The organism is Rathayibacter sp. AY1H3 (genome assembly GCF_002932015.1).
On sequence record NZ_PSUU01000032.1, the window covers coordinates 1 to 49211 of the forward strand.

A 49211-nucleotide genomic window follows, 5' to 3' on the forward strand; every position below is an offset into this window, starting at 1 on the left:
CGATCGAGTGGGAACGCGTCAGCGGGCACTCCTCCGGGAGCGACCGGCCGACCGGTCCAAGCGAGGTGGGCGGGGTCAGGGGGTAGGTCACGTGCGGTCTCCTGGCAGTGCTGCTGGTCTGCACGAGGACGGCCCGCCCGGATCTCAGACCCCGGGCCGGGTCGCGGTACCACCTCGCTTGGACCGGTCGGCCGGTCGCTCCCGGAGGAGTGCCCGCTGACGCGTTCCCACTCGATCGGCTGTCACGGGCCGCACCCGTCCGGGTCTACTGGGCGCAGGCCGGAGCCGGCGCCGTTCTTCCGGAGACTCACCGGTGATGGCCGGGTCGAAGTCGTCCGGCGCTATCCTAGCGCGTCGGGGGAAGCGGAGCAGGAGCGGTTCATGGTGCGAGGAGTGCAGCGCGGACGACCCCGCGCGTCGTCGCGCTCCATGCTCGAGGACGCCGCACTGGACCTCTTCGTCGAGCAGAGCTACGCGGGCACGACGATCGAGCAGATCGCCCAGCGGGCGGGGGTCTCGCGCAACACCTTCTTCAACTACTTCGAGTCCAAGAGCGACGTCTTCTGGGTGCTGGTCGACGACCGGCTGGCCGAGCTCCCGGAGGCGCTGGCCGAGACGGCGGCAGAGGCGCCGGTGATGGACGCGCTCGGCGACGCGCTGCTCGCGATCGGCTCCGGCTTCGGACCCGCGACGGTGCCGTGGGTGCTCACCCAGTCCGAGATGATCGGCAGCGTCCACGAGCTGCAGGCGTCGGCCCTCGGCCGCCTCGCCCGGCAGGCGGCCGTGATCGCCCGCTTCGTGGAGGAGCGGAGCGCGCGCCCGCTGCCCTCGCACCTCTCGCGCGCCATCGCCTACGCGAGCGTCGGAGCCGCGGTGGCGGCCGTGCAGGCGTGGGCCGCGGCGGGCCCCACCCGCGGCGAGCTCGTGCCCTATCTCGACGAGGCGCTCGCGCCCGTCCGCGCCGGCTTCACCCCCGTCGTCGACTGACCCGGCTCCCGCCGCTCCGGTAGAATCGTCGCGGCCGGCGGGCGACTCGCCCCGGAGCCCCCATCCAGGCACCATCACCACCGACACGGTGCCGCCCATAGCGAACCGGAGCATCATGACCCTCGCCGACCGCCTCCCCGCGAAGCCCGCCCTCGAGGGCCTGGAGGGCACGTGGGGCCTCCGCTGGCAGATCGACGGGACCTACCGGTTCGACCGCACCGGCCTCACCCGCGCCGACGTCTACTCGATCGACACCCCGCCGCCCACCGCGTCCGGGTCGCTGCACATCGGGCACGTCTTCTCCTACACGCACACCGACGTCGTCGCGCGGTTCCAGCGGATGCGCGGCAAGAGCGTCTTCTACCCGATGGGCTGGGACGACAACGGCCTGCCCACCGAGCGCCGCGTGCAGAACTACTACGGTGTGCGCTGCGACCCGACGCTCCCCTACGAGCCCGGCTTCACGCCTCCGTTCGAGGGCGGCGACAACAAGAGCAGCAAGGCCGCCGACCAGAAGCCGATCTCGCGCCGCAACTTCGTCGAGCTGTGCGAGCGCCTCACCGTCGAGGACGAGAAGCAGTTCGAGGACGTCTGGCGGGCCCTCGGCCTGTCCGTCGACTGGTCGCAGAGCTACCGGACCATCGGCGACGAGTCGCAGGCCGCCTCGCAGCGCGCCTTCCTCCGCAACCTCGCCCGAGGCGAGGCCTACCAGGCGCAGGCCCCGACGCTCTGGGACATCACCTTCCGGACCGCCGTCGCCCAGGCGGAGCTCGAGGACAAGGACCAGCCCGGCGCCTACCACCGCCTCGGCTTCCACCGCGAGGGCGGCGAGGACGTCTTCATCGAGACGACCCGTCCCGAGCTGCTGCCGGCCTGCGTCGCCCTCGTCGCGCACCCCGACGACGAGCGCTACCAGCCGCTGTTCGGCACCACCGTCCGCACGCCGCTCTTCGACGTCGAGGTCCCGGTGCTCGCGCACCACCTCGCGCAGAAGGACAAGGGCTCGGGCATCGCGATGATCTGCACCTTCGGCGACATCACGGACGTGGTCTGGTGGCGCGAGCTCGACCTGCCCAACCGCGCGATCATCGGCTTCGACGGCCGCCTGATCTCGGAGGCGCCCGCCGCGATCACGAGCGACGGGGGCCGCGCCGCGTACGAGCAGCTCGCCGGCAAGACCGTCTTCTCCGCGAAGCAGGCCGTCGTGGCGCTGCTGAAGGAGTCCGGCGAGATGGTCGGCGACCCGCGCCCCATCACCCACCAGGTCAAGTTCTTCGAGAAGGGCGACAAGCCGCTCGAGATCGTGTCGACCCGCCAGTGGTACATCGGCAACGGCGCTCGCGACGCGGTGCTCAAGGAGCGCCTGCTGGAGCTCGGCCGCGACGTGCGCTTCGTGCCGGAGTTCATGCGCGTCCGCTACGAGAACTGGGTGAACGGCCTCTCCGGCGACTGGCTGATCTCGCGCCAGCGCTTCTTCGGCGTGCCGATCCCGGTGTGGTACCCGCTCGACGGCGACGGCAACCCCGTCTTCGACTCCCCGATCGTGCCGGACGAGGCGGCGCTGCCGGTGGATCCCTCCAGCGACCCGGCCCCCGGCTACACGGAGGACCAGCGCGGAGCGGCGGGCGGCTTCCAGGGCGAGCTCGACGTGATGGACACCTGGGCGACCTCCTCGCTGACCCCGCAGCTCGCGGGCGGCTGGGAGCGGGACGACGAGCTCTGGCAGCTGGTCGCTCCCTACGACCTGCGCCCGCAGGGCCAGGACATCATCCGCACCTGGCTCTTCTCGACCCTCCTGCGCTCGCAGCTCGAGGACGGCCGCGCCCCGTGGAGCACGGCGACCGTGTCCGGCTTCATCGTCGACCCCGACCGTAAGAAGATGTCGAAGTCGAAGGGCAACGTGGTCACTCCCGCCGCGATGCTCGAGCAGCACGGCTCGGACGCGGTCCGCTACTGGGCCGCCTCCTCGCGCCTGGGCACCGACGCGGCCTTCGACCCGCAGAACCCGACGCAGATCAAGATCGGCCGCCGACTGGCGATCAAGATCCTCAACGCGGCGAAGTTCATCCACGGCTTCCCTCTCGCCGAGGGCGCCGAGGTCACCGACCCTCTCGACCTCAGCATGCTGGCCACCCTCGACACCGTGGTCGCCGACGCGACGACGGCGCTCGAGAACTACGACCACGCCCGCGCCCTCGAGACGACGGAGGCGTTCTTCTGGACGTTCTGCGACGACTACCTGGAGCTGGTGAAGGAGCGCGCGTACAGCGAGGACGGCGCGTCCGCCGCCGCCGCCCTGCACCGGGCGCTCGACGTCCTCCAGCGCCTGTTCGCGCCGTTCCTGCCGTTCGCGACGGAGGAGACCTGGTCGTGGTCGCACGACGACTCGGTGCACCTGCGCCCCTGGCCGGCCGTCGAGGGCCTGGGCGGCGACCCCGCCGTCCTGGCCGCGGCGAGCTCGGTCCTCACGGCCATCCGGCGCGCGAAGACCGATGCGAAGGCCTCGCAGAAGACGCCGGCCCGCTCCGCCCTGGTGACGGCGCCCGCCGAGCTCGTCGCGTCTCTCCGACTCGCCGCGGGAGACCTCGCGGCCGTCGGCAGGATCGCGACGCTCGACTTCGCCGAGGGCGACGCCCTCGCGGTCGGCATCGAGCTCGAGACCGAGGCGTAGCGCCGCTCCCGGGAGGCGGGAATGGTCCCGCCTCCCTCCCCACCGCCGAGAGGACCCCTCCCATGCAGCTCGGAACCCGCTGGTCGGTCGGCCAGGTGCCGCCGCAGACCCTCCCCGAGATCGTCGTCACCGCCATCGGCGACGTCGAGGGCGAGCTCACCGCGGCCGGCACGGCGACCGCCGACTGGCGCTGGACGCTCACCTGGCTCGAGGGCAGGCCCGTCCTCGAACTCGACGACGGCACGACGATCACCTACCGTCCTGACGAGGACGCTGCCTACATCACGCAGCCGCAGGGCCGCGTGGAGGGCGAGGACGACGACGACTGGGGCTGACGCCCCTTCGCGGCGCGGTCGTCGAGTCCGGTGAGCGCGCGCGTCCTGCGATCCTGAGTCGGAGCCCGCTCCCCCGCTCGCGCTCTAGGCTCGCAGGATGAGCGCTCCCGATCCCGTCGCCGTCCTGCTCGAGCCGAGCGGACTCCCCCACGGGCTCCCCGACTTCGCCGCCGTCGACCCCGAGGCCTACCGCCCGGCGTTCCTCGAGGCCCTCCGCCGGCACCGCGCCGAGATCGACGCGATCGCCGGCGCCTCCGAGCCGCCGACCGTCGAGAACACCCTCGTCGCCCTCGAGCGGGCGGGCCGCGAGCTGCGCCGGGTGAGCGCCGTCTTCTTCACCGTCGCCGCCTCCGACCGCACTCCGCTCACCGACGCTCTGGAGGCCGAGCTCGCTCCGCTGCTCTCGGCCCACAGCGATGCGATCAGCCTCGACCCGCGCCTGTTCGCCCGGCTCCGCACCCTCGCCGAGCAGTCGTCGGAGCTCGACCTCGACGCCGAGACGGCCTACCTCCTCGAGCGGAGGATCACCGGGTTCGAGCGCTCCGGTGCGCTCCTCGACGACGCGGGGAAGGCACGGCTCGGCGAGCTGAACGAGCAGCTGTCGACCCTGACCACGCGCTTCGAGAAGGACCTGCTCGCCGAGTCGAACGACCGGGCGGTCCTCCTCGAGGACGTCGCCGGCCTCGACGGGCTCGACGAGTCCGACGTCTCCGCCGCCGCGCGCGCCGCCGCCGACCGCGGCGTCGATGGCTGGCTGATCACCCTGCCCCTCTACTCCGGCCACCCCTGGCTCGCGCGTCTGCGCGACCGCGGCGTCCGCGAGCGCGTCCTGCGCGCCTCTGTCGGCCGCGGTGCGGAAGGCGGGCCGCACGACACCACCGCGACTCTGCAGCAGATCGTCGCGCTGCGGGCCGAGCGCGCAGCTCTGCTGGGCGCGGCCTCGCACGCCGAGTTCGTGATCTCGGGCCAGACCGCGGGCTCGCCGGAGCGCGTCCTGTCGCTGCTGCACGAGCTCGCCGCTCCCGCCGCCCGGAACGCGAGGATCGAGCTCGAGCGGATGCAGGCCTCCGCCGACGCCGAGCAGGACGCCGCCGGAGCGCCGCGCTTCACGATCGAGGCGTGGTATCGCGCCTACTACGAGGAGCGCGTGCGGTCGGAGAGCTACTCCGTCGACTCCAGCGCACTGCGTCCCTTCTTCGAGCTGGAGCGGGTGCTCCGGCACGGCGTGTTCGCCGCCGCCACCGGTCTCTACGGCGTCCGCTTCTCGGAGCGGAGCGACCTGGCCGGCTACAGCGAGCACGTCCGCGTGTTCGAGGTGCACGAGGAGGACGGGACGCCGCTGGGCCTGTTCCTGCTCGATCCCTTCACCCGCGACTCGAAGCGCGGCGGGGCGTGGATGAACTCCCTGTCCAGCCGCACCTCACTGCTCGGCGACTCCGCCGTCGTCGTGAACAACCTGAACCTGTCGGCTCCGGGCCCGGGCGAGCCCGCCCTTCTCAGCCTCGACGAGGTGGAGACGCTCTTCCACGAGTTCGGGCACGCCCTGCACGGCCTGTTCGCGAGCACGCGGTACCCGCGCTTCGCCGGTACCGCGGTGTTCCGGGACTTCGTCGAGTTCCCGAGCCAGGTGAACGAGACGTGGGTGCGCCGCCCCGGGCTCCTCGCCGAGTACGCCCGCCACGTCGAGACCGGCGAGGCCCTGCCCGCGGGGACCGTCGAGCGCCTCGAGGCGTCCGCGCTGTGGGGCGAGGGCTTCGCGACGAGCGAGTACCTGGCGTCCGCCCTGCTCGACCTCGCCTGGCACTCCCTGCCGGCCCCGGTCGAGCCGCGCGACGCGGCCGCCTTCGAGCGCGACGTGCTCGACGGCGCGGGCCTCCTCCTTCCCGCCGTGCCGCCCCGCTACCGCAGCACGTACTTCGCGCACGTCTTCTCCGGCGGCTACTCCGCGGGCTACTACTCCTACATCTGGAGCGAGATCCTCGACGCGGACACGGTCGAGTGGTTCGAGGAGAACGGCGGCCTCGACCGCTCGGCGGGCGAGCGCTTCCGCCGCGGGGTACTCGAGCTCGGCGGCTCCCGCGATCCGCTCGACGCGTACCGCGCGTTCCGCGGGCGGGATGCGCGGACCGAGCCGCTGCTCGCGCGCCGCGGCCTCCTCTAGCGGCGCCGGGGGACGAGCCAGGCGAGGAGGACGAGTCCCACGACCAGGCCCCAGAAGGCCGAGCCGATCCCCGCGATGGTCGTGCCGGAGGCGGTGACCAGGAGCGTCGCCGCCGCCGGCAGCCGCAGCCGCGCGTCCTCCACAGCGGCCTGCACCGCCGACACGAACACCCCCAGCAGCGCCAGACCGGCGACCGCCTCGATCAGCAGCGGGCTCGCGGAGGACACCAGCGCGGCGGCCGCTCCGGCGAACACGCCCAGCACGAGGTAGGAGGCGCCCGCCGAGACCGAGGCGACCCAGCGCTGCTCCGGCCGCGGCGAGGCCTCGGGACCCGCGGTCAGCGCGGCGCTGAGCGCGGCGTAGTTGATCGGCACGCCGCCGAAGATCGCCGAGACCCCGGAGAGAGCACCGGTCGAGACGATCCCGGGACGCGAGTGGGCCGGGAAGCCGAAGCTCGTCAGCACCGCGATGCCCGGGATGTTCTGCCCGGCCATGGTGACCACGTAGAGCGGCAGGCCGATCCCGACCATCGCTCCGATCTCGAACACCGGAGCGACGAACTGCGGCACGGGGAGCAGTGGCGCACCGGCGAGTGCCGCGCCGTCCGTCACGATCAGCAGCACGATCGCCAGGGCGATCGCGGCCGGCACCGCCCAGCGGGGCAGGAGCCGCAGGAGCAGCAGCCAGAGCAGGATCACCGGCAGCGCGAGCGCGGGGATCTCGACCGCCGCGCGCACCGGCGCCAGGACGAGCGGGAACAGGATGCCCGCGAGCATGGCGTTCGCGAGCGGCCGCGGGATGCGCGCGACGAGCCTCCCGAGCGCCGGCCACAGCCCGGTGACCACCAGCAGAGCGGAGGCGACCAGGAACGCCCCGACCGCGCGGTCGAAGCCGCCGGGGAGCGTCGCGGTCGCGGCCAGCAGGGCGGCGCCCGGCGTGCTCCAGGCGAAGGTCATCGGCACGCGGTAGCGGATGCTCAGCACGATGCAGAGGACCCCCTGCAGCACGCAGACGGCGAGGAGGCCCGACGCGGCCTGCACGTCGGTGGCGCCCACCGCGACCACCCCGGCGAGCACGATCGCGAACGAGCTCGAGAAGCCGGTCAGGGCGGCGACGATCCCGGCGAGCAGCGGCTGGACGATGGCGGAGCCTCCCGGAGGATCGACCGGCACCGAGGCGACCGGACGCGCCGTCGGCGCGCTCCGCCAGGTTAGGGAAGCGGGAGCGCCTCGCCCGACGATCCGCCGGGCCAATCGCGGTGAACTGGCAGAGCGGGGCGGGGAGCGACTAGGCGCTCTTCTCCTGGCGACGGGGAGCGTGGGGCACGATCGTCGGGGCCGCGTTGTCGAGCACCGCGGCGCGGGTGACGACGACGCGCGCCACCTCGTCCGAGGAGGGCACCTCGAACATGATCGGGCCGAGCACCTCCTCGAGGATGGCGCGCAGTCCGCGAGCTCCGGTCTGGCGGAGGACCGCCAGGTCCGCGATGGCCTCGAGAGCGCCCCGGTCGAACTCGAGCTCGACGCCGTCGATCTCGAACATCCGCTGGTACTGCTTCACGAGCGCGTTGCGCGGCTCGGTGAGGATCTGCATGAGCGCGTCCTGGTCGAGCTGCGTGACCGTCGTGACGACGGGGAGGCGCCCGATGAACTCGGGGATCAGCCCGAACTTGTGCAGGTCCTCCGGGAGGACCTCGCTGAAGATGTTGATCTCGTCTTCCTTGTTGTGCAGCGGGGCGCCGAAGCCGATGCCGCGCTTGCCCGCCCGCGACGAGATGATGTCCTCGAGTCCGGCGAAGGCGCCGGCGACGATGAAGAGGACGTTCGTCGTGTCGATCTGGATGAACTCCTGGTGCGGGTGCTTCCGCCCGCCCTGCGGGGGCACGGAGGCGACGGTGCCCTCGAGGATCTTGAGCAGCGCCTGCTGCACTCCCTCGCCCGAGACGTCGCGCGTGATCGAGGGGTTCTCGGCCTTCCGCGCGATCTTGTCGACCTCGTCGATGTAGATGATGCCGGTCTCGGCACGCTTGACGTCGTAGTCGGCGGCCTGGATGAGCTTGAGGAGGATGTTCTCGACGTCCTCGCCGACGTAGCCCGCCTCGGTGAGGGCCGTGGCGTCCGCGACGGCGAAGGGCACGTTGAGGCGCTTCGCGAGGGTCTGGGCGAGGTAGGTCTTCCCGCAGCCCGTGGGGCCGATGAGCAGGATGTTGCTCTTGGCGATCTCGACCTCGTCGTGGATCGCGTCGGCGGCGGTGATGGTGTTGCGGGCCCGCACGCGCTTGTAGTGGTTGTACACGGCGACGGCGAGGGCCTTCTTGGCCTGCTCCTGCCCGATCACGTACTCCTCGAGGAAGCCGAAGATCTCCTTCGGCTTCGGGAGGTCGAACTCGTGGCTCGTCTCCTCGCTCGACTCGGAGAGGCGCTCCTCGATGATCTCGTTGCAGAGCTCGACGCACTCGTCGCAGATGTAGACGCCCGGTCCCGCGATGAGCTGCTGGACCTGCTTCTGGCTCTTGCCGCAGAAGGAGCACTTCAGCAGGTCGGCGCTTTCGCCAATACGTGCCACGGGGATGCCCCACTTCCTTGTCGTGCGTCTGTCGTGCGTCGGTCGGTCGTGCAACGGAGCCCGGAGCTCCGGCCGGTGCGAGCGGGACGAGCCCCCTGACACTGCTCCGAGCCTAGCCGCTGAGCCGCGAGGGCTCGGCAGGCGGGCCGGATTCGCCGTGCCTTGCGCCTCGTGTGGCGCTTTGCTACGGCGACGGAGGACGCAGAGAGGGGCCGGGCGGCGGATCGCTCCGCCACCCGGCCCCTCCTGGACGCCCTACGCCGTGAGAGCCGGGAGGCTCTTGCGGCTGGTGAGCACCTGGTCGATCAGCCCGTACTCGAGCGCGTCGCTCGCGCCGAGGATCTTGTCGCGGTCGATGTCCTTCTTGACCTGCTCGATCGAGCGGTTCGAGTGGTGCGACAGCGTCTCCTCGAGCCACTCGCGCATGCGCATGATCTCGGCGGCCTGGATCTCGATGTCCGAGGCCTGGCCCCCGCCCTGCTGCACGGCGGGCTGGTGGATGAGGATGCGCGCGTTCGGCAGCGCGAGGCGCTTGCCGGGCGTTCCCGCGGCGGTGAGCACGGCGGCGGCCGAGGCGGCCTGGCCGAGCACGACCGTCTGGATGTGCGGGCGGATGTACTGCATCGTGTCGTAGATCGCCGTCATCGCGGTGAAGGAGCCACCGGGCGAGTTGATGTACATGACGATGTCGCGGTCCGGGTCCTGGCTCTCGAGCACGAGGAGCTGGGCCATGATGTCGTCCGCGGAGGCGTCGTCGACCTGGACTCCGAGGAAGATGATGCGGTCCTCGAAGAGCTTGGCGTACGGGTCCTGGCGCTTGTAGCCGTAGGCCGTGCGCTCCTCGAACGTGGGGAGGATGTAGCGCGAGGACGGTGCGGCTCCGGAGCCGAACGCCGTTCCGCCGAAGGTGGGTGTGGTCATTGTCTGTTCCTGATCTCTCGGCGCGTTCGCTGGACTACTCGTCGATGGCGGTTCCGCCACCGCCGGCCACGTCGGTCGCCGACGAGCGGATGTGGTCCACGAAGCCGTAGGCGAGGGCCTCCTCGGCGCTGAACCAGCGGTCGCGGTCACCGTCCTCGTTGACCTGCTCGACGGTCTTGCCGGTCGCCTTGGCGGTGATCTCGGCGAGGCGCTTCTTCATGTCGAGGATGAGCTGCGCCTGGGTCTGGATGTCGGAGGCCGTGCCGCCGAAGCCGCCGTGCGGCTGGTGGAGGAGCACCCGCGCGTTCGGGGTGATGTAGCGCTTGCCCTGGGTTCCGGCGGTGAGGAGCAGCTGGCCCATGGAGGCCGCCATCCCGATGCCCACGGTCACGATGTCGTTCGGGACGAACTGCATCGTGTCGTAGATCGCCATGCCCGCGGTGATGGAGCCGCCGGGCGAGTTGATGTAGAGGTAGATGTCCCGCTCGGAGTCCTCGGCTGCCAGGAGCAGGAGCTTCGCGGCGATCTCGTTCGCGTTCTCGTCGCGCACCTCGGAACCGAGCCAGATGATCCGGTCCTTGAGCAGGCGGTCGAAAACACTGTTGGGCATAACCATGTCGGCCATGTATTGCTCCGTTTCAGTTGTCGCTTCGGAGGCGAATCTATCGGACGCCGCCAGGCCGATCCGGCCGTGTTCGCCCGGGGCGGAGCGGGAGTCGCCCGTGTTCGCCCGGGGCGGACCGGAGCCCCCCCAACGAGAGGAGCCGCCCTCCGACGGATCGGGGGGCGGCTCCTGACGTGCTCGCGGCGACTACTCCGCGGCCGGGGTCTCCTCGGCGGGAGCGGCGGCCTTCTTCTTGGCCGGCGCGCGCTTCTTCTTGGGGGCCGGGGCGGGCTCCTCCTCGGCGGCGGGCTCCTCGGCGACGGGCTCGGCGGGGACCTCGGCGTCGGCGTCGGCCTGAGCCTCCTCCGCGACCTCGGTCTCGTCCGAGGCGACGGCCTCGTCGGAGGCCTCGACGGCCTCGTCGTCACCGGGGACCGCGGTGAACGCGGTCAGGTCGACGGCGTTGCCCTCGGTGTCGGTGACCTTCGCCTTGCCGAGGACGATCGCGAGCGCCTTGTTGCGGGCGACCTCGCCGACCATCTGGCCGATCTGGTTGTTCTCGGACAGGATCTTGATGAACTCGTTCGGCTCCATGCCGTACTGCGCCGCACCCTGGATGAGGTACTGCGTGAGCTCGTCCTGGCTGACCTGGACCTTCTCCTGCTCGACGACGTGGTCGAGGAGGATCTGCGTCTTGAAGGTCTTCTCGCTGGCCTCCTTGACCTCGGCGCGGTGCTCGTCGTCCTCGAGGCGGTTCTCGCCCTCGAGGTGGCGGTGCACCTCGTCCTCGACGAGACCGGCGGGCACGGGGACCTCGACGAGGGCGAGCAGCGCCTCGACGAGCTTCTCGCGGGCCTCGCCGCCCTGGCCGAAGGTCTTCTGCTGAGCGGCCTGCTCCTTGAGCGACTCGCGCAGCTCGGCGATGGTGTCGAACTCGCTGGCGATCTGCGCGAAGTCGTCGTCGGCCTCGGGGAGCTCGCGCTCCTTGACGGCGGTGAGCGCGACGGCGATCTCGGCCTGCTCGCCGGCGTGGTCGCCGCCGAGCAGCGGAGCGGTGAACGTGGTGCTCTCGCCCGCGGTGAGCGAGTCGAGCGCCTCGTCGATGCCCTCGATCAGCTCGCCCGAGCCGAGCTCGTACGAGATGGCGTTGGCGGTGTCGACCTCGACGCCGTCGATGGAGGCGACCAGGTCGATCTGCGCGAAGTCGCCGGTCTTCGCCGGGCGGTCCACGGTGACCAGGGTGCCGAAGCGGCTGCGGAGCTTGTCCAGCTCGGCGTCGACGTCGGCGTCGGTGACCTCGGCCGCCTCGACGGTGAGCTCGATGCCGTCGTAGTCCGGGACGGTGATCTCGGGGCGCACGTCGACCTCGATGGCGAGCTCGAGGTCGCCGGTGAAGTCCTTGTCGCTCGGCCAGGCGACGATGTCGGCCTGCGGGCGGCCCAGGGGGCGGACCTCGGTCTCGCGGACGGCCTCGCGGTAGAAGCCGTCGAGGCCCTCGTTGACCGCGTGCTCGAGCACCGCGGCCTTGCCGACGCGCTGGTCGACGATGGCGGGCGGGACCTTGCCCTTGCGGAAGCCGGGGACGTTGATCTGCTCGGCGATGTGGCCGTAGGCGTGCGTGATGCTGGGGCCGAGCTCGTCCGGGGTGACCGAAATCGCGAGCTTCACGCGGGTCGGGCTCAGCTGTTCTACCGTGGTCTTCACGTGAGGGGATCTCCTGTGCTGGTTGGTGTCGGCGCCGGATGACGGTCGTCACGGGTCGATGTCGTCACGATGAGTACTCGTGGTCGGGGCGACAGGATTCGAACCTGCGACCTCCCGCTCCCAAAGCGGGCGCTCTAGCCAAGCTGAGCTACGCCCCGGATGCGCGGGCCTGGGCACCGTGCGTGAGACTCTCGTCGAGCCGTCCCCGCACGTGCGCTTGCGCGACACACCGAAATGGCCTTCGCAAGTGTACTGCACCGCGGCAGCGGCGACCGGAACCGCGCGGCGGAGGACGACCGGGGTGTCCACGGTGCTCGCGCGATGTACTACGCTGTCCTGGTGCCCGGTCGAGAGACCCGGTCGCACCGGTTCGCGGTCGTCAGACCAGCGATTCGGGGCTGTAGCTTAGTGGTAAAGCCTCTGTCTTCCAAACAGATGATGCGAGTTCGATTCTCGTCAGCCCCTCTCCTCTCGAAGAGCCCCGGATGTCCGGGGCTCTTCGTCGTTCCGAGGCGTTCCGGGCGTGCTCAGCCGACCGCGCCGCGGTGCTCCTCCGTCAGGGCGAGGTACGAGGCGGCGTTCCGGCGGATGCCCTCGCGCTCCTCCTCCGTCAGCTCCCGCCGGACCCTCCCGGGGACGCCCGCCACCAGCGAGCCCGGCGGGACGACCGTCCCCTCGAGGACGACGGCGCCCGCGGCGATCAGCGAGCCGGTGCCGACGACGGCCCCGTTCAGGACGGTCGCGCTCATGCCGACCAGCACGTCGTCCTCGAGGGTGCAGCCGTGCAGCACGGCGTTGTGCCCGACCGAGACTCCGGCGCCGATGACCGCGTCGTAGTCGGCGTCGACGTGGACGACGACGCCGTCCTGGAGGTTGCTGCCGGCGCCGAGCTCGATCCGCGCGTGCTCGGCGCGCAGGACGGCGCCGTACCAGACGCTCGCCCGCTCCCCCAGGCGCACGGAGCCGATCACGGTGGCGCCCGGAGCGACCCACGCGGTGTCGGCGATCTCCGGGGCGCGTCCCCCGGTCAGGGCGAGGACGCGGGCGCCCTCCGCAGGACTCGACGGCATCGGGTTCTCCTCTTCTCCGGTGGTCAGCGCCCGGCGCGCAGGAAGGCGAGGACCGCCAGCACCCGCCGGTGGTCGGAGCCCGAGTCCTCGAGCCCGAGCTTCTGGAAGATCGCGGTCACGTTCTTCTCCACGGCGCCCACGCCGACGAAGAGAGCGGAGGCGATGCCCGCGTTCGTGCGCCCCTGGGCCATCTGCTCCAGCACCTCCCGCTCCCGCGGGGTCAGCGAGGCGAGCGGGTCGCGGTTGCGCTGCAGGAGCGAGGCGACGACCTGCGGGTCGAGGACGGTTCCGCCCGCCGCGACGCGCTCGACGGCGTCGCGCAGCTCCTCCACGGAGGCGACCCGGTCCTTCAGGAGGTAGCCGAGTCCGCCGTCGCCGGAGCCGAGCAGCTCCTGCGCGTAGGTGACCTCGACGTACTGGCTGAGCAGCAGGACCGACACCTGCGGGTAGCGCCGGCGGATCTCCAGCGCCCCGCGGACGCCCTCGTCGCGGAAGGTCGGCGGCATCCGGACGTCGAGCACGGCGACGTCGACGCCGGCCGGGTCCCGCGCCAGATCGGCGAGCAGGGCGTCCGCGTCCCCGAAGGCGCCGACGGAGGCGAACCCCGCGTCCTCGAAGAGGCGGACCAGGCCCTCGCGCAGGAGGACCGAGTCCTCGGCGATGGCGACTCGGATCACGGGCACGCCCTCAGGATAGGACGGCCGGGAGGTAGGGGACGTGCACCCCGACCGTGGTCGGCCCGCCGACCGGCGACTCCACGCTCAGGATCCCGCGCAGGCCCCGGACGCGCCCGCCCACCCCCTCGAGACCGTGACCGGCGACCGGCGACGCCCCGCCGACTCCGTCGTCGACCACCCAGGCGTCGAGCCAGCGCTCCCCCGGAGTGCCGGAGTCGCGGGTGTCGAGATGCACCCGCACCGATCGGGCACCGGAGTGCTTGGAGACGTTGGCGAGCAGCTCGGCGACGACGAAGTAGACGCTGCGCTCGACCTCGGGCGGCACGTCCGCCACGGGGTGCTCGGTGAGGACCTCGACCGGCACCGGGCTGAGCTCGGCGAGCGAGTGCACCGCCGCCTCGAAGCCCCGGTCCTGCAGGATCGGCGGCGCCACTCCGCGGGAGAGGGCGCGCAGCTCGTCGAGCGCGGCGCGCACGTGCTCGCGAGCCTCGTCGACCAGGCGGGCGGCGGACTCCGGGTCGGCGGCGAGTCGGTTGCGGGCCGAGGCCAGGTCCATCTGCACCCGGATCAGGCGCTGCTGCGGGCCGTCGTGGATGTCGCGCTCGAGCCGGCGCAGCGCGCGGTCCTCGGCGGCGACGGCTGCGCCGCGGGAAGCGCTCAGCTCGGCGACCTCTCGCTGGAGCGCCTCCGACTCCCACGGGCCGAGCAGGAGACGGTCGACCAGCCAGTGCAGGAGGGAGAGGCCGCGGGTGGCGAACGGCAGGGTCGAGACGAAGAGGACGGTTGTGGCGACCGTCGCCGCGGCGACCAGTCCCGCCGGAGGCTGCGGGGCGCCCAGCAGAGCGGCCCCGCTCTCGGCCAGCAGGCGGGCCGGACCGGGGGCCCCCGTGAGCGCGGCGGCCACCGTGCCCGGGCCCGCCCAGGTCCACAGCGCGAGGAGCAGTCCGGACAGCAGCGCGAGCACCGGAGCCACGACGAGCGTGTGCAGGAGAGCGAGCCAGTAGTGCCCGTCGATCACCGGACCGTAGAGGGCGAAGGTCGAGGGAGTGACGGCGGAGGGCGGTCGCCGCCACTGCGGCCGGGGGACGGCGGGCCGTCCGGCCAGCACGTCGAGGCCGACGGCGGCCCGCGAGAAGAAGCGCGCCGTGTAGAGGGCGGCGGGCAGGAACACCAGGCCGATCAGGACTCCGACGAGCCCGAGCGCGACGGCCAGCGCGACGCCGGCGCAGAAGGCACCGAGGAGGGCGACCGGGATCGCGGCCACCAGCGCGAGCACCTCCCGGGGCAGTCCGCGCCAGAGCCGGAGGTAGGCGCGCGAGGCCTCGCCGAGGGCCGTCGATGCTCCGCTCATCCGCGCCTCCTGTCCGCTCCCGCCGCCGCCGCGACCCGGTCGAGCGTACCGGCGGCACGGCTCCGGGCACCCGGGGGGAAGCCCCCGTGACGCCCCTCCGCGACAGAGGTGAGCCTGTCCTTCACCGGACTGAGCCGAGCCTGCGCTTCCTTGCGGCGCCGAGGGATCTGCGTACTGTTGACGATCAGTCACCCCCTCTCGAAAGGACCAGACGATGTCCACCACGTCCGTCACGTCGCTCACCTCGTCGAACCCGGATGTCGCATCCGGAGTCGCCCAGTTCCTCAGCCCCGTCGTCGTCGAGATGACCGCGCTCGCCGTCAACGGCAAGCAGGCGCACTGGCACGTCCGCGGCGCCAACTTCATCGGCGTCCACGAGCTGCTCGACGCGATCGTCGGCCGCGCCATCGAGTGGGCCGACCTCGCCGCGGAGCGCGTCGTCGCCCTCGGCCTCCCGGTCGACGCCCGCATCCAGACCGTCGCCTCGGCGACGCAGTCCGAACCCCTCACCCCCGGCTTCCAGCGCTCCGAGAACGCGATCGTCGAGATCATCCGCCAGATGGACGTCGCCATCGCGACCGTCAACACGGCGATCGCCGAGCTCGCCGAGATCGACGCGAGCAGCCAGGACGTCGCGATCGAGATCGGCCGCGGCCTCGAGAAGGACCGCTGGTTCCTCTTCGCCCACGTCAGCGAGAGCTGAGCACCACGCCTCGACCGGCCCGCGGATCCTCGGATCCCGCGGGCCGTCGTCGTTCCCCGGGCCGTCCGCGCGATCCGGAGCAGCCGGAGTCGCGACGGGCGCGGGTCAGCCGCCGTGCGTGAAGCGGCCCGCCAGGAGGGTCGCGGTGACCGGCATGGATCGGAGGGCTCCTGCATCGGCGGCGAGCGGATCGCGGTCGACCACCACCAGATCGGCGGGATCGCCGGCCGCGGGCGTGAGCCGGCGCACTCGGGTCGAGGCGACGATCGCCTCCTCGACGCTCACCCGCTGCTCCGGATGCCAGGGCTCGTCGCCCGGCAGCGCCCGCGCGACCGCGGCCGAGATCGCGACCCACGGGTCGAGCGGAGCGACCGGAGCGTCCGAGCCGAGCACCACGCGGGCCCCGGAGTCGAGCAGCGAGCGCAGCGGGAACGCCCGGCCGGTGCGTCCCGGCCAGTACCGCTCCGCCACCTCGCGGTCGTCGAGCGCGTGCGCGGGCTGCACTCCGGCCTCCACGCCGAGCGCGGCGAACCGCGGAAGGTCGGTCTCCGCGAGCAGCTGAGCGTGCTCGATCCGGCCCCCGCCGACCCGGCCGAGCGCGTCCAGAGCCAGCGTCGCCGCGGCGTCTCCGATCGCGTGCACGGTGGAGCGGATGCCCCCGGCGGCCGCGCGGGCGAGCAGCTCGTCCAGCTCGGCGGGCTCCACGGTGAGGACGCCGTAGCCGTCGTGGTCGGCGTAGGGGTGGGCGCAGTAGGCGGTCCTCGTGTTGAGGGAGCCGTCGATCAGGACCTTCAGCGGGCCCATCCGCAGCAGGCCGTCACCGCCGTCGAGCTCGTCGCCCGTGCGCAGTCCCTCCGCGAGGGCGCGGTCGAGGTGGTCGCGGTAGACGCCGGTGTCGACGCGGAGGGAGCGGGTTCCGCCGTCGACGCGACGGGGCCAGTCCCCCGCGTTCCAGCGCATCTCGAGGTCGACGACGCCGACCACCCCGCGGGCCGCAGCCCGCCGGGCCGCCGCGTCGGCGAGCGCGTCGAGCTCGTCATCGCCGAGGGCTCCGAGTGCGGTGACGAGCTCGAAGCAGGCGTCCTCGCGCAACAGCTCGGGCTCGGGAGCGACGGCGTAGCGCCGGTACGCGGCGGAGTTCAGCCAGGCGCAGTGCAGGTCGCCGCTGATCAGCACGACGGGCCGCTCCGGAGAGACCTCGTCCAGGAGCGCGGTCGTCGGCGGCTCCGACCAGAGACCGTCGCGGAAGCCGAAGCCGATCAGCGTGCCGGTGCCGGGCTCCTCCGCCAGGCGACGTCGGACCGCGTCCGCCGTTCCGCGGGCCGAGTCCGCCGACGAGACGTCCAGGCGCGGGGCCGTCATCGCCCACTGGGAGAAGTGGACGTGCTCGTCCCAGAGGCCGGGGAGCACCCAGCGCCCGTCGAGGTCGCGCACCTCGTCGCCCGGGGCGGCGGCGGCGTCCGGTCCGACAGATTCCACGCGGCCGTCGCGCAGGAGCACGGCACCGGGTCGGGACGAGCCGAGGAGGCGGGCGCCCCGAAGAAGGACACCGCCGGTCATCGGGCGGCCTCGCGGAGCGCGGGGCGGACGGCTCGGCGGGTGCGCGACCGGGCCGACGCACCGGCGCTCACGACTGGCACACCGGGCACCAGTAGAGCTTGCGCGCGCCGATCTCCTCGAGCAGCACGTTCGTGCCGCAGACGCGGCAGGGCAGACCCTCGCGCTTGTAGACGTAGTTGCGCTCGGCGCGGCTGCGGACGGCTTTCGAGCGCTCGGTCTTCGTCAGGCCGCGGCGCGTGATCATCATCCCGGTCCGGATGCCGTCCTCGAGCAGGTCCGCCCAGTCCCGCCACAGCTCCTGTGCGAGCTCCAGCGGCACCTGCTTGCCGGGAGTGTGCGGGTCGAGGCCGGCGCGGTAGAGCAGCTCCGCGCGGTAGATGTTGCCGATGCCGCTGACCACGGACTGGTCCATCAGCACCAGCCCGACCGGCGTCGCCGTCCTGCGGAGCCGGTTCACGAAGCGGTCGCGCGCCTCGTCGGAGTCGTCGACGGCCGGATCCGGACCGAGGCGGGCGAGGAGGGCCTCCACCTGGGCGGGGTCCATCACCTCGCAGGCGGTGGGGCCGCGCAGGTCGGCGACCGTCTCCTCCGTCATGATGCGCACGCGCACCGCGCCCAAGGGCGGCGGCGGGAACTCGTCGAGGTCGGAGTCGGTCTCGTGCTCCGTCTCGGAGAGGCGCACGGCGCGGCGGCGCCGGGGAGCGCCGATGCTGCTGCCGGCCTTGCCGTCCGGGAACAGCGGCGAGACGTGCCCGAGGAAGTCCCACGCACCGTAGAGGCCGAGGTGGACGTGCAGCGTCAGGTCGCCCTCGAAGCGCAGCAGCAGGTGCTTGCCGACGGCCGTGGACTCGAGGACCTCGCGCCCGTCGAGGAGCGCGGCTCCTTCGGTGAAGCGACCCTGGGGGCTGCTGGTCGCGACGCGGTGCCCGACGACGTCGCGCTCGAACTGCAGGGCGATCCGGTGGACGGAGTGCCCCTCGGGCACTCAGCGCTCCTTCGCGGCGGAGTCGACGACCCGGCCGGCGATGTCGCCGGTGGCCTCGTACTCGGCGAGCTGCGCGATGCGGCGCACGTGCCGCTCCTCGAAGGTGAAGGGCTCGGCGACGAACGCGTCGATGAAGCCGGTGGCCTCCTCGACGGAGTGCTGGCGGGCCCCGATCGAGATGACGTTCGCGTCGTTGTGCTGGCGGGCCAGCACGGCGGTGCTCAGATTCCACACGAGCGCCGCGCGCACGCCCGCGACCTTGTTCGCCGCGATCTGCTCGCCGTTGCCCGAGCCGCCGAAGACGACGCCGAGAGCCTCGACCCCCGCCTCCTGATCGCGGACGACCGCGGCGGCGGCGTTGATGCAGAAGGACGGGTAGTCGTCCAGCGGGTCGTAGGACGTGGGGCCGTGGTCGATCACGTCATGACCGGCGGCGCCGAGGTGCTCGATCAGGTGACGGCTGAAGTCCAGCCCTGCGTGGTCCGTGGCGATGTGGATGCGCACGAGAGAACTCCTCCGGAAGAGCCGTCTGGGACCCGCGGTGCCCGGGCCGGGAGCCAGAGTACCGCGGGTCGGCTCAGTCGAACTGCGGGTCGCGGGTCCGCGAGCGCTTGAGCTCGAAGAAGCCGTCGAAGGAGGCGGCGGCGACGATGCCGTCCCAGAGGGTCAGCGCCTGCTCGCCCCTCGGGATCGGCGAGATGACGGGGCCGAAGAAGGCGACGTCGCCGATCGCGATGACCGGGGTGCCGACGTCCTGGCCGACCCGCTCGATCCCGTCGAAGTGGGAGGCGCGCATCGGCTCGTCGTACTCGTCCGAGTCGGCGTGGGCGGCGAGCTCCGCGGGCAGGCCGAGCTCGGCGAGCGACTCGGCGATCACCGCGTCGACGTCGGTGCGCCCGCCCGGGTGGATCCGGGTGCCGAGCGCGTCGTAGAGCGGCTTGACGTGCTCGCGGCCCTCGCGCTCGGCGACGGCGGCGACCAGGCGCGTGTAGCGCAGCGCGCGCGGGAGGAAGGCGCGGTACGAGTCGTCCACGTCCTTGTCCTCGTTGAGGACGGCGAGGCTCATGATGTGCCACTGCACGTCGAGGTCGCGCGCGGGGGTCACCTCGTCCACGAATCGCGAGGTCATCCAGGCCCACGGGCAGGAGGGGTCGAACCAGAAGTCCACAGAGGTCATGGGGACACGCTACGCCGCTCGCCGGGGCCGCGTCCGCGCTCCCCGGCGGCTCCGCAGGATCGGCGCCACGGGGCTCCACGGCGGGTCCCGGCAGCTCTAGGGTGGATCGGCGGCGCCCGCACCCCGGCGCCCGCGGCAGCGCCCGAGACGAACGGATGGAGCACCCCCGTGCCAGGAGACAACCTCACCCGGAGCGAGGCGCAGGAGCGCGCCTCGCTGATCCAGGTCCACGACTACGACATCGCCCTCGACCTGACCCGGGGAGCCGAGACCTTCCTCAGCACCACCACGGTGCGCTTCTCCGCCACCGAGGGCGCCTCGAGCTTCATCGACGCCGTCACGGGCACGGTCCACTCCGTCACCCTCAACGGCGCGGAGCTCGACCCCGCCGACGTCGCCGACGGCGTCCGGATCCGCCTCGACTCCCTGGCTGCGGACAACGAGCTCACCGTCGTCGCCGACATGCTCTACACCAACACGGGCGAGGGCCTGCACCGCTTCGTCGACCCCGTCGACGGCGAGGTGTACCTGTACTCGCAGTTCGAGGTGCCCGACTCCCGCCGCGTCTTCGCGGTGTTCGAGCAGCCGGACCTCAAGGCCGAGTTCCGCTTCACCGTCACCGCACCCGCGCAGTGGCAGGTCGTGTCGAACCAGCCCACTCCCGAGCCGGTCCCGGCGGGCGAGGGGATCGCGACCTGGAGCTTCGAGCCCACCCCGCGCATCTCCTCCTACATCACGGCCCTCGTCGCCGGACCCTACGTGGTCGAGACCGACTCGCTCGTCTCCTCCGACGGCCGCACCATCCCGCTGGGGGTCTTCGCCCGGGCCTCGCTCGCGCCCTTCCTCGACGCCGACTACGTGTTCGAGAAGACGAAGCAGGGCTTCGCCTTCTACGAGGAGAAGTTCGGCGTCCCGTACCCGTTCGCGAAGTACGACCAGCTGTTCGTCCCCGAGTTCAACGCCGGCGCGATGGAGAACGCGGGAGCGGTGACCTTCACCGAGACCTACGTGTTCCGCTCCAAGGTGACGGACGCGATCAAGGAGCGCCGGGTCGTCACGATCCTCCACGAGCTCGCCCACATGTGGTTCGGCGACCTGGTCACGATGAAGTGGTGGAACGACCTCTGGCTCAACGAGTCGTTCGCCGAGTACGCCTCCACCCTCGCCACCGCGGAGGCGACGGAGTGGACCGAGGCGTGGACCACCTTCGCCGCGATGGAGAAGAGCTGGGCCTACCGCCAGGACCAGCTGCCCTCGACCCACCCGATCGTCGCGACCATCAACGACCTCGAGGACGTCCAGGTCAACTTCGACGGCATCACCTACGCCAAGGGCGCCTCGGTGCTCAAGCAGCTCGTCGCGTGGGTCGGCGAGAAGGAGTTCCTCGCCGGCGTCCACGAGTACTTCGTCAAGCACGCCTTCTCGAACACGGAGCTGCGCGACCTGCTGGTCGAGCTGGAGGCCACCAGCGGGCGCGACCTCACCGAGTGGTCGGCGCAGTGGCTCGAGACGGCCGGCGTGAACACGCTCCGCCCCGAGATCGCGGTCGACGAGAGCGGAGCGATCGCGTCCTTCGCGATCCTGCAGACCGCGGTCGAGGAGTACCCGACGATCCGCCCGCACCGCCTGGCGATCGGCCTGTACGACTTCGAGGGCGAGCGCCTCGTCCGCGTCGACCGCCTCGAGCTGGACGTCGACGGGGAGCGCACCGAGGTGCCCGAGCTGATCGGCCGCACCCGTCCGGCGCTCGTGCTGCTCAACGACGACGACCTCGCCTACGCGAAGGTCCGCCTCGACGACGCCTCGCTCGCCGTGGCCGTCGAGCACCTCGCGAGCATCGACAGCCCCCTGGCCCGCTCGCTGGTCTGGGGCTCGGTCTGGGACTCGACCCGCGACGCCGAGTCGGCGCCGCGCGACTTCGTCCGCCTCGTCCTAGGCAACGTCGCGACCGAGACCGAGTCCACGACCCTGCGGACGGTGCTCAACCAGCTCGTCGCCACCGCCACCCAGTACGTCGCTCCGGAGTACCGGGCCGAGGTCGTCGAGGAGGCGGGCGATCAGCTGTGGACGCTCGCGCAGAGCGCCGAGCCGGGCAGCGACGCGCAGTTCCAGTTCGTGAAGTTCTTCGCCGCGATCGCGTCCACCCCGGCGCACCTCGAGGCCGTGCAGGCGCTGCTCGACGGCTCCACCGCCCTCGGCGGCCTCGACATCGACACCGACCTCGGCTGGGAGCTGCTGATCGCTCTCGTCGCCGGTGGGCGGGCCGGTGCGGACGACATCGACGCGGCGCTCGCCTCGGACAACACGGCGACCGGCCAGCAGTCGGCCGCGCACGCCCGTGCCGCACTGCCGACCGCGGAGGCGAAGCGCGCGGCGTGGGACTCCGTCACGGCCGACGACTCGGCACCGAACACGATCGTCCGCTCGACGGGCCTGGGCTTCCAGCGCGCCGCCGACCCGCGCCTGCTCGACGCGATGGTCCCGGTCTACTTCGACGCCCTCCGCACCCTCTGGGAGTCGAAGAGCTACAAGATCGCCGAGTACCTGGTCGTCGGCTTCTACCCGGCCGCCACGCCCTCGCAGGAGATCGTCGACGCCACCCGCGCCTGGCTCGACGCGAACCCGGAGGTCCCGGCGCTGCGCCGACTCGTGATCGAGAACCTGGCCGGCGTGGAGCGTGCGCTCCGCGCCCAGGAGCGCGACACCCGGGGCTGACAGTGAGCCGCCCGGTCCCCCGGCGCTCGGCGCTGCGGGACCGGGCGGCTCTCCCCGCTCCCGGCGCCTAGCGCTGCGGGACCGAGCGGCGCTCCGGCCCGTCATAGGCGGACAGCGGCCGGATGAGCGCGTTCGAGCCCCGCTGCTCGATCACGTGGGCCGTCCAGCCCACCACCCGCGCGGCGACGAACAGCGGAGTGAAGATCCCGGTGTCGAAGCCCATCAGCCGGTAGGCGGGGCCGGACGGGTAGTCGAGGTTCGGCAGGATGCCCGTCCGCTCGGCCATCGCCGCGGCCAGGGCGTCGTACAGCTCCATCATCTCGCCGGCCCCCTCGTGCTCGGCGAGCCGCCGGAGAGCGGCGTCCATGGTCGGCACCCGCGAGTCGCCCGACTTGTAGACCCGGTGGCCGAACCCCATGACCTTCCGGCGCTGTCCGAGAGCCTCGGCAAGCCACTCGCGGGACCGCCGGTCCGCCTCCGGTCCGGTGCCGACCTCGTCGAGCACGTGCAGCACGGCCTCGTTCGCCCCGCCGTGGAGCGGTCCCTTGAGCGCTCCCACGGCGGCGGTCACGGCGGAGTGGACGTCCGACAGCGTCGACGTCACGACGCGGGCCGTGAAGGTCGAGGCGTTGAAGGAGTGCTCGGCGTAGAGCACCAGCGAGACGCGGAACGCGTCGACGACGACCGGCTCCGGCACCTCGCCGAAGGTCGTCCAGAGGAAGTTCTCGGAGTAGTCGAGGTCGTCGCGCGGATCGATCGGCTCGAGGCCGCGCAGGCGGCGCTGAGCGTAGGCGACGATCGCCGGCAGTGCCGCCCAGAGCCGCACGGAGCGCTCCAGCACGGCCTCGGCAGCGTCGGCATCCGGATCCTCCTCGAGCGCGCCCAGGACGCTCACCGCCGTCCGCACGACGTCCATCGGGTGCGCCGACAGCGGCAGCAGGTCGATCACGGTGCGCACCTCGGGGGCCAGGGCGCGGTGGGCCCGCTCCACGGCGGCCAGCCCGGCCGTCTCCTCCGCAGTGGGGAGCTCGCCGTGCCAGAGCAGCCAGGCCACGTCCTCGAACGAGGTCCCCGCCGCGAGCTCCTGCACGGGGTAGCCGCGGTAGAGCAGCGAGTTCGACGCCGGGTCGACCTTCGAGACGGCCGTCGTGTCGACGACGACCCCCACGAGTCCTTTGCGGATGTCCTGATCGGTCGTGCTCATCCTTCGCTCCTTCGCGAGAGGCGGGCGGCGGCGCCGGGGAGCGCCGCCCGGTTCATGCGGGTCGGCGCGCTCAGGCGCCGTAGTGGTCGGCGAGCGAGAAGTCGAAGACGCCCTCGTCGAAGCGGCTGTACGAGGCGTAGTCGAGGAGCTCGTAGAGCTCGGCGCGCGTCTGCATGCCCGGGACCTCCGAGCGGAGCGAGCCCTCCGCCTTGAGGGCGTCGAGTGCCCGCATCGCGGCGCCCATCGCGATCCGGAGCAGCGAGACCGGGTGGATCACGACGTTCACGCCGACGTCGGCGAGCTGCTGCGCGGTGAACAGCTCGCTCTTGCCGAACTCGGTCATGTTGGCGAGGATCGGCACGTCGATCGCGGCGCGCACGGCCTCGAACTCGGACAGGTCGCGCATCGCCTCGGGGAACACCGCGTCTGCTCCGGCGTCGACGAGGCGCTTGGCGCGGTCGATCGCGGCCGGCAGGCCGTCGAGGGCGCGGATGTCGGTGCGGGCCATGATCACCAAATCGGAGTCGCGGCGCGCGTCGACGGCCGCCGCGATCCTCCGCACCGAGGTCGCCTCGTCGACGACCGCCTTGCCGTCGAGGTGCCCGCAGCGCTTGGGGTTCACCTGGTCCTCGATGTGCAGCCCCGCGACTCCGGCGTCCTCGAGCATCTGCACCGTCCGCGCGACGTTCAGCGGCTCGCCGAAGCCGGTGTCCGCGTCGACGAGGACCGGCAGGTCGGTCAGGCGCGCGATCTGCTGCGAGCGGCCGGCCACCTCGCTGAGCGTGGTGAGCCCGATGTCCGGCAGCCCCAGCTCGGCCGAGAGCACGGCGCCCGAGACGTAGATCCCGTCGAAGCCCTTCGCCTCGATGAGGCGCGCGGAGAGCGGAGTGAACGCGCCGGGCAGCTGCAGCAGCTCGCCCGAGGCGAGGCGCTCGCGGAAGAGGCGGCGCTTCTCGGCGGGAGTCCGGGTGGAGTGGAGCATCGGGCGTCCTTCCCAGGGCGGTGGCCGGGTCCGAGCGGACCCGCCTCGAATCTATACGCGCTCGGGGCTCGTGCACCCGTCTCGGAGGGAGGCGTCCCGTAGCCTGGAGCGGTCATGCTGCTTCTTCAGACCTCCACCCCGGATCCTGTCGCCGCCACCGTCTCCTTCTTCGAGTCCGAGCCCTTCTGGAAGGTGGTCGCGATCCTCGGGATCGTGCTGGGCGCGCTGCTGATGCGCGTCATCGCCCACTTCGTGATCGGCCGCGTCGTCGACCAGATCGTGTCGGGAGTGAAGCGCCGCCAGCGCGTCGAGGACACCCAGTCGATCGCCGCGTCGCCGCTCGCGGCCGTGCGGGTGGTGCAGCGCACGCGCACGCTCGGGTCGATCCTCAACAACCTGAGCTCGATCCTGATCGTCGTCATCGCCCTGGTCATGATCGTGACGACGATCGACAAGGACCTCATCGGCTCCTTCGCCCTGCTGACGGCCGCCCTCGGCGCGGGCCTCGGCTTCGGCGCGCAGAACATCGTCAAGGACGTCCTCAACGGGCTGTTCATGGTCGCGGAGGACCAGCTCGGGGTCGGCGACGTCGTCGACACCGGGCAGGCGACGGGCGTGGTCGAGTCGGTCGGCGTCCGGGTGACGCAGATCCGCGACGTCAACGGCACCCTCTGGTTCGTCCGCAACGGCGAGATCGTCCGGGTCGGGAATATGTCGCAGGGCTGGTCGCGCGTCATCGTCGACCTGGCCGTGCCCTACGAGACGGACCTCGAGCAGGTGCAGTCCACGGTCCTCGCGACAGCGAACGAGCTGGCGGCGAGCAGTCGCTGGCGGGCCCGGATCATCGACAAGCCCGAGCTCTGGGGCCTGGAGTCCATCGCCGACGACGCCCTGGTCATCCGGGTCGTGGTCAAGACCCGCACCACTGCCAAGGACGACGTCGCCCGCGAGCTGCGCCTGCGCCTGAAGAAGTCGCTCGACGCGCTCGACGTGAAGCTCCCCTCGCTGGCCACCGTCGTCCTCGAGGGCTTCGAGGGGGCGACGAGCGTCGGAGGCGCCAAGCCGCCGCGGACCACGCCCTCCCCCACGATCAGCACCGAGCACGGCAAGCCCGTGCGGCTCCCCCGCGCGCTGCGGCGCGGGAGCGGGACGCCGCCCCAGGACGGCGGCAGCACCTCCGGCCCGACGGGAGCGCGCTCGTGAGCGGCCTGCAGATCGGCGGCACGCCTCCGCTGCGCAGCTTCTGGGAGCACATCGGCGGCCGGCCGACGTTCGAGCGCCTGGTCCGCCGCTTCTACGAGGGCGTCCGCGAGGACGAGGTCCTCTGGCCGATGTACCCCGAGCACGACCTCGAGGGCGCGATCCAGCGGCTGACCGGCTTCCTCGAGCAGTACTGGGGCGGCCCGGGCACCTACAGCGAGGAGCGCGGCCACCCGCGCCTGCGGATGCGGCACCAGCCGTTCCGGATCAACCCCGAGGCCCGCGACCACTGGCTCCAGCACATGCGGACGGCCGTCGACGATCTCGAGCTCGCTCCGGCCGACGACGCCCTGCTCTGGGACTACATGGAGCGCGCCGCCCACGCGATGGTGAACACCTTCGAGGAGTAGCCGCTCAGCCCGGGGTGCGGACCAGCACGTGTCCGCGCCGTGAGGTGAGGCGGCGCCAGGCGCCGCTCTCGAGCAGGGCGACCGGGTCGTCGGCGCCGAGGAACCCGAGCGCGAAGAGGGCGAACGCCGCTCCCGCCGGGACGTCCTCGAGGCCGTCGAGCGGGCGGCCCCAGACGCTCGACCGCACGCGGCCGACGATCTGCTCGCCCGTCTCGGAGCCGACGGCCGCCGCGATCTCGTCGATCCCCTCGCGCGCGACGCGCTCCAGGAAGCCCGGGTCCACGGGCTCGCGCCGGGTCCAGCCGCCGCGGGGCGGGGAGACGCCCGCCCAGGGCCCCGCCGTCGCGTCGTCGCCGTCGGGCAGGACGACCGGCTTGCCGTCCGCTCCGCCCGGCTCCCACTGCAGGCGGGCGAGGCGGTCCGACAGCGCACGGATCGGCACGACCCGGTCGAAACCGGCGGGCTCGTCGAGCGCGAAGACGCGCAGGCCCAGCACGGTCGCGGAGCGGTCGAGCAGACCGCGGGGCTGGAGGATCGCGGTGTAGGCGGCCAGCACGTGGTCGTCGGCGAGGAGCCGGACCGCACCGTCCTCGACCCGGGCCGAACGGCCGAGGAAGACGCGCAGATCCGACAGGCTGGGCGGATCCGCCAGGGAGAAGGACGAACTCATCGCGTCGATAAACTTACCCGAGGCCGCTCGCCCCACCGCCCGACACCCCGGAGGTACCGTGCCCGATCCCCTGTCCTCGTTCCTCACCGCGCTCGACCTGACGGACACCGGCGCCCGCACCAGCGAGGACATCTCGACGGGTCCCTCGCAGTGGATGCCCGAGGGGCGGGTCTTCGGCGGCCAGGTCCTCGCGCAGTCGCTCATCGCGGCCGGTCGCACCGTCGAGGGGCGCTCCGTGCACTCGATGCACGGGTACTTCCTCCGCCCCGGGGACGTCTCCCTGCCGATCACGTTCTCGGTCGACCGGATCCACGACGGCCGCTCCTTCTGCACGCGGCGGACGCAGGCCTACCAGAACGGACGCCCCATCCTCTCGATGATCGCCTCGTTCCAGACCGAGGACGAGGGTCTCGACCACCAGGCGCCGATGCCGGAGGGGATCCCCGACCCGGAGTCGCTGCCGAGCACCGCTGAGATCCTCGCGGGGGTCGACCACCCGGTCGGCAGCTTCTGGGCCACGCAGCGCCCCTTCGACGTGCGGCACGTCGAGCAGCCGGTGTACCTCCGGGCCGACCCCGAGCGGGTCGCGCACCAGAGCGTGTGGATGCGCTCGCTCGGACCGCTGCCGGACGATCCGATGCTGCACCGCGCCGCCCTCGCCTACGCGAGCGACTACACGATCCTCGAATCCACGCTCCGCCGGCACGGTGCGGCGTGGACGACGCCGGGCCTGCGGATCGCGAGCCTCGACCACGCGATGTGGTGGCACCGCCCCGCGCGCGTGGACCAGTGGCTCCTCTACGTGCAGGAGGCGCCGAGCGCGTCCGGCGGACGCGGGCTCTCGCTCGGGCGCATCTACACGCAGGAGGGCGTGCTCGTGGCGAGCGTCGCCCAGGAGGGCATGGTCCGCGTCCCCCTGGGCTGAGCTCAGCCCCGCTTCGAGAAGGTGATGGGCTCCTCGACGTAGGGGCCCCACGCCTCGCGGAGCTCCTCCGGGATGCGCTGGGGCCTGCCCGTCGCGGCGGTGACCAGCACCAGAGTGGTGGCCGCCTTCGTGAAGAGCACCCGCGGGACGACGCCGGCGGGCGAGTAGAGCTCGTAGCAGACCTCGAGGCTCGCCCCGCCGATCCGCCCGATCCACAGCTCCACGTCGATCGGCGCGCGCATGTACGGGATCGGCGCGAGGTACTCGATCTCCTGCCGGGCGATGAGGCTGATCGACTCGGCGCCCGGCCGTGCGTCGAGCACCGCCGTCGCCATCCCGCCGGGCTGCGGCGAGTCCGGCTTCCAGAACGCCTGGATGCGCGCCTCCTCGAGCAGGCGCAGCATCTCGGCGTTGTTCACGTGCGCGTAGGCGTCGAAGTCCGACCAGCGCAGCGGGATGGCGACGTGCAGGCGCATCAGTCGCGGGTGAGCTTGCGGTACGCGGAGCGGTGCGGCTTCGCCGCGTCCGGGCCGAGGCGCTCGATCTTGTTCTCCTCGTACGCCTCGAAGTTGCCCTCGAACCAGTACCAGTTGGCCGGGTCCTCCTCGGTGCCCTCGTAGGCGAGGATGTGGGTCGCGATCCGGTCGAGGAACCACCGGTCGTGAGTGATGACCACGGCGCAGCCCGGGAACTCGAGGAGCGCGTTCTCGAGGCTGCCCAGGGTCTCGACGTCGAGGTCGTTGGTGGGCTCGTCGAGCAGGAGCAGGTTGCCGCCCTGCTTGAGCGTCAGCGCGAGGTTGAGGCGGTTCCGCTCGCCGCCGGAGAGGACGCCGGCCTTCTTCTGCTGGTCCGGGCCCTTGAAGCCGAACTGCGAGACGTAGGCGCGGGAGGGGATCTCGGTCTTCCCGACGGTGATGTAGTCGTGCCCGTCGGAGACGACCTCCCACAGGTTCTTCTGCGGGTCGATGCCGCCGCGGCTCTGGTCGACGTAGGAGATGTCGACCGTCTCGCCGATCTTCAGGTCGCCCGAGTCGAGCGGCTCGAAGCCGACGATCGTCTTGAAGAGCGTGGTCTTGCCGACGCCGTTCGGGCCGATGACGCCGACGATGCCGTTGCGGGGCAGCGTGAAGCTGAGGTCGTCGATGAGGACGCGCTCGCCGAACTGCTTGTGCAGCTTCTTCGCGTCGATGACCTGGGAGCCCAGACGGGGGCCCACCGGGATGACGATCTCCTCGAAGTCGAGCACGCGCGTCTTCTCGGCCTCGGCCGCCATCTCCTCGTAGCGCGCCAGGCGCGCCTTCGACTTGGCCTGACGGCCCTTGGCGTTGCTGCGCACCCAGTCGAGCTCGGTGGTGAGCCGCTTGGCGAGCTTGGCGTCCTTCTTGCCCTGGACCTCCAGGCGGGCGCTCTTCTTCTCGAGGTACGTCGAGTAGTTGCCCTCGTAGGGGTAGAGGTGTCCGCGATCGACCTCGGCGATCCACTCCGCGACGTTGTCGAGGAAGTACCGGTCGTGGGTGACGGCGAGCACGGCGCCGGGGTACTTCGAGAGGAACTGCTCGAGCCAGAGCACGCTCTCGGCGTCGAGGTGGTTGGTGGGCTCGTCGAGCAGCAGCAGGTCGGGCTTCTGCAGGAGGAGCTTGGTGAGCGCCACGCGGCGCTTCTCGCCACCCGAGAGGTTGGTGACGAGGGAGTCCCCCGGCGGGGTGCGCAGCGCGTCCATCGCCTGCTCCAGCTGCGAGTCCAGGTCCCAGGCGTCGGCGGCGTCGATCGCCTCCTGCAGGGTCCCCATCTCGGCGAGGAGGCTGTCGAAGTCGGCGTCCGGGTCGGCCATCGCGAGGGAGATCTCGTTGAAGCGGTCGATCTTGCCCTTGATCTCGCCCACGCCCTCCTGGACGTTCTCGAGCACCGTCTTGGTCTCGTCGAGCTCGGGCTCCTGCATCAGGATGCCGACGGTGTAGCCCGGGCTGAGCCGCGCCTCGCCGTTGCTCGGCGTGTCCAGCCCCGCCATGATCTTCAGGATCGTCGACTTGCCGGCGCCGTTGGGCCCGACCACGCCGATCTTCGCTCCCGGCAGGAACGACATGGTGACGTCGTCCAGGATCAGCTTGTCGCCGACCGCCTTCCGCGCGCGCACCATCGAGTAGATGTATTCAGCCATGCCCAGTCCTCAAGTCCGTCGGTCTGCGCGGAGTCGGGTCGCCCGCCGGTCCCCTGCTCCGCGCGGAGGCGCTGACGGAGGCTCGGACCGGGGCGGGACGCCGGGCCCCGGCCGACGCGGAGCGCAGGCCGCGGGACCGTCCGCACCAGTCGAGGATAACGGGAACTCGCCGGTCCGCGTCGGAGGGAGCGCCTGAACGCGAACCGCCCTCCGCTCCGGCCGGGCCGGTGGGGAGGGCGGATCGCGTCAGCGGACGACGGTGCGGATCAGCTGCAGGGCGTCAGGCGCTCCACCGCCTCGGACAGCGTGTCCGTGCTGCCGAGCAGGATCACCTGCGTCGCCTTGGACGCGGTGATGTCGGCGAGGACCGCCCGGGGCACGCAGGTGGGCTGGACCGCGAAGAGCGGGCTCCTGGTGTAGCCCGCCGCCGTGGCTCCGGCCAGGGCGTCGGGGAACTTCTCACCGGTCGCGAGGTAGACGGTCGTCGCCGAGGTGAAGGCCGCCTTGTTCAGCTTCTCCGAGGTGTCGTACCGGTCGGTCCCGCCGATGCGGGTGATCACCGGGCCCGTGATCGAGCGCTCGATGCCGGCGCTGACCGAGAGCGTCGAGCCCGCGATCGTCAAGCTACTGACCGTGAGGCCGCTGATGATCTGCTGGGTGAGGGGGTCCACCGTGGAGCCGGTTCCGTTGGTCAGCACCACCGGAGCGCGATTCGCGCCGGCTGCGGCGCTGGCGCTCAGGGCGTCGGGGAACTTCTCGCCCGTGGCCAGCCAGGCCATCGAGGAGCCGCCCCTGAAGGCGTCCTGGAGGATCAGCTTCGAGGTGTCGTAGCGGTCGACTCCGCCGATGCGTGTGGTCTTCCCCTTCGGCGCATACCCGGCCAGGTCGTTGTAGACCTGGCTGCCGACGCTGAGCTCGGAGCCGACGACGACGATCTTCGCGGGCTTGAGACGCGTCAGCTCGGTGCGGACGACCTGGCTCATCGAGTCGCGGTCGACCAGGAGCAGCGGCCCGCCCGCCTTGGCCGCGGCGGGTCCGGCGCTGAGCGCGTCCGGGAAGTTCTGCCCGGTGGCGACGTAGACGACGGGGACGTTCGCCGGGAAGGTGCGCTTGGACACCTCGACCGCAGTGCCCTGACGGTCGGTGCCCGAGATGCGCGAGACGACCGGCGAGCCGGCGGGCGGGGCCGTCGGCGTTGCGGTCGGCGTGGGCGTGACCGGAGGAGTGGTCGGCGTCGGCGTGACCGGCGGGGTGGTCGCGGTGGCCGTCGGGGACGGCGTGACCGGCGGGGTGGTGGCTCCGCTTCCCGTCACACGGACCGCGGCGTCCGACGTGATGGTCGCTCCGCGGGGCTGCTCCACCCTGCCGTTGCTGATGCCGGTGACCTGGAGCAGGCTGCTCACGCGGTCCTTGTAGGCGTCGTAGGCGCTGGACGGGATCGTCACGGTGACCTTGGACTGATCGTTGTCCGCGACCACCTGGGCGGGGATCCGCTCGGTCCTGCTGGGACCGACGTAGGCGGCGAGCCCCTGGAGGTCGTAGAAGCCGTCCCGGTTGGACTCGAGGACGACGGTGTCGCCGCCCTTGACCTCCACGACGTCGACGTCCTTCTTGTACGCGAAGTACGCGGCGCTCCGCTGCAGCGTCTGCGCGGTCCCGCTGAGGTCGACCCCGCCGACGCCGCCGCTGCCGGAGGCTTCGGCGACGGAGAGGGTGGCCGACGTGGTCAGCTCGTAGCCGCTGTCGACCGGCTGGCCGATCGGCTCCTCGGGGTTCTTGATCGGCTGCTTCTGCGCAGTGATCTGCAGAGCGACGGTTCCACTGCCGAACGAGGCGAGGGGCCGCTTCAGGTCGATGCGGAAGCTGCGACTTCCGGACGCGAGGGTCGCCGACCCGGCGAGGTCGTAGTCCCCGATGGCCCAGTTGTAGGTCGTGAACGCCGGGTACGGTCCCGTCGGCCGAGCGGAGTCGGAAAGCGTGACGTCGAGCCCGGTGACGTCGCCCGCGACGGCAGCGGTCTGGGCGGCCGAGAAGGTCTCCGTCGTCGACCAGTTATAGGGACTGACCTGCGCGGACAGACGCTCCTGCTCGGCGGCAGCCGCTCCGGCTCCTGTCGTCACTCCGAGGACGACGGCTGCCGTGCTCGCGACCGCGATGGCGGCGCGCCTCCACCTCGCTCGCGTCGTCGTCGGTCGGGATGTGGTCATGGCGAGTTCCCCCTCGTCGTGGTCCTCGTGCCGAGCACTCCTGTCGGCACGTCCGTCGCGGTGCCCGCGCTGGGGCACACGTGTCGGTCTGGGCAGCCTAACCGTGCTGAGCGGCGTCTTGGGGAGGGGAGGGCGCCGCCGACCACCGGGATCGTCGACCGGTCCGCCCGCACGAGGCTGTGCTCACGCTCGGATCCGCACCGGTCGGAGTGGTCCTGCAGGAGCGACGAGCGAACACCGGGCTCTCTCGGACTCGACGGGCGAGGGGCCTTGTCGAGGATCCTTTCGTCCTTTACGACCTCGACCGAGGCGCATGGCGGAGCGGTTCCCGGTCGAGGCCGGCGCGTCAGCCCTGGATCGGGACGGTTCGGCCGACCAGGCAGGCGCCGGTCGCGATCGGTGCCGCGATCACCGCCCGCACCCCGCCGCTCTTCGGGCCGTACTGGCCGATGAGGCACGACTCCCCGAGCTTGACGGAGACCTGCACCGAGTCCGCGTCGAGTCCGACCGAGGTCTCGTCCGCTGTCAGCTGCATCGACTCGCGGGAGAACCCCGCCGCGACGAGCGCGTCGACCACACTGGAGCCGCTCACCTCCGGATCGGGCTCGGCCGCCGCGCGAAGGGTCTGCTCGAACACGGGGAGGTTCTGCTCCGTCGTCCCGCCCGGCACGAAGGCGACGGGTGCGGTGGACTCCGCCGGTGCCGGCGCCTCGGCCGCGGAGGAGGACACCACGGGGTCCGGCGCCGACGGCGACGTGCAGCCGGAGAGGCAGACGGCGAGACCGCCGAGCACGAGCGCGATGCGGGCCGCTCGGTTCCGTGTCACGCCCGGCTCCTCCCGACCGGGACGGCTCTCGCTCCGGTCCCCCGGATCAGAACGGGGTCTCCCCGGATCCTACCGAGAGACCGGGAGCGCCTCCGCCGACGCCCGCCGCCACCGGCGGCTCGGGCGCGGCAACACCGCGGTCATGGCCCGACGCGCCCCAGTCCCCCGCCGCGGCGCCCTCGCGCGGCGCCTCCTCGCTCCACGCGGGCTCGGCGGCAGGGGCGGGAGCAGAGGCGCGCCCGACGGTCTTCGTGAAGCTGCTGGTCCCCCAGGCGAGGTCGTGCCCGATGCCCTCGGCCGTGAGGACCACATCCGTACCGGCCTTGCCTCCCGCCTCCCAGGCCCTCACCCCGAGCCGCCCGGTGACGAGGATCCGGTCGCCGCGCGACAGGGAGGACAGCGCGTTGCCGGCCAGGCCGTTGAACGCGGTGACGGTGTACCAGTTGGTCGAGACGTCGACCCAGCGCTGCTCCGAGCGGTCGTAGCGCCGCTGCGTCGAGGCGAGCCGGAAGCTGGTCATCGCGGTGCCGCTGGAGGTGTCGATGCTCCGGGGCTCGGTGCCGATGGTCCCGATGACGGTCAGCGTGTCGGTCATGGTCGTGTCCTCTCTACTCCTGCCCCGCCACGGCTGCGACGGGCACGGCGCCCGGGCGGAGGGGGCTGGTACCGCTCGGGCGCCGCAGGGCCAGTGTCGCGACGAAGGGCCCGCCTCCGAGGTGGAGGCGGGCCCTTCTGGGGAGAGGACGAGCGGATCGTCCCCTGTGGAGGAGCGTTACGACGCGGTGATGTACCTCGAGTAGGACTTGCGGATCTTGTTCACCTTGGGCAGTGCGACCGCCATGCAGTAGCCCTGGCCCGGGTTCTTCGCGAAGAAGTCCTGGTGGTAGTCCTCGGCGGGGTAGTAGACGCCCAGCGGCGAGATCTCGGTGACGATCGGGCCGTCCCACCACTCGGACGCACGGTCGCGCGCGGTCTCGAACAGCTCCTTCTCCTCGTCGGAGGAGTAGAACATCGCCGAGCGGTACTGCGTGCCGACGTCGTTGCCCTGGCGGTTCAGCTGTCGCGGGTCGTGCAGGGTGAAGAAGACGTCGAGGACGACCTGCTCGGGGATGACCTCGGGGTCGAAGGTGACGGCGACGGCCTCGGCGTGGCCGGTGCGCCCGGAGCAGACGTCCTCGTAGTCGGGCTCGGTCGTGCGGCCGCCGGTGTAGCCGGAGACGACGTCGGTCACGCCGTCGAGGACGCGGTAGACTGCGTCCAGACACCAGAAGCATCCTCCGGCGAGTACGAATGTGCGCATTGCGTGTGACTCACTTCCTGTCGCGTCGACGCGTCCGGGGTGCCGGAGGCGTCAGTCGGTCCAACACGCTCACCGCCCCCTGCATTCCGCGGATCCGCCCCCTGCAATAGAGTCGCGGCGTGAGCTACGACGCCGCCCCCGCCCGCTACGACCGGATGGACTACCGACGCACCGGACGGAGCGGCCTGCTGCTGCCCGCCCTGTCGCTGGGCCTCTGGCACAACTTCGGATCCGACCGCTCCCTCGACACGCAGCGCGCGATCCTCCGCCGCGCGTTCGACCTGGGCGTCACCCACTTCGACCTCGCGAACAACTACGGACCGCCCTACGGCGCCGCCGAGACGGCCTTCGGCCGCATCCTCGCGGAGGACCTCCGCCCGTACCGCGACGAGATCGTCATCTCGTCCAAGGCCGGATACGACATGTGGCCCGGCCCGTACGGGGACGGCGGCTCGCGCAAGTACCTGCTCTCCTCGCTCGACCAGAGCCTGCAGCGGATCGGCGTCGACTACGTGGACGTCTTCTACTCGCACCGGCCGGACCCGGAGACTCCGATCGAGGAGACCATGGGCGCTCTCGTCTCGGCGGTGGAGTCGGGCAAGGCGCTCTACGCCGGCATCTCGAACTACTCGCCCGAGCAGACCCGGGCCGCGCAGGCGGCACTGGCGGGCAGCGGAGTGCCGCTCCTCCTGCACCAGCCCCGCTACTCGCTCTTCGACCGCGGACCCGAGGACGGCCTCTTCCCCGTGCTCGACGAGCTCGGCACCGGCTGCATCGTCTTCTCGCCGCTGGCGCAGGGGCTCCTGACGGACCGCTACCTCGACGGCACCGTGCCGGAGGGGTCCCGTGCGGCGACGTCGCGCTTCCTCTCCTCCGACCGGATCGACGAGGCGTACCTGACACGCGCCCGCGGCCTGAACGCGATCGCGCAGCAGCGCGGCCAGTCGCTGGCCCAGCTCGCCCTGAGCTGGGTGCTCCGGGTGCCCACCGTCACGAGCGCCATCATCGGCGCGTCGAGCGTCGCGCAGCTCGAGCAGAACGTCGCCGCGCTGGACGCCGGCCCCCTCTCGCAGGAGGAGATCGACGCCATCTCGGAGTTCGCGGTGCACGGCACGACCCTGCGCTGACGCCCCGGCGGGGATGTCGGTGGTCGGCCGTAGTCTGCGACAGCACTCGGCCGGTGGGTGCTCCGAGACTCGAGCAGGAGGAACCGATGTCCCTGTCCACGCTGCACGCCACCCGCACCCCGCCGACGCTCACCCGGGTCAACGCCCGGCTGTGGCGCGTGAGCACCGGCTCGGGCGCCGTGGTCGGTCACATCGAGCTGGTCGAGGATCCGCTCGGCGAGCGGTACCGCGCCCGGCTGCTGCGGGCGGGCATGCCCGCCGGCGCCGAGCTCGGCGAGTTCTGGAGCGTCGACGACGCGATCGAGGTCTTCCGCGTCGCCTGACGCGCCGATCCGCCCGGTCGGCGGCGTGCCGACCGGGCCGCGGCGACCGCCCCGGATAGCGTTCGCCCCATGCAGTGGTGGAACGAGTTCATGTCCTGGATCCGCACGAGCGACGGACACCAGGCGGTCTTCACGGCCGCTGTGGTCCTGCTGGCCGTGGTGGTCGGAGCGATCGTGATCGCCTCCGTCTTCCGAGCGTCCATCGCGCGCCTCATCCGTCAGCAGGATCACGAGCGGAAGAACGCGGTCATCGCAACGCTCGTCGACGCCGCGGTCGACGCCTCGGCCTGGAACGTCCTCAGCAGCCCGGAGCGCGTCCTCAGCGACCGCGCTTCCGCGCAGGCCGAGACGCACCTGCGCCTCCTGCCCGTCAAGGGCTCCGGAGTCGCGGCCAACTGGGCCGCTCACGAGCTCGCCGAGCTGAAGCACACGTCGAGCACCGGCGGCTACCAGACGCAGGCGAGCGTGGGCGAGTTCCGCGACCGCCTCGTGCAGTGGCGGGACAAGCCCGGGCGCGCCCGGAAGACCTTCCTCGCCGACCTCGAGCGCTGGCGCTTCTCGGAGACGGGTCGAGACCGCTCCGCCGAGTCCGCTCCGTCGTCCGATCGGGCCGCGAGCACCGCCGAGGCCGCTCCCCAGCGCACCGCTCCCCCGGCCGCCGCACCGACCGCCGTCGCACCGGTCGTCGTCGGCGCGGGCTCCGCCTCCGGCTCTGCAGCCCCGCAGACGCCCACGATCGTCCTCCCCGCGTCGGCCGGGGACGCCTCGCAGGAGGAGACCCGCCGCCTGCTCGCCGACGTCGACCGCCTGGAGGTGCCGTCGCGCGAGCGTCCCGTGGAGGAGCTGCCGCCCGTCGACCCGCAGCGCTCGGCTCCTGCCGCCCAGCCGCAGCCGGACGCGGAGCACGACGCGACGCCGTCGGCTCCGGCCGACGGAGACCGCGACGGCGTGCCGGCCGACGACGAGGCGGTCGTCCGGGCGGACGAGGCCCGGTTCGAGCGGTCCGCCTCGGACGACGACCGAAGCCAGGAGCGCAGCTCGGTCTGAGTGCTCCCGACCACGAGAAGAAGGCCCCGATCGCGAATGCGATCGGGGCCTTCTCCGTGGTGCGGGCGGTGCGTGTACTGACTAGCTGTGTGCATCACGTGCACGGGCGACTCGGCCGACCAGTACGGCGAGGGGCGCCGCGACGATCGTCCACGCGACGGCGATTCCACCGAGGATGGCGAGGAGCAGCATGGTCGTACCTCCGTTCGTTACGTCGTTGTAATTCCGGACACCCCAAGACTAGGTGCCTGAACGACACTCAAACGCCTTCGGGTGGGAAACACGCCGGTGTTGCCTCCGATTTGCCGGTGTGTTACTGGTGGAGCGACCGCGAGTCCTCGTCCGAGGGTCACCGGAGCGGAGGAAAACCCCGTGGGTGCCGGGCGTCACTCCTCGGAGGAGCGCAGCGCCGCCCGAGGAGAGGCCGCGACGCGGTCGAAGGACGGGCGCGAGGCGTCGACGCTGATCCGCACGCCACCGGGACAAGACTAGGGACGGCGACCGGAGCGCTCCCGATCCGATGGTGCCCCCGGCAGGAATCGAACCTGCGACCAAGAGATTAGAAGGCTCCTGCTCTATCCGCTGAGCTACGGGGGCGGACTCCGACCACGATACCGAAGCGCAGGGGCCGCGCCCGCCGGGGCCTAGGCGCCCCGGACGAGTCCCAGCACTCCCACGACCAGGGAGACCACGGCGAGGGCGAGCGACACGCCGATGAGGACCGTGTGCACGCGGAGGAAGGTCGTCGCGCGGCCGTCCGCGTCGCGCGCCCGCGGGTCCTTGCGGACGCGGCGGAGGAAGGGCGGCCAGACGATCGCGTTCCACACGGCGTTGACGATCAGGAGGCAGCAGGCGAGCGTGATCACGAGGGTCCAGTGTAGGAGGAGCGAGGCGGCCGGACCGGGTGTCGGCGGCCGCCGATAGACTGCCCCGCATGAGTAGCGCCCCCGACCGTCTTGTCTGGATCGACTGCGAGATGACGGGGCTCGACCTCTCCGTCGACGAGCTCGTCGAGATCGCCGTCGTCGTCACCGACTTCGAGCTGAACCCGCTCGACGAGGGGCTCTCCCTCGTCATCCGGCCCGACGCGACCGCGCTCGAGAACATGGGCGACTTCGTCCGGTCGATGCACGAGACCTCCGGCCTGCTGGTCGAGATCCCCTCCGGCGTCAGCGTCGCGGAGGCCGAGTACGAGGTGCTGGAGTACGTGCTGAAGCACGTCCCGGCCGAGCAGCAGGCCCCCCTCGCCGGCAACTCGATCGGCACCGATCGCGCCTTCCTCGCGAAGTTCATGCCGCGCCTCGACGGCCACCTGCACTACCGCAACGTCGATGTCAGCACGATCAAGGAGCTGGCACGGCGCTGGTTCCCGCGCATCTACTTCAACGCGCCCAAGAAGCACGGCGGACACCGCGCCCTCGCCGACATCCTCGAGAGCATCCGCGAGCTGCAGTACTACCGCCGTGCCGTGTTCGTGGAGCAACCGGGGCCGAGCACCGCCGAGGTGCAGGCCGTGTCGGCCGCCGTCGTGGACGAGTTCGCCTCGCGGATGTAGTACTCTCGTAGAGTTGCTTCGACGGGTCACCCCGCCGGAACACGCTCCTGGTGGGTATAGCTCAGTTGGCAGAGCGCCTGGTTGTGGTCTAGGAGGTCGCGGGTTCGAGCCCCGTTACTCACCCCAGTGGCTGTGCATGCAGCGGAAGAGGCCCGGAGTTCCGACTCCGGGCCTCTTCGCACATCCGGCGACCGGCAGCGATCGCCGACGCAGAGAGGTCCCGGATGCTCGAGCTGGACGAGGACGCCTTCGAAGCCCTGGTGATCTCCGAGCTCGACGCGCTCCCGGACGACATGGTCGACGGGCTCGACAACGTCGTGTTCGTCGTGGAGGACCGGCCCGAGGACGGGACCCTGGATCTGCTCGGCTACTACGACGGCGTCGCCCTCACCGAGCGCGAGCGCTACGGCTTCGGCGAGATGCCCGACCGCATCGTGCTGTTCCGCGAGCCGCACCTCGCCGCGTGCGACGATCTGGACGCGCTGCGCGACGAGATCCACGTCACGCTCGTCCACGAGATCGCGCACTTCTACGGCATCGACGACGACCGGCTGCACGAGCTCGGCTGGGCCTGACCGCCGCCGAGGGAGAGCCTCCCACCGGCATCCGCTCGTCGCCGCGCTCGGCGGGGACCCCTCAGCCGCGCACCGCTCCCCCGCCGCCCGTGTCCAGCACGAGGTCGGCGTTCTCCCGGGGCCGATCCCGAGCGCAGTAGGAGCGGAAGTCGCGGTCCCAGGCGTCCCAGTGCGGAGCGAAGAGCTCGCCGTCGCGCTCGAGCGCGCGCACGCGCCGCACCTCGTCGTCGGCCTCGAGCCAGACCACCAGATCGGCGTGGCGGCGCGCGGCGGCGCCGGCCGATCCGCAGCCCTCGAGCACGAGAAGCGTCTCGCGGACGACGCGGCGCCCGGCCGTCGTCCCCGCGGCCCAGTTCCAGGGCCGCCAGTGCGCCGCGAGGCCGAGGCCGTGGGGGCGGACGAGCGTCCCGGCCGTCTCCCGCGACGCCCGGTCCAGGCCCGTCCAGCCGGGGTAGAGGTCGTCCATCCGCACGAGCGCGACCGACGATGCCGCCGGCGCGAGACGGAGCTGCTCGACCAGCGCGCGCGCGAACGTCGACTTGCCGGAGCCGCTCGGTCCGTCCAGCAGCACCGTCCGACGACGCCGCGCGATCACGGAGCGGGCGAGGTCGCCCGCCGTGTGATCCGTCAGCGGCAGGATCCGCTCAGCCATGCAGGACGAAGCTCCAGGAGCCGGTGACGACGGCGGCGGTCACGGCGACGGCAGCGATGAGCACTCCGCCCGTGAGCAGCAGGAGGTCGCCGGCTCCGAGGCGCGACTGCCGCGCCCAGGTGCGCGGGACGCCGGAGCCGAAGCCCTTCGCCTCCATCGCCGTCGCGAGCCTGCTCCCCCGCCGGATGGCCAGCACGAGCAGCGAGAACGTGCGGGCCGCGAGGCTGCGGAGCGCCTCGACGGGCCCGCGGCCGTCGGCGACCCCACGGGCCCGGCGGGCCATCGACAGGGTGCGCCAGTCGTCGACGAGCAGACCGACGAGCCGCATGCCGGCGAGAGCGCCGAGCACGAAGCGCGAGGGCAGGCGCAGGATCTGCGCGAGGCCGTCCGCCAGGTCCGTCGGGTCGGTGGTGGCGATGAGGACCACGCTCGGCAGTCCGATCGCCAGGACGCGCAGCGCGATGGCCAGCCCGAGGGCGACGGATCCCTCTGTGACCGAGACGATGAGGAACTCCGCGTAGACGGCGCCGCTGTCACGCCCGTAGAGGACTGTCGAGAGGCCGGCGAGCGGAGCCGCGATCCAGACGGGAGCCGTCCGCCGCACGAGCTCACCCGCCCGGAGCCCCGCGAAGGGCAGAACCAGCAGCTCGAGCGCCAGCGCCGTCGCCGCGGAGACCGCATCGACCGTGAGGAGGAGCGCGAACGCGATGACCAAGCTGGCGAGGAGCTTGGCGACCGGGTTGGCCCGGGCGATCCGGCTGCGCGCGGGAACGGAGTCGAGGAGCGTCATCCCGACACCACCTCGCGGGCGCCGAGGGTGACGACCGAGTCGGCGAGGGCGGCGACCAGCGCCTCGTCGTGGGTGACGGCGAGCACCGCCGTGCCCGCGTCGCGCTGCTCGGCGAGGAGGTCGACGAGCACCTCCCAGGTCAGGCGGTCCTGCCCGAACGTCGGCTCGTCGAGGACGAGCACGGACGGCGACCGGGTGAGGGCGGACGCGACGGCCAGGCGCCGCTTCTCGCCTCCGGAGAGGGTGAACGGATTGGCGTCGGCGAGGTGCGCGAGGCCGAGGCGCTCCAGGAGCTCCTCCGCCCGATGCCGCTCCGTCTCGTCGCGGGCGCCCAGCGCGAGCTCGGCGCGCACGCGAGCGGTGAGGAACTGGTGCTCCGGCTCCTGGAACACCATCGCGATCCGTCCGGCGAGCTGAGCCGAGGTCCAGCGGATCGGCTCCGGGCCCGCACCGGCGCGGAGCGACTCGGAGGCGGTCACCCGCCCCGCGACCGGCGGCAGGAGACCGGCCAGCGTGAGCGCGAGGGTCGACTTCCCCGCGCCGTTGGGTCCCAGCACGGCCGTGGCCCGCGCGGAGTCGACGGCGAGCTCGAGCCCCGAGGCCACGATGGTCGAGCGGCGGCGCCCGAGGACGGGCCGGCCGATGGCGAGGTCGTGCGCGCTCAGGGCGGCGGGCGAGGGCAGCACGCTCGCCCCGCGCCGGGCGGGGGTGTCACCGGGCAGCCAGACGCCGGAGGCGCGGAGCACGTCGTGCGTTCGATCGAGGACCTCGACTGGAGCGCCGTCGGCGACGACCGCGCCGTCCCGCCCGAGCACCACGACCCGGTCGACGAGGCCGACCCACACGTCGACCCGGTGCTCGACGACGATCAGCGTCGCCCCCGTGCGGGCGGCCGTGCGCTCCACCGCCGCCCGCACCTCGCGTACACCGTCCGGATCGAGGTTGGCGGTGGGCTCGTCGAGGAGCAGGAGCCGCGGACGCATGGCGAGCACACCCGCCAGGGCGAGCCTCTGCTTCTGCCCGCCCGAGAGCGCCGAGGTGGAGTGGTCCAACGGCACGTCGAGCCCGACGTCGCCGAGTGCCTCCCGCACCCGCGCGGGGATCTCCTCGCGCGGCACGCCGAGGTTCTCGCAGGCGAACGCGACGTCGTCGCCGACCCGCGCCAGGACCGCCTGAGTGTCCGGATCCTGCAGCACGAGCCCAGCGACACCGCGCCGGGTGAGCGGCGCGGCTCCGTCGATCTCGAGCTCGCCCGCCGCGGAGCCGTCCTCCTCCCCGCCGAGGACGCCGGCCAGGGCGTGCAGCAGCGTGCTCTTTCCCGCGCCGGAGGGGCCGAGGAGCAGCACGCGCTCCCCCGGCTCCAGCGCGAGATCGAGGCCGGAGAGGGCGTCGCGGGAGCGTCCCGCGTGCCGCCAGCTCCAGCCCCGCGCCCGGACGTAAGCGCCGCTCATCGAGCGCCCGCGCCGGCTCCCTCGACCGTCCGGCCCTCGCGCCCGGAGGCGAAGCGGTCCAGCGCTCCCGAGGCCGCGAGCCCCCGCACCGCGAACCAGGACAGCAGCCCGGCCAGGAGCGCGCCCGAGACGATCGAGGAGGCGACGTAGACGGTCTTGAAGAGCGCGTCGTTGACGGCGTAGTACGACAGCAGGTCGTTGATCGCGAGGGCGAGCCCCGCACCGGCACCGGCCAGCATCGCGACGAGCGGACGGCCGCTGCGGTAGAGGAAGAGCGCCAGGACGATCTCCGCGCCGAGTCCCTGCACGAGTCCGGAGATCAGCACGGTGAAGCCCCACTGGGTGCCGATCAGAGCCGACACGGCCGCGGCGACCAGCTCGGTGTAGAGCGCGGCTCCGGGCTTGCGGATGATCAGGCCGCCGAGGACGCCGGCGAAGAGCCAGCCGCCGCCGAGGAGCCCGCCGAGCCCGGGCAGGAACTCGAAGGCGAGGCCGAGGACGTTCGTCGCCAGGCCCCAGGCCCAGAAGACGATCCCGCTCGCGACGGCGACGACGCTCGCCACCACGATGTCGACGACCCGCCAGCGCAGATCGCGCCGGGCCGGGGCGGAGGAGGTGAGGTTCTGCGCGTTCGTGTTCTGCGCGTTCGTGTTCTGCGCGTTCGTGTTCTGCGCGTTCGTGTTCTGCACTGACGTGCCCTTTCGTGGAAGCGAATGGAGGGCACGGGTTGGTAAGAGGAGATCGAAACGTTCCTTCGCTGGCATGACCCAGATCAGGTTCGACGGTCGAAGGCTGCTGCCTTCCTCTCAGCCCGGTGCACCGGACTCCCGTGTTCGTCGGCAATCATAGACGTCATGTCGTGGTCGGTGGTCGTCGTCCTGGCCGTGCTGCTGATCGTCCTGCTGCAGGCCCTGCTCTGGCAGCGCCGTGCGCGGATCCGCCGCGAGCTGCTCAGCTACGGCACGCGGGTGCCGGCGCGCGTCGTCGGGCCGGATCCGGCACGCGGCGATTGCGATTCGGCACGGGATCTGGGCAGGCTCCTGGTCGTCTACCGGACCGCCGAGGGTGTGGAGAAGCGCGCGCAGAAATACCCGCTGAAGCGGGGGGACGCGTGGATGGCCGGTGAGCCCGCCGCGGTGATCTACGACCCCCGCCGGCCGGACGACGCCGAGCGTCTGATCGTCGGCTTCGGCCGGACGAAGAAGAAGTGGTACCCCGCGCGCCAGCAGCGCGCCAGCTGACGCGGGGCCGCTCCGGCTACTTCTTGAGGGCGCGGATGATGCGCGCGAGGGCCTTGCCGGTCACCCACACGAAGGGGATGCCGACGGCGAGGACCGAGATCACGTTCGGCTGGAACCGCAGGCCGAGGTCGTCCTTGATGTAGGCGCCGATCGGGATGACCGTGGCGCCGCCGCCTCCGCCGCCGCCCTCCTGGCCGTCCTCGGAGCCGCTGCCTCCGCCGAAACCGAACCAGCGGAGGGCGACGGGGACGAGCGAGACGCCGTCGACGGTGACGGGCTCGCCGTAGATCGTCGCGGTACCCGCGGTGGTGACGGTGTCGGCCAGGGAGACTGCGATGTTGGGCATGGTGCGACGGTACTCCGCGGCTCTCCGCGGCGACAAGCGGCCCGCCGGGGCGCACAGGACTCGTCCATGGACCTCCGGGGACCTGCTGCCATGATCGACGGATGTCCGCCCGCACCCGCCGCCGCCGCCCCGTGCGCTCGGCCGCGGTGGCGGTCGCGAGCCTCGTGCTCGCCGCCTTCCTCGCCTTCCACCGCGCGCTGCCCGATCCGATCGGCTGGCTGTCGGTCCTCGAGGTCGGGATCCCCTGGACGGGGCTGCTCGTGTTGCTCCTCATCGCGGCCGCGGCGGCCCTCCGGTCGCGCCGGACGGCGGCCGCGGTCACCGTGCTGGCGATGGTCTACGGCGTGCTGGTGCTGCCGGTCGCGCTTCCGGCGCCGGCCGTGCGCTCCGGCTCGTTCACCGTCGTCAGCCAGAACATCGAGACGAGCAGCGACGCCGGTGGGCTGGCCGCCTCGCTCGCCGCCCGCGGCCCCGACGTGATCGCGCTGCAGGAGCTCGACGGAGACGCCGTGGACGCGGTCGACGCCGAGCTGGCCGACGAGTACCCGTACTCGTCCGTCTCGAGCACCGTCGGCGTCTGGAGCCGGACCGAGCTGACCGACGAGGAGCCGCTCGACCTCGGTCTCGGCTGGGAGCGCGCGCTCGCCGTCGACGTCGACACGCCGGTCGGCAGCGCGCGCCTGTTCGTGGTGCACCTGGCCTCGTTCCGGCCGGGCGACCACGAGGAGCGGGACACCATGCTCTCGAACCTCGCCACCGCTCTTCGATACGACGCGTCGGAGCGGACACTGGTCATCGGCGATTTCAACACGCCGACGGACGACCACCTGTTCGCTCCGGTGCTGGCGGAGGCGGGTCTCGTCCGCACGGGCGGAGTCGGCTTCCCGGCGACCTGGCCGTCCCTGCTGCCGCTCGTCTCGCTCGACCACGCGCTCGCCGACGGCGTCACCGCCGCGACCGTCGCGGTCCTGCCGCCGAACGGCTCCGACCACCGCCCGATCAGTCTGACGATCGGTTCCGCGTAGCGAGCGTGTCGCTGAGGTCGATCCCCTTGGCCGACTCGGGAGCCGACCGGGACAGGAGCGAGGCGGGACGCACGGCCCCGGAGCCGAAGCGGGCGGCCACGCCGTCGACCGCGAGCTCCGCGTCGCGCCAGTCGTCGGAGTCGCTCCACAGGGAGAACGCGACGTCGTCGCCCTCGACCAGCTGCTCGCCGCGCACGCCGATCAGCCGCACGGGCCGCCGCATCGGGTTGGCCACCTCGAGGAGCGCGGAGGAGGCCTCGTAGAGGACCCGGGCCACGTCCGTCGCCTCGACGAGCGTGCGGGAGCGGGTGAGGGTGCTGAAGTCGCCGAAGCGCACCTTCACCGCGACGGTGCGGCAGCGCACTCCCGAGCGGCGCATCCGCACGGCGACCTTGTCGCAGAGCCGCAGCAGCTCACGACGGACGAGCTCGGGGTCGGCCACGTCGTCGGCGAACGTGATCTCGTGTCCGGCGCTCTTCTCGATCTGGCGGGTGTCGACCGGCCGCGGATCCACCCCGTTCGCCAGGGCGTGCAGGCGCCTCCCGGTCGCCTCGCCGAGGGCGGACACCAGCGACGGCAGCGGGGTGGTCGCGACGTCGGCGACGGTGCGCAGACCGCGGCGGACGAGCGCCTCCTCCGTGCTCGCGCCGACTCCCCACAGCGCGCTCACGGGCAGCGGATCGAGGAACTCGCGGACGCCGTCGGCGGGGACGACCAGCAGACCGTCGGGCTTGGAGCGGCCGGAGGCGAGCTTGGCGACGAACTTGGTGCTGGCGATCCCGACCGAGCAGGTCAGCCCGAGCTCGGCGTGCACCCGGCGGCGGATCTCGGTGCCGATCGCGAACGGCGAGCCCGAGATGCGGCGGGCACCCGCGACGTCGAGGAACGCCTCGTCGATGCTCAGGCGCTCGACCAGCGGCGTGAAGGAGTCGAAGATCGCCATGACGCGGCGAGAAGCCTCGCGGTAGCGCTCCATGTGCGGCTCGAGGACCACGGCCTGCGGGCAGCGGCGGAGGGCGACCGCCATGGGCATCGCCGAGTTGACGCCGTAGCGGCGCGCCTCGTAGGTCGCCGCTGTGACGACGGAGCGCGCTCCGTGGTGCCCCACGATGACCGGCCTCCCGCGCAGATCCGGCCGGTCGAGCAGCTCGACGGAGGCGAAGAACGCGTCCATGTCGATGTGCATGATGCTCGCGCGCGGGTCGTCGAAGGGCTCGGTCGTGACCTGCCGCCCCGTGCCGTCCTGCTTGCTCACGCGGTGCCGTCCTGCTCGCTCACGCGGTGCCGTCCTGCCTGCTCACGCCGCTCCGTCCTGCTCGCCCACGCCCTGGGACATGCTCGCACGCACCACCGACATCGGCCGCTCGACCGCTGCGCGCGGGCCGGCCGGGAATGAGCGCCGACCACTCGCGGTTGACCCGAGCACCACGACGCTCCGGAGAGACCATGACGCACGAGCAGCCCGACTCCCCCACCGCCACCGAGACCGGCCCCGGCGCCGAGATGAGCCGCTGGCTCGATCTGCAGGACCGCGCCCACCGCGCCTTCGAGCTCCGGCTGAGCGCCGTCGAGGACTGGTCGGCCCCCACGCCCGACACCGAGTGGGACACGCGCGCGCTCGTGCTGCACGTCGTCCGCGAGCAGCAGCGCGCGCACACGCTCCTCTCGGGCGGCGACGAGTCGGCGCTGCGACTCGAGTCCGTCGCCACCGATCTGAGGAGCGAGTGGCGCCGCGTGACCGACCGCCTGCGCGTCGCTGTCCGCACCGTCGACCCGGCGGCGACCGTGCAGCTGGGGCGCGACACCGTCAGCGCCGTCGAGCTGCTGCAGGAGCAGACGGCCGATGTGACCGTCCACGCCTGGGACCTCGCCCGCGCGACCGGCAGCGACGAGCGGCTGGACGAGGAGCTCGTCGCAGCGGTCTGGGAGCTCTTCGCACCCCAGGAGGAGACCCTGCGCGCGAGCGGCCTCTACGCCGCGCCCGTGCCGGTCGACGACGCCGCCTCCCTCCAGAGCCGCCTGCTCGCCATCACCGGACGCGACGACCGCCTCGCCGCCTGACGGCCCGGCGCCCGGACGCCGTCAAGGTCTGGGGGCGTCCAGGGACGCCGCGGCAGGATGGAGGGGACCACGAACACGGGGCGACCCGCCCCGACGAGGAGAGGAACGTCCATGACACGCATCGCCGTCATCGGAGCCCACGGCAAGGTGGGGCAGCAGATCCTGCACCTGCTCTACGACGCCGGCCACGAGTCGGTCGGAGTGATCCGCAACCCCGATCACGCCGAGGACATCGTCCGGCTGGGCGGCGAGCCGCTCGTGCACGACCTCGAGGACACGACGCCCGAGGCCTTCGCCGAGGCGCTGGGCCACGTCGACGGCATGGTCTTCACCGCCGGAGCCGGACCCGACTCGGGCCCGGAGCGCAAGCGCACCGTCGACCTGGGGGCGTCCGTCCTCAGCCAGAAGGCCGCCGCGATCGTCGGGGTCCAGCACTTCGTGCAGGTCAGCGCGATCGGTGTGGACGAGCCGCTCCCCGAGGACACGGAGGAGGGCTGGAAGGCCTACGTCGAGGCCAAGCGCGACGCCGACGCGGCACTGCGCGACTCCGGCCTCGACTACACGATCCTCCGCCCGGGCGGGCTGACGGACGACGAGGGCACCGGCACGATCACGCTCGGCACCTCCGTCGAGAAGGGGAGCATCCCCCGAGCGGACGTCGCCGCCACGGTGATCGCCGCCCTGGCGCAGCCGACCTCCATCGCGAAGACGTGGGAGATCGTCTCCGGTCCCACCCCGATCGAGGACGCGGTGGCTCAGGGAGCCTGAGCCCCGGCACCTCCTCCTAGAGTGGGGCGGGTGAGCACCCACCCGCCCCGCCCCTGGATCCGCAGCTACGCGCCCGGCGTGCCGACGGAGCTCGAGCTCCCGACCGGCTCGCTCGTCGACATCGTCACCGAGTCGGCCGAGCGGTATCCCCACCAGGTCGCGCTCGAGTTCTTCGGCCGTTCGACCAGCTACTCCCAGCTCGCAGACGAGGTGGAGCGGGCCGCAGAGGGCCTCCGCCGCCTGGGCGTCCGCGCGGGCGATCCTGTCGCCCTCGTCCTCCCGAACTGCCCGCAGCACGTCGTCGCCTTCTACGCCGTCCTCCGGCTCGGCGCCGTGGTGGTCGAGCACAACCCGCTCTACACCCCGCGCGAGCTGCGCCACCAGTTCGAGGACCACGGCGCTCGTGTCGCGATCGCCTGGAACCGCGTCGTGCCGACGGTGCAGGACCTCCCGGCCGATCTCGGCGTCGAGACCGTCGTCGCCGTCGACCTCACCCGCGCGATGCCCGCCTCGATGCGCGCAGCCCTCCGCCTGCCGCTGAAGAAGGCCCGGGAGTCGCGCGCCGCGCTGACCGGGCCGGTCCGCGGCGCGATCGACTGGGAGACGCTGCTGCGCCGGCGGATCGACCCGGCGCACCCGCGCCCGGTCGCGGAGGACCTCGCGGTCATCCAGTACACGAGCGGCACGACCGGCACGCCCAAGGGCGCCGAGCTGACCCACGCGAACCTGACGGCGAACGCCGCCCAGTCGCGCGCCTGGGTGCCGACGGTCCGCCGCGGCGACTGCGTGGTCTACGCGGTGCTCCCCATGTTCCACGCCTACGGGCTGACGCTCTGCCTCACCTTCGCGATGAGCATGGGCGCGCGCCTGGTGCTGTTCCCGAAGTTCGACCCGGAGCTGGTGCTGAAGGTCGTCAAGAAGCACCCCGCCACCTTCCTCCCGGCCGTTCCGCCGATCGCGGAGCGCCTGGCGCGCAGCGCGCAGCAGCGGGGCGTCTCCCTCCGCGGCATCGAGATCGCCATCTCCGGCGCGATGCCGCTCGACCCGGCGCTGGTCGAGTCGTTCGAGGCGCTGACCGGAGGCACGCTCGTCGAGGGCTACGGCCTCTCGGAGACCTCTCCGGTCCTGATGGCCAACCCGGTCGGTCCGACGCGACGCGCCGGGACGGTCGGGCTTCCGCTGCCCGGCACCGACGTGCGGATCGTCGACCCCGAGGATCCCGACACGGAGGTGGCGACCGGCGAGCAGGGCGAGCTGGTCGTGCGCGGTCCGCAGGTGTTCCGGGGCTACCACCGCAAGCCCGACGAGACGGCGGCGACCTTCACCGGCGACGGCTGGTTCCGCACCGGCGACATCGCGACGATCGACGAGGACGGCTTCGTGCGCATCGTCGACCGGATCAAGGAGCTCGTGATCACGGGCGGCTTCAACGTCTCGCCGTCCGAGGTGGAGGAGGTGCTGCTCCGCCTGCCCGAGATCAAGGAGGTGGCGGTGGTCGGCCTGCCCGATCCGCGCAGCGGCGAGTCCGTGGCGGCGGCGGTCGTCCTGGAGCCGGGCGCGCAGCTCGACGTCGCAGCCGCCCGCAAGGCCGTCCGGGAGGCGCTGACCCCCTACAAGGTGCCCAAGCGGATCACCGTCGTCGACGAGCTGCCGCGGAGCATGATCGGCAAGGTCCTCCGCCGCCAGGTGAAGGCGATGCTGACCGACGAGGACTAGCCCGGAACGAGCGAGGGCCCCCGACCACTGTCCGTGATCGGGGGCCCTCTGCAACGAGGCTAGAAGCCGAAGTCGCCGCCTCCGAAGTCGCCGCCCCCGCCGAAGTCGCCTCCGCCACCGAAGTCGCCGCTGCCGGAGTCGCCCCAGCCGCCGCCGTCTCCGGCGTCCGCACCGGAGGCGTCCGCACCTCCCGCATCCGCTCCGCCGTCGGCCGAGGCGTCTCCCCCGCCGTCACCGCCGGCGTAGTCGCCTCCCGCGTCGGGGAGGAACGCGCCCGCGATGGCCGAGCCGATCGCGAACCCGGCGATCGTGCCGAGCATCGAGGAGGCGAGGACGCCGCCGAAGCCCATGCCTCCGCCGCCGGAGAAGCGCCAGCAGGTCTTCCGAGAGCTCAGCGAGGGGGCCCCTGTCGGCGACGCGCCGAAGGACGACGATCCCCGCACGCTCGCCCAGTCCGCCACGAGGA

The 49211-nt window shown here is 72.2% G+C and carries 47 protein-coding genes, 4 tRNA genes, 1 pseudogene and 1 riboswitch; of the genes and pseudogenes, 21 read left to right on the forward strand and 31 right to left on the reverse strand.

The window, feature by feature from the left end; genetic code table 11:
* The first annotated feature begins 381 nt into the window (after positions 1-381).
* The 4 genes from C5C33_RS12650 to C5C33_RS12665 all read left to right on the forward strand — a co-directional run bounded on the left by C5C33_RS12650 (position 382) and on the right by C5C33_RS12665 (position 6154).
* Positions 382-987 (forward strand): TetR/AcrR family transcriptional regulator, encoded by a 606-nt coding sequence (locus C5C33_RS12650; protein WP_104223688.1) that lies wholly within the window; start codon positions 382-384, stop codon positions 985-987.
* A gap of 115 nt (positions 988-1102) precedes the next feature.
* On the forward strand, positions 1103-3658 hold the full coding sequence (valS, locus tag C5C33_RS12655; RefSeq protein ID WP_104261274.1) for a valine--tRNA ligase: 2556 nt from the start codon (positions 1103-1105) through the stop codon (positions 3656-3658).
* 62 nt (positions 3659-3720) lie between these two features.
* The gene (locus tag C5C33_RS12660) at positions 3721-3993 is read left to right on the forward strand and encodes a hypothetical protein (protein ID WP_104261275.1); all 273 of its coding nucleotides are present in this window, start codon (positions 3721-3723) and stop codon (positions 3991-3993) included.
* Positions 3994-4090: 97 nt separating this feature from the next.
* Complete coding sequence (locus C5C33_RS12665) at positions 4091-6154, forward strand: M3 family metallopeptidase (RefSeq protein ID WP_104261276.1); 2064 nt, start codon at positions 4091-4093, stop codon at positions 6152-6154.
* On the opposite strand, the gene C5C33_RS12670 is transcribed toward C5C33_RS12665, so the two are convergent.
* The 6 genes from C5C33_RS12670 to C5C33_RS12695 form a co-directional block, all read right to left on the reverse strand.
* A complete protein-coding gene (locus tag C5C33_RS12670) occupies positions 6151-7326 on the reverse strand; it encodes a benzoate/H(+) symporter BenE family transporter (protein ID WP_104261277.1) in 1176 nt (391 codons plus the stop codon). The two genes, C5C33_RS12665 and C5C33_RS12670, sit on opposite strands and share 4 nt — an antisense overlap.
* 115 nt (positions 7327-7441) lie before the next feature.
* Complete coding sequence (gene clpX / locus C5C33_RS12675) at positions 7442-8719, reverse strand: ATP-dependent Clp protease ATP-binding subunit ClpX (protein ID WP_104247278.1); 1278 nt, start codon at positions 8717-8719, stop codon at positions 7442-7444.
* A 255-nt stretch (positions 8720-8974) separates the two neighbouring features.
* A complete protein-coding gene (locus tag C5C33_RS12680) occupies positions 8975-9640 on the reverse strand; it encodes an ATP-dependent Clp protease proteolytic subunit (protein WP_068253282.1) in 666 nt (221 codons plus the stop codon).
* A gap of 34 nt (positions 9641-9674) precedes the next feature.
* On the reverse strand, positions 9675-10265 hold the full coding sequence (locus C5C33_RS12685) for an ATP-dependent Clp protease proteolytic subunit (RefSeq protein WP_097165884.1): 591 nt from the start codon (positions 10263-10265) through the stop codon (positions 9675-9677).
* 186 nt (positions 10266-10451) lie between these two features.
* Entirely contained in the window at positions 10452-11948 is a 1497-nt protein-coding gene (gene tig, locus C5C33_RS12690) for a trigger factor (RefSeq protein ID WP_104247279.1), read from the reverse strand.
* Between the two features lie 80 nt (positions 11949-12028).
* Positions 12029-12106: transfer RNA gene (locus tag C5C33_RS12695), tRNA-Pro, on the reverse strand.
* Between the two features lie 236 nt (positions 12107-12342).
* On the opposite strand from C5C33_RS12695, the gene C5C33_RS12700 reads away from it, so the two are divergent.
* Positions 12343-12413: transfer RNA gene (locus C5C33_RS12700), tRNA-Gly, on the forward strand.
* A 62-nt stretch (positions 12414-12475) separates the two neighbouring features.
* Here C5C33_RS12700 and C5C33_RS12705 read toward each other — a convergent pair.
* Genes C5C33_RS12705 through C5C33_RS12715 form a run of 3 tightly spaced genes read right to left on the reverse strand, consistent with a single transcriptional unit; the run spans position 12476 to position 15046 of the window.
* Positions 12476-13018, reverse strand: a complete 543-nt coding sequence (locus tag C5C33_RS12705) for a gamma carbonic anhydrase family protein (protein ID WP_104223695.1) — start codon at positions 13016-13018, stop codon at positions 12476-12478.
* Between the two features lie 23 nt (positions 13019-13041).
* Positions 13042-13701, reverse strand: a complete 660-nt coding sequence (locus C5C33_RS12710) for a response regulator transcription factor (protein ID WP_104223696.1) — start codon at positions 13699-13701, stop codon at positions 13042-13044.
* Between the two features lie 4 nt (positions 13702-13705).
* Positions 13706-15046, reverse strand: a complete 1341-nt coding sequence (locus C5C33_RS12715; protein ID WP_104288243.1) for a histidine kinase — start codon at positions 15044-15046, stop codon at positions 13706-13708.
* A gap of 214 nt (positions 15047-15260) precedes the next feature.
* Here C5C33_RS12715 and C5C33_RS12720 point away from each other — a divergent pair, with 214 nt between their 5' ends.
* Positions 15261-15749, forward strand: coding sequence for a Dps family protein (locus C5C33_RS12720; protein ID WP_104226731.1), 489 nt, complete (start codon positions 15261-15263; stop codon positions 15747-15749).
* 105 nt (positions 15750-15854) lie between these two features.
* Here C5C33_RS12720 and C5C33_RS12725 read toward each other — a convergent pair whose 3' ends face one another.
* From C5C33_RS12725 to C5C33_RS12740, 4 genes are all read right to left on the reverse strand, one after another.
* On the reverse strand, positions 15855-17309 hold the full coding sequence (locus C5C33_RS12725) for an amidohydrolase (RefSeq protein WP_104261278.1): 1455 nt from the start codon (positions 17307-17309) through the stop codon (positions 15855-15857).
* A gap of 67 nt (positions 17310-17376) precedes the next feature.
* Positions 17377-18294: an Fpg/Nei family DNA glycosylase gene (locus tag C5C33_RS12730; protein WP_104261279.1), complete on the reverse strand. Its 918-nt coding sequence runs from the start codon at positions 18292-18294 to the stop codon at positions 17377-17379.
* Positions 18295-18798: a ribose-5-phosphate isomerase gene (locus C5C33_RS12735; RefSeq protein ID WP_104223700.1), complete on the reverse strand. Its 504-nt coding sequence runs from the start codon at positions 18796-18798 to the stop codon at positions 18295-18297. It abuts the gene before it with no gap.
* A gap of 73 nt (positions 18799-18871) precedes the next feature.
* Positions 18872-19471: a DsbA family protein gene (locus C5C33_RS12740; RefSeq protein WP_104223701.1), complete on the reverse strand. Its 600-nt coding sequence runs from the start codon at positions 19469-19471 to the stop codon at positions 18872-18874.
* Between the two features lie 168 nt (positions 19472-19639).
* Between C5C33_RS12740 and pepN the strand changes: the two genes are divergently transcribed.
* Positions 19640-22186 carry an aminopeptidase N gene (gene pepN / locus C5C33_RS12745; protein WP_104261280.1) on the forward strand — a complete coding sequence of 849 codons (2547 nt, stop codon included), beginning with the start codon at positions 19640-19642 and terminating at the stop codon, positions 22184-22186.
* Between the two features lie 67 nt (positions 22187-22253).
* On the opposite strand, the gene C5C33_RS12750 is transcribed toward pepN, so the two are convergent.
* Both C5C33_RS12750 and prpB read right to left on the reverse strand, forming a co-directional pair.
* Complete coding sequence (locus tag C5C33_RS12750) at positions 22254-23390, reverse strand: bifunctional 2-methylcitrate synthase/citrate synthase (RefSeq protein WP_104261281.1); 1137 nt, start codon at positions 23388-23390, stop codon at positions 22254-22256.
* A gap of 70 nt (positions 23391-23460) precedes the next feature.
* Positions 23461-24372, reverse strand: a complete 912-nt coding sequence (prpB, locus tag C5C33_RS12755) for a methylisocitrate lyase (protein WP_104223704.1) — start codon at positions 24370-24372, stop codon at positions 23461-23463.
* Between the two features lie 114 nt (positions 24373-24486).
* Between prpB and C5C33_RS12760 the strand changes: the two genes are divergently transcribed.
* Positions 24487-25575: a mechanosensitive ion channel family protein gene (locus tag C5C33_RS12760; protein ID WP_104261282.1), complete on the forward strand. Its 1089-nt coding sequence runs from the start codon at positions 24487-24489 to the stop codon at positions 25573-25575.
* A complete protein-coding gene (locus tag C5C33_RS12765) occupies positions 25572-25982 on the forward strand; it encodes a globin (RefSeq protein ID WP_308471177.1) in 411 nt (136 codons plus the stop codon). Before C5C33_RS12760 ends, C5C33_RS12765 begins: the two co-directional genes overlap by 4 nt.
* A gap of 4 nt (positions 25983-25986) precedes the next feature.
* Here the strand turns inward: C5C33_RS12765 and C5C33_RS12770 are convergent, their stop codons facing one another.
* Positions 25987-26652, reverse strand: coding sequence for a hypothetical protein (locus C5C33_RS12770; protein ID WP_104223706.1), 666 nt, complete (start codon positions 26650-26652; stop codon positions 25987-25989).
* Positions 26653-26710: 58 nt separating this feature from the next.
* Here C5C33_RS12770 and C5C33_RS12775 point away from each other — a divergent pair, with 58 nt between their 5' ends.
* A complete protein-coding gene (locus C5C33_RS12775; RefSeq protein WP_244230637.1) occupies positions 26711-27577 on the forward strand; it encodes an acyl-CoA thioesterase II in 867 nt (288 codons plus the stop codon).
* A gap of 2 nt (positions 27578-27579) precedes the next feature.
* Here C5C33_RS12775 and C5C33_RS12780 read toward each other — a convergent pair whose 3' ends face one another.
* The 6 genes from C5C33_RS12780 to msrA form a co-directional block, all read right to left on the reverse strand.
* Positions 27580-28053 (reverse strand): thioesterase family protein, encoded by a 474-nt coding sequence (locus C5C33_RS12780; protein ID WP_104223707.1) that lies wholly within the window; start codon positions 28051-28053, stop codon positions 27580-27582.
* Positions 28053-29735, reverse strand: a complete 1683-nt coding sequence (gene ettA, locus C5C33_RS12785) for an energy-dependent translational throttle protein EttA (protein WP_104223708.1) — start codon at positions 29733-29735, stop codon at positions 28053-28055. The genes C5C33_RS12780 and ettA overlap by 1 nt, the downstream gene beginning before the upstream one ends.
* A gap of 266 nt (positions 29736-30001) precedes the next feature.
* Positions 30002-31942 (reverse strand): cell wall-binding repeat-containing protein, encoded by a 1941-nt coding sequence (locus C5C33_RS12790; protein WP_104261283.1) that lies wholly within the window; start codon positions 31940-31942, stop codon positions 30002-30004.
* A 346-nt stretch (positions 31943-32288) separates the two neighbouring features.
* The gene (locus C5C33_RS12795; protein WP_104250552.1) at positions 32289-32768 is read right to left on the reverse strand and encodes a DUF6993 domain-containing protein; all 480 of its coding nucleotides are present in this window, start codon (positions 32766-32768) and stop codon (positions 32289-32291) included.
* A 46-nt stretch (positions 32769-32814) separates the two neighbouring features.
* Positions 32815-33363: a single-stranded DNA-binding protein gene (locus C5C33_RS12800; protein WP_104261284.1), complete on the reverse strand. Its 549-nt coding sequence runs from the start codon at positions 33361-33363 to the stop codon at positions 32815-32817.
* A 177-nt stretch (positions 33364-33540) separates the two neighbouring features.
* Positions 33541-34068 (reverse strand): peptide-methionine (S)-S-oxide reductase MsrA, encoded by a 528-nt coding sequence (gene msrA / locus C5C33_RS12810; RefSeq protein ID WP_104223713.1) that lies wholly within the window; start codon positions 34066-34068, stop codon positions 33541-33543.
* Positions 34069-34187: 119 nt separating this feature from the next.
* Here msrA and C5C33_RS12815 point away from each other — a divergent pair, with 119 nt between their 5' ends.
* The 3 genes from C5C33_RS12815 (at position 34188) to C5C33_RS12825 (ending at position 36565) form a co-directional block, all read left to right on the forward strand.
* Positions 34188-35195, forward strand: coding sequence for an aldo/keto reductase (locus C5C33_RS12815; RefSeq protein WP_104261285.1), 1008 nt, complete (start codon positions 34188-34190; stop codon positions 35193-35195).
* 86 nt (positions 35196-35281) lie between these two features.
* On the forward strand, positions 35282-35518 hold the full coding sequence (locus C5C33_RS12820) for a hypothetical protein (protein ID WP_104223715.1): 237 nt from the start codon (positions 35282-35284) through the stop codon (positions 35516-35518).
* Between the two features lie 69 nt (positions 35519-35587).
* Complete coding sequence (locus tag C5C33_RS12825) at positions 35588-36565, forward strand: hypothetical protein (protein WP_104261286.1); 978 nt, start codon at positions 35588-35590, stop codon at positions 36563-36565.
* Positions 36566-37086: 521 nt separating this feature from the next.
* Here C5C33_RS12825 and C5C33_RS12830 read toward each other — a convergent pair.
* Both C5C33_RS12830 and C5C33_RS12835 read right to left on the reverse strand, forming a co-directional pair.
* A tRNA-Arg gene (locus C5C33_RS12830) sits at positions 37087-37162 on the reverse strand.
* Between the two features lie 47 nt (positions 37163-37209).
* The gene (locus C5C33_RS12835; RefSeq protein ID WP_104223717.1) at positions 37210-37431 is read right to left on the reverse strand and encodes an SCO4848 family membrane protein; all 222 of its coding nucleotides are present in this window, start codon (positions 37429-37431) and stop codon (positions 37210-37212) included.
* A gap of 68 nt (positions 37432-37499) precedes the next feature.
* Here C5C33_RS12835 and orn point away from each other — a divergent pair, with 68 nt between their 5' ends.
* The 3 genes from orn (at position 37500) to C5C33_RS12850 (ending at position 38695) form a co-directional block, all read left to right on the forward strand.
* The gene (orn, locus tag C5C33_RS12840) at positions 37500-38120 is read left to right on the forward strand and encodes an oligoribonuclease (RefSeq protein ID WP_104223718.1); all 621 of its coding nucleotides are present in this window, start codon (positions 37500-37502) and stop codon (positions 38118-38120) included.
* Positions 38121-38170: 50 nt separating this feature from the next.
* A tRNA-His gene (locus C5C33_RS12845) sits at positions 38171-38246 on the forward strand.
* A 98-nt stretch (positions 38247-38344) separates the two neighbouring features.
* The gene (locus tag C5C33_RS12850; RefSeq protein ID WP_104223719.1) at positions 38345-38695 is read left to right on the forward strand and encodes a metallopeptidase family protein; all 351 of its coding nucleotides are present in this window, start codon (positions 38345-38347) and stop codon (positions 38693-38695) included.
* A 61-nt stretch (positions 38696-38756) separates the two neighbouring features.
* Here C5C33_RS12850 and C5C33_RS12855 read toward each other — a convergent pair whose 3' ends face one another.
* Genes C5C33_RS12855 through C5C33_RS12870 form a run of 4 tightly spaced genes read right to left on the reverse strand, consistent with a single transcriptional unit; the run spans position 38757 to position 42277 of the window.
* Entirely contained in the window at positions 38757-39347 is a 591-nt protein-coding gene (locus C5C33_RS12855; protein WP_219812296.1) for an AAA family ATPase, read from the reverse strand.
* Positions 39340-40137 carry an energy-coupling factor transporter transmembrane protein EcfT gene (locus C5C33_RS12860; RefSeq protein WP_104261287.1) on the reverse strand — a complete coding sequence of 266 codons (798 nt, stop codon included), beginning with the start codon at positions 40135-40137 and terminating at the stop codon, positions 39340-39342. The genes C5C33_RS12855 and C5C33_RS12860 overlap by 8 nt, the downstream gene beginning before the upstream one ends.
* A complete protein-coding gene (locus C5C33_RS12865) occupies positions 40134-41588 on the reverse strand; it encodes an ABC transporter ATP-binding protein (protein WP_104232520.1) in 1455 nt (484 codons plus the stop codon). Before C5C33_RS12865 ends, C5C33_RS12860 begins: the two co-directional genes overlap by 4 nt.
* Positions 41585-42277 carry an ECF transporter S component gene (locus C5C33_RS12870; RefSeq protein ID WP_374953318.1) on the reverse strand — a complete coding sequence of 231 codons (693 nt, stop codon included), beginning with the start codon at positions 42275-42277 and terminating at the stop codon, positions 41585-41587. The genes C5C33_RS12865 and C5C33_RS12870 overlap by 4 nt, the downstream gene beginning before the upstream one ends.
* A gap of 43 nt (positions 42278-42320) precedes the next feature.
* A riboswitch (TPP riboswitch) is annotated at positions 42321-42428 on the reverse strand.
* 14 nt (positions 42429-42442) lie between these two features.
* Here C5C33_RS12870 and C5C33_RS12875 point away from each other — a divergent pair.
* Complete coding sequence (locus C5C33_RS12875) at positions 42443-42829, forward strand: DUF3592 domain-containing protein (protein ID WP_104261288.1); 387 nt, start codon at positions 42443-42445, stop codon at positions 42827-42829.
* 16 nt (positions 42830-42845) lie between these two features.
* On the opposite strand, the gene C5C33_RS12880 is transcribed toward C5C33_RS12875, so the two are convergent.
* Positions 42846-43175, reverse strand: a complete 330-nt coding sequence (locus tag C5C33_RS12880) for a hypothetical protein (RefSeq protein ID WP_104223724.1) — start codon at positions 43173-43175, stop codon at positions 42846-42848.
* 101 nt (positions 43176-43276) lie between these two features.
* Here C5C33_RS12880 and C5C33_RS12885 point away from each other — a divergent pair, with 101 nt between their 5' ends.
* Positions 43277-44200 (forward strand): endonuclease/exonuclease/phosphatase family protein, encoded by a 924-nt coding sequence (locus C5C33_RS12885; RefSeq protein WP_104261289.1) that lies wholly within the window; start codon positions 43277-43279, stop codon positions 44198-44200.
* On the opposite strand, the gene dinB is transcribed toward C5C33_RS12885, so the two are convergent.
* On the reverse strand, positions 44175-45455 hold the full coding sequence (gene dinB, locus C5C33_RS12890; RefSeq protein ID WP_104261290.1) for a DNA polymerase IV: 1281 nt from the start codon (positions 45453-45455) through the stop codon (positions 44175-44177). The genes C5C33_RS12885 and dinB overlap by 26 nt on opposite strands.
* A 191-nt stretch (positions 45456-45646) precedes the next feature.
* Between dinB and C5C33_RS12895 the strand changes: the two genes are divergently transcribed.
* The 3 genes from C5C33_RS12895 (at position 45647) to C5C33_RS12905 (ending at position 48745) form a co-directional block, all read left to right on the forward strand.
* Positions 45647-46261: a TIGR03086 family metal-binding protein gene (locus C5C33_RS12895; protein ID WP_258059445.1), complete on the forward strand. Its 615-nt coding sequence runs from the start codon at positions 45647-45649 to the stop codon at positions 46259-46261.
* A gap of 111 nt (positions 46262-46372) precedes the next feature.
* Positions 46373-47029, forward strand: coding sequence for an SDR family oxidoreductase (locus tag C5C33_RS12900; RefSeq protein ID WP_104223727.1), 657 nt, complete (start codon positions 46373-46375; stop codon positions 47027-47029).
* A gap of 30 nt (positions 47030-47059) precedes the next feature.
* Positions 47060-48745, forward strand: a complete 1686-nt coding sequence (locus C5C33_RS12905) for a long-chain-fatty-acid--CoA ligase (RefSeq protein WP_104261291.1) — start codon at positions 47060-47062, stop codon at positions 48743-48745.
* Between the two features lie 59 nt (positions 48746-48804).
* Here C5C33_RS12905 and C5C33_RS12910 read toward each other — a convergent pair.
* Positions 48805-49211, reverse strand: a pseudogene (locus C5C33_RS12910) (hypothetical protein); the annotation flags it as partial.

What these genes read in the sequence shown, in the direction of transcription:
- C5C33_RS12650 (WP_104223688.1), top strand. Translation starts at nt 382, where the DNA reads ATGGTGCGAGGAGTGCAGCGCGGACGACCCCGCGCGTCGTCGCGCTCC.
- valS (WP_104261274.1), top strand. Translation starts at nt 1,103, where the DNA reads ATGACCCTCGCCGACCGCCTCCCCGCGAAGCCCGCCCTCGAGGGCCTG.
- C5C33_RS12660 (WP_104261275.1), top strand. Translation starts at nt 3,721, where the DNA reads ATGCAGCTCGGAACCCGCTGGTCGGTCGGCCAGGTGCCGCCGCAGACC.
- C5C33_RS12665 (WP_104261276.1), top strand. Translation starts at nt 4,091, where the DNA reads ATGAGCGCTCCCGATCCCGTCGCCGTCCTGCTCGAGCCGAGCGGACTC.
- C5C33_RS12680 (WP_068253282.1), bottom strand. Translation starts at nt 9,640, where the DNA reads ATGACCACACCCACCTTCGGCGGAACGGCGTTCGGCTCCGGAGCCGCA.
- C5C33_RS12685 (WP_097165884.1), bottom strand. Translation starts at nt 10,265, where the DNA reads ATGGCCGACATGGTTATGCCCAACAGTGTTTTCGACCGCCTGCTCAAG.
- C5C33_RS12705 (WP_104223695.1), bottom strand. Translation starts at nt 13,018, where the DNA reads ATGCCGTCGAGTCCTGCGGAGGGCGCCCGCGTCCTCGCCCTGACCGGG.
- C5C33_RS12715 (WP_104288243.1), bottom strand. Translation starts at nt 15,046, where the DNA reads ATGAGCGGAGCATCGACGGCCCTCGGCGAGGCCTCGCGCGCCTACCTC.
- C5C33_RS12720 (WP_104226731.1), top strand. Translation starts at nt 15,261, where the DNA reads ATGTCCACCACGTCCGTCACGTCGCTCACCTCGTCGAACCCGGATGTC.
- C5C33_RS12725 (WP_104261278.1), bottom strand. Translation starts at nt 17,309, where the DNA reads ATGACCGGCGGTGTCCTTCTTCGGGGCGCCCGCCTCCTCGGCTCGTCC.
- C5C33_RS12740 (WP_104223701.1), bottom strand. Translation starts at nt 19,471, where the DNA reads ATGACCTCTGTGGACTTCTGGTTCGACCCCTCCTGCCCGTGGGCCTGG.
- C5C33_RS12750 (WP_104261281.1), bottom strand. Translation starts at nt 23,390, where the DNA reads ATGAGCACGACCGATCAGGACATCCGCAAAGGACTCGTGGGGGTCGTC.
- prpB (WP_104223704.1), bottom strand. Translation starts at nt 24,372, where the DNA reads ATGCTCCACTCCACCCGGACTCCCGCCGAGAAGCGCCGCCTCTTCCGC.
- C5C33_RS12760 (WP_104261282.1), top strand. Translation starts at nt 24,487, where the DNA reads ATGCTGCTTCTTCAGACCTCCACCCCGGATCCTGTCGCCGCCACCGTC.
- C5C33_RS12770 (WP_104223706.1), bottom strand. Translation starts at nt 26,652, where the DNA reads ATGAGTTCGTCCTTCTCCCTGGCGGATCCGCCCAGCCTGTCGGATCTG.
- C5C33_RS12780 (WP_104223707.1), bottom strand. Translation starts at nt 28,053, where the DNA reads ATGCGCCTGCACGTCGCCATCCCGCTGCGCTGGTCGGACTTCGACGCC.
- ettA (WP_104223708.1), bottom strand. Translation starts at nt 29,735, where the DNA reads ATGGCTGAATACATCTACTCGATGGTGCGCGCGCGGAAGGCGGTCGGC.
- C5C33_RS12790 (WP_104261283.1), bottom strand. Translation starts at nt 31,942, where the DNA reads ATGACCACATCCCGACCGACGACGACGCGAGCGAGGTGGAGGCGCGCC.
- C5C33_RS12800 (WP_104261284.1), bottom strand. Translation starts at nt 33,363, where the DNA reads ATGACCGACACGCTGACCGTCATCGGGACCATCGGCACCGAGCCCCGG.
- msrA (WP_104223713.1), bottom strand. Translation starts at nt 34,068, where the DNA reads ATGCGCACATTCGTACTCGCCGGAGGATGCTTCTGGTGTCTGGACGCA.
- C5C33_RS12820 (WP_104223715.1), top strand. Translation starts at nt 35,282, where the DNA reads ATGTCCCTGTCCACGCTGCACGCCACCCGCACCCCGCCGACGCTCACC.
- C5C33_RS12825 (WP_104261286.1), top strand. Translation starts at nt 35,588, where the DNA reads ATGCAGTGGTGGAACGAGTTCATGTCCTGGATCCGCACGAGCGACGGA.
- orn (WP_104223718.1), top strand. Translation starts at nt 37,500, where the DNA reads ATGAGTAGCGCCCCCGACCGTCTTGTCTGGATCGACTGCGAGATGACG.
- C5C33_RS12850 (WP_104223719.1), top strand. Translation starts at nt 38,345, where the DNA reads ATGCTCGAGCTGGACGAGGACGCCTTCGAAGCCCTGGTGATCTCCGAG.
- C5C33_RS12855 (WP_219812296.1), bottom strand. Translation starts at nt 39,347, where the DNA reads ATGGCTGAGCGGATCCTGCCGCTGACGGATCACACGGCGGGCGACCTC.
- C5C33_RS12860 (WP_104261287.1), bottom strand. Translation starts at nt 40,137, where the DNA reads ATGACGCTCCTCGACTCCGTTCCCGCGCGCAGCCGGATCGCCCGGGCC.
- C5C33_RS12865 (WP_104232520.1), bottom strand. Translation starts at nt 41,588, where the DNA reads ATGAGCGGCGCTTACGTCCGGGCGCGGGGCTGGAGCTGGCGGCACGCG.
- C5C33_RS12875 (WP_104261288.1), top strand. Translation starts at nt 42,443, where the DNA reads ATGTCGTGGTCGGTGGTCGTCGTCCTGGCCGTGCTGCTGATCGTCCTG.
- C5C33_RS12880 (WP_104223724.1), bottom strand. Translation starts at nt 43,175, where the DNA reads ATGCCCAACATCGCAGTCTCCCTGGCCGACACCGTCACCACCGCGGGT.
- C5C33_RS12885 (WP_104261289.1), top strand. Translation starts at nt 43,277, where the DNA reads ATGTCCGCCCGCACCCGCCGCCGCCGCCCCGTGCGCTCGGCCGCGGTG.
- C5C33_RS12895 (WP_258059445.1), top strand. Translation starts at nt 45,647, where the DNA reads ATGACGCACGAGCAGCCCGACTCCCCCACCGCCACCGAGACCGGCCCC.
- C5C33_RS12900 (WP_104223727.1), top strand. Translation starts at nt 46,373, where the DNA reads ATGACACGCATCGCCGTCATCGGAGCCCACGGCAAGGTGGGGCAGCAG.